Origin of the sequence: Achromobacter ruhlandii, from assembly GCF_902859695.1 — a bacterium.
Classification (GTDB): Bacteria; Pseudomonadota; Gammaproteobacteria; order Burkholderiales; family Burkholderiaceae_B; genus Achromobacter; species Achromobacter ruhlandii.
In genome coordinates, this window is the sequence record NZ_CADIJL010000018.1 from 56,896 (window position 1) to 114,123 (window position 57,228).

The window sequence follows — 57,228 nt, forward strand, 5'->3', positions numbered from 1 at the left end:
AGGCGAACACCAGCTCGGCGCCCGAGTAACCGTAGTACAGCGGCTTTTCGCCCATGCGGTCGCGCGCCAGCACCAGCTTGCGCGAGGCGCGGTCCCACAGCGCGATGGCGAACATGCCGACCGAGGCCTGCAGCGTCGCCTCGATGCCCAGCGCGGTGAAGCCCGCCAGCAGCGTCTCGGTATCGGAATGGCCGCGCCAGGACGGCGCCAGGCCCGATGCCTCGAGCTGCTGGCGCATGTCCATGTGGTTGTAGATCTCGCCGTTGAACACCATCACGTAGCGGCCGCAGGCGGACACCATCGGCTGATGCCCGGCTTCGGTCAGGTCCTGGATCGCCAGGCGCACGTGCGCCAGCGCCAACTCGGCGCCGGTGTCTTCCCAGAAGCCGTTGCTGTCCGGCCCGCGGTGGCGGATGCGCCGGCAGCTTTCCGCCAGCACTTGCGCCTTGTCACCCAGGGGGCCCCAAATTCCGACAATTCCACACATGATTTTCAGGTTCTCGTGGTCACCGCAGCAACGGCATGGCGCGCGGCCTAGCGGCCCGATCCGCGCACACCGTCAAAAAGTTCTTCCCATAGGCCCAGCACCCGCTCGGCGGAAAAGCGCTCGCGCACCGCCGTGGCCGCTTGCGCCATGCGCCGGCGAGCCGCCTCATCGCCCATCACCGCATCCAGCTCGCGGCACAGCGCATCGACGTCGCCATTGGGCCGCACCAGCACGCCATCAACGCCTTCGCGCACGATTTCGCGCGGTCCGGTATCGCAGTCAAACGCCACCGCGGCCAGGCCACTGGCCATCGATTCCAGCAAGGTATTGGACAGCCCCTCGAAGCGCGACGTCAGCACGTACAGGTCGGCGCTTTGGTACCAATCGCCCACGTTGCCCGCGCGTCCCGGCAGGCTGACCCGCTCCTGCAAACCGGCCTCGCGCACCTGCGTTTCCAGGGCGCGGCGCTCGTCGCCCTCGCCCAGGATAACCAGATCCCAGTCCGGATGCGACGGGGCCAGCCGGGCATAGGCGCGCAGCAGCAGGTCAAAGCCCTTGTCGGCGTGCAGCCGCCCCACCGCCAGCAGGCGCTTGCGGCCGTCGCCCGAAGGCGGCGCCAGCGCCGGCTCGCCCTTGGGCAATGGCCAATGCACCGGATTGGGGATCACCGCCAGGCGCGAGCCCGGCACATGCTGTTCGAGCCATTGGGCGGTGCCGCGGGTCAGGGCCACCACCCGCGCGGCGCGCGGATAGGTCAGGCGCCGCAGGCGCTGCCAGAAACCCGACAGGGTCTGCGACGGCGGATGGGTATGTTCGGTGGCGATGACGCGGCACGACAGCCCGGCGCAGGCCAACACCGACAACACCGATGCCGTGGTCATCATGCCCAGCACGATGTCGGGCCGGAACGCCTTGATCACGCGCCGCAGCGCCCGCACGCGCTGCACGTTGCTCCAGATGCCGCGCAGGCCCCCGCCCTCGCCCGCCGTATGCAGCACCTCGCGCCGCACCTTCGGGTGCAGCGTGTAGACGTCGCCCTCGGCGCCAGCCTGGGTCACCACCATGACCTCGCGGCCCATGCCGGCCCAATGCGCGCTCAGGTCGGCGGCGACCCGTTCGGCGCCGCCGCCGTGCAGCGAATGGATGAACAGCAGCACGCGTTGCGGGCGGCCGGAAGCGGAAGCGACGGGCATTCAGTCGGCCTCTTTGGGTTCGGCGCGGCGCAGGGCCACTACCAGGTAGCAGGCATAGGACAGCACATACATCAGGCTGGTCGCCAGCATGATGCCCGCGGCCCCCATCTTCGGCGCCAGCACGGTGTTCAGCGCCGCTTTCAACGCGAAATTGCCGACCGCGATGGCGGCCATGATGCGATAACGGTTCTGGCTGGCCAACAGCTGCACCAGGATCAGCACGCCGAAATAGAACGGCAGTTGCAGCAGGCCCCAACGCAATACATGCGCCACGGCCTCGGTATTCTCGGCGGTGAAGGCGCCGCGCTGGAACAGCACCGCCACGCCCCAGGGCGCAAGCACCCAGCCGATCGCCACGGCGACGCCGCCGGCCGCCACCATCAGCACCGACCATTTCAGCGCCATGCCGCGCGCGCGCGCCGTGTCGCCACGCGCCTGCACGTCGGCCAACACCGGCAGCGCCGCGCGCCCGACCGACACCGCGCCGATGCCCAGCAGCAGCGACAGCAGCCGGCTGGCGTAGCCCAGCGTGGCGTTGGCGTTGGCGCCCAGGTTGGCGGCGGCGTACTGGTCCAGCGGGCCGACGAAACTCATTGCCACCTGGCCGATCAGCATCACGCCGGCCGCGCCCATCAGTTCGGGCCAGTGCGGCGAACGCAGGGTCAACGCCGGCGCGCCCCAGAAGCCGCCGTCGGCGCGCGCGGCCAGCCACGCCAGCCAGGCGGTCTGGATCGCGTAGCCCACCAGCGTGCCCCACAGCAGCGGGCCGACGCTGTCGGCACTGGCCGCCAGCATCACCCACGCCAACGTCGCCACCGCCGGCACGCTGTCCAGCAGGGTGTTGACGTGACGTTCGTGCGCGCGCAGGCGCGCCGCGCTGATGCCCGCGACCAGCAGCAGCGCCGCGACCGGCGCGAAGCCCAGCAGCAGCTCGCCCGTCATGTCGCGCACCCGGGCCGACAGGCCCTGGCCCAGCATGCCAACCACTTGCGGCCAGGCAAACCAGGTCAGCGCGGCCAGCGCGATCCCGGCCGCGGCCACCCAGCCCTGCAGTTCACGGATGAATTGTTCGCGTTCGGCGGCCTCGGCGCGGCGCAGCCGCACCAGCACCGGGATCAGCACCACCGACAGCACGCCCACGATGGTGACCGGCAGCCAGGTGGCCATGGTCATCGTGAACTGGTAGGCGTCGACGGCGTCGCTGACGCCGTAGCGGTACGCCACCGCCATCTCCTTGACGGCGCCGGCGGCCTTGCCCAGCAGCAGGAACACCGCCACCCGGAACGCGCCTTTGAAGATGCGCTGGTGGTCCGGGTGGATGTTGCCGAGTTTGCGGATGAGTGCTTTCAAATCAACGCAGGAATTGCGTGTACCAGGGCATCGCCACTTCCAGGCCCTGCAGCACCGTGTGCGTGGGTTGGTAGCCCAGCAGGCGGCCAGCCTTGCTGACGTCGGCCTGCGAATGGCGCACATCGCCCGCGCGGAAATCGCCGTAGACCGGCTGTTTGCCATAGGCCACGTTCTGGTTGCCCAGCGCCCGCACCAGGAAACCGAACAGGTCGTTCAGGGTGCTGCGGCCGCTGACGGCCACGTTGTAGACCTGGTTGCGGGCTTCGGGCGGCGCCATCGCGGCCAGGATGTTCGCCTGGACCGCGTTCTCGACGAAGCAGAAATCGCGGCTGGTCTCGCCATCGCCGTTGATGGTGACGTCTTCGCCCTTGATCATCGCGGCGGTCCACTTCGGGATCACCGCCGCATAGGCGCCGTCCGGATCCTGGCGCTTGCCGAACACGTTGAAATAGCGCAGGCCGACCGTCTCGAAACCATAGGAACGCGCGAAGACGCTCGCATACAGCTCGTTGACGTACTTGGTGACGGCATACGGCGACAGCGGATTGCCGATGTTCTCCTCGACCTTGGGCAAGGCCGGGTGATCGCCGTAGGTCGAGCTGGAAGCCGCATAGACGAACGACTTGACCTCGGCGTCGCGCGCGGCCACCAGCATGTTCAGGAAGCCACCGATATTCACCTCGTTGGTGGTGATCGGGTCCTTGAGCGAACGCGGCACCGAGCCCAGCGCCGCCTGGTGCAGCACGAAGTCCACGCCCTGCGTGGCGCGGCGGCAGGCTTCCAGGTCGCGGATATCGCCTTCGATGAACGAGAAGCGGGCCCACTGCTCGGCCGTGACCGAGCCGCGCACCTCATCCAGATTGCGTTGATAGCCAGTGGCGAAGTTGTCCAGGCCGACAACGGTCTGGTCCAGCTTCAGCAGCGTTTCCAGCAGGTTGGAACCGATGAAGCCGGCGCAGCCGGTCACCAGCCACTTGCGCGGCGCGGCGGAAAGTTCCCGGGTGACAGTCTCGAAACGTGTGGTCATGCGACGTCCTCCTTACAGGCGCAGATCGGATTCGGCGGGCGACAACACGTACTTCAGGTCATAAAGGATGTGTTCCGGCTTGCCCAGCTTGCGGATGCCCTCGGCGCCCAGGTCCTTGAACTGGTGGTGCGCCACCGCCAGGATCACGGCGTCGTACTTGCCCGCTTCCGGCTTGGCCACCGGTGTGATGCCGTATTCATGCACCGCCTCTTCGGGCTCCACCCACGGGTCGTACACGTCCACGTCGACGTTGTAGTCGCCCAGTTCCTTGACGATGTCGACGATGCGGGTGTTGCGCAGGTCGGGGCAGTTTTCCTTGAAGGTCAGGCCCATCACCAGCACGCGCGCGCCCTGCACGTGGATGCGGCGCTTGGTCATGGCCTTGACCAGCTGCGACACCACGTAGCTGCCCATCGAGTCGTTCAGGCGGCGGCCGGCCAGGATGATCTCGGGGTGGTAGCCGATCGACTGCGCCTTGTGCGTCAGGTAGTACGGGTCCACGCCGATGCAGTGGCCGCCCACCAGGCCCGGACGGAACGGCAGGAAGTTCCACTTGGTGCCGGCGGCCTGCAGCACGGCTTCGGTGTCGATGCCCATCTTGTTGAAGATCAGGGCCAGCTCGTTGATCAGCGCGATGTTGACGTCGCGCTGGGTGTTCTCGATCACCTTTGCGGCCTCGGCCACGCGGATGCTGGCGGCCTTGTGGGTGCCGGCGGTGATGATCTGCTTGTAGAGCTGGTCCACCAGCTCGGCCACTTCCGGCGTCGAGCCCGAGGTGACCTTCTTGATGGTGTTGACGCGGTGTTCCTTGTCGCCCGGGTTGATGCGCTCGGGGCTGTAGCCGGCGTAGAAATCGACGTTGAATTTCAGGCCCGACACGCGCTCCAGCACCGGCACGCAGTCTTCCTCGGTGGCGCCGGGGTAGACGGTGGATTCGTAGATGACGATGTCGCCGCGCTTGAGCACCGAGCCGATGGTTTCACTGGCCTTGACCAGCGGGGTCAGGTCGGGCTGCTTGTACTCGTCGATCGGCGTGGGCACGGTGACGATGAAGACGTTGGCCTGGCCCAGTTCGGCGCGGTCGGCGGTGTAGGTCAGCTGCTTGGCTTCGGCCAGTTCGGCGTCGCTGACTTCAAGCGTGTGGTCGTGACCAGCCTTCAGGGCATCGATCCGGCGCGTATTGATATCGAAGCCGATGACCGAGCGCTTCTTGCCGAATTCCACCGCCAGCGGCAGGCCGACATAGCCCAGGCCGACGACCGCGAGTTTCACATCCTGAATACGCAACATAACTCTCCCTTCACCGTAAAACGATTACGGCATTTTAAATATGGTCGGGGTGATGAATGAATGAACGGGCCCCCGGCGGAGATCGCCGGGGCGCCCAACACTTAATCGGCTCGCAAGACGGATGGCAACAGCAGCCATCCGGGACGGCGCCAGGACACCAGTCGCGCATACAGCCAGATATAGACGCCGGCGAACACCAGCAGGCTGGCGCTGAGCGCCCAGGCGTTGTCCCACCAGATGGTGGCGGGCACCAGCCCAATCAGCGCCAGCACCCACATGTAGGGTGACGCCAGGGCGTTGCACAGCGCCGGCACCGCGTGGCGGCGACCCCGGCTGAAGGTCACGCGCACCAGGCGGCGGAAGACCAGTTGATGCAGGTGCAGCGCATCCGGCTGGTCCACCGGCACGCCGCGCTTGAAGCGCCGGCGCCAGATCGAGAAACCGGTTTCGAAGACGGGGTAGAACAGCACCGCCAGCGCATAGAACGGCGACACCGACGGATTGCGCACCACCAGCAGCACGGCCAGCTCGGCCAGCATGAAACCCAGGAAGTACGCGCCGCCATCGCCCAGGAAAACCCGGCCGAACGGGAAGTTCCAGACCAGGAAGCCAAGCGTGGCGGACGCCAGGGCCGCGGCCACCAGGAAGATCGGCACGTCGCCCACCTGCAGCGCGACCAGGCTGATGGACACCGCCATCAGCGTCGCGACCATGCCGGCCAGGCCGTTCATGCCGTCGACGATGTTCAGGGCATGGGTACAGCCGCCCACCGCGAACATGGTGAAAATCAGGGAAACCGGCCAATAGGACAGGACGTAATCCACCGGCGCCATGCCGACGCGGCTGACTCCGCCCAGCAGCCACCAGGCGATCGCGGCGGATGCGAAAGCCGCCAGCAGGCGCTTGCTGGCGCCGATGTCCTTGGTGATGTCTTCGAGCAGACCCGCCACGAACACCGGCAGCGCCGAGACGAACAGCGCCGGCCAGAGCCAGGTCAGGGTCATGTTGTCGGGCCCGAGCACCAGCAGGCCCATGAGCGTGCCCGCCAGCACGGCCAGTCCGCCCACGCGGGGCGTGGCGCGCGAATGGTTCGCTTGCGGTTTGTTGAGATCGCTGTCGCCGGTGAAGGCGCCATGCCAGCGCTCCGACGCCACGATGAGTCCCCCCACCATGAACGCGACCACGCATATGTACAGCCAGGTCACAGGGTCACCTCTGGTTGGTCTATCGAGACAGGCCGGCCATTATCAATGGCAGGTGTAACGCCCATATATGGGAGGGATAAGGAAGTGCAAATCACCGGGACAGAACGTAACGCCCGCGGTCCGGATGGGCGCCTGTGCTGGCGTCCCCGGCTGGCCGGGCAGGCTGCAACGTGGACACCGACCCGCGGAAATACGAATTTCATGGATTGATTGTAGAACTTTCCGCCCCCGCGCACGTGAAATATCCAAGGGAAAACGCGAAGCCCTCGCCCGGACAGGCATGCCCTTGCGGACCCGGATCGGCGTGGATTTCTTCATAAAAAAGGGACAGATTGTTTTTGCTCAAAAAAAAGCCCGAGATCGTGAGATCTCGGGCTAAATCCACCAAAGGAGGAGGGTGGAGGAGACAACCGTGGCATGTTGGGAGCGGCTTTCGCTCGCTGCGCTGTCGGGGTTTGGCACCGCGCCGACTGCGTTTCAACATCCGATGAGATGCATAGTATCGGGTTTTTTTGTGCGATGCAAGATTTTTTTTGCCCCCTGCCCTTCAGTCGTTTTGGCGTTGCATTTTTGCCGCAACGGCGCGCGCCATCGCCCGGAAAGCCGCGCCCAGCAATGACCTTCGGAAACGGAGGGTTATTGCCGAACGGGTTAACCCCTTGCGGACTTACCCTAGCCTTTGCCGGGTAATCCCGCCCTATGATTTGCACCAGAAAGGTGCATGTGGCACCAATTTGCGGCAATTTTTGCGCATTGCAACATTTCGCTGCCCCACCTTGTGGCGTGCCCGCGGTTCAGACCCAGTACGCCGTGGTCGTCATGACCTTGGACATGGCGCGCATGGCGGCCTTGACAGGCGCGGGCAGCGGCACGCCGCCCGCCGCCTCGGCGCTGGCGCGGTGCTGCGCCTCGTCGTCCTTCATTTTCTGCACGATCTGGCGCGAACGCGCGTCCTGCTCGGGCAGCGTGCGCAGATGCCCTTCCAGGTGCGCCTCGACCTGTTTCTCGGTCTCGGCCATGAAACCCAGGTTGCGCGGCGCGCCCGCGTAGCCGGCCAGCAGGCCGAGCGCGAAGGAACCGGCGTACCAGACCGGATTCAGCAGGCTGGGCCGGCTGCCCAGTTCCGACAGGCGCTGGTTGCACCACACCAGGTGGTCGACCTCTTCGCCGGCGGCCTCCAGCAACAGGGCGCGCGGGCCCGGCTCGCGACACACGGCCGCCTGGCCGCGGTACAGCGCCTGGGCGCAGACCTCGCCCACGTGGTTGACCCGCATCAGCCCGGCGGCGTGGCGCTTTTCCTGGGCCGACAGGGTGTCGGGCGCCTCCTCGGCGGTGGCCGGATTGGGTCGGCCGGCGCTGGCGCTGCCGGACAGCACGCGCAGGGCGCGGTCGGCCTCGGCCAGCAGCGCGTCCAGGGGATTCGAACGGCGCAGGAAAGCGGTGGGCGCGGAGGGGGACAGGGTGGGGGACATGGACAACTCCTGGATTGGGGCGCACACCCCTGACGCGGGGCGGGGCTCTCATGCCTGGAATTGTACGCAACGGGTATCATCAGCCATTGACTGCGCTCAAGCACAAAGGACCTGACAAATGGAATGCACGATCGACTGGGGCGGCCCCAATGGCATGCTGTTCACCGCCAGCACCGGCAGCGGCCACGTGGCCGTGATGGACGGCGCGGTGGACGGCGGCGGCCACAACCTGGCGCCCCGCCCCATGGAAATGCTGCTGGCCGGCACCGGCGGCTGCACTGCCTATGACGTCGTGCTGATCCTCAAGCGCGGCCGCCACGCCGTGACCGGCTGCAGCGTCAAGCTGCAGGCAGACCGCGCCGATGTCGACCCCAAGGTGTTCACGCGCATCCACTTCGCCTTCACCGTCACCGGCCGCAACCTGCCGCGCGCGGCGGTCGAGCGCGCCGTGCAGCTGTCGCACGAGAAATACTGCTCGGCTTCCGCCATGCTCGAAAAGACCGCCGAACTGACCTTCTCGGTGGACATCGTCGATACCCAGGAAGCCCCCGCGGCCGCCTGACACGAGCCCGTTGCCGGCGCCACTTCAGCCTTTTCTGATTCTGTACCCATGAAACAATACCTGGACCTCGTTCAATCCATCCTGGACACCGGCGCGTGGCAGGAAAACCGGACGGGCATACGCACGCTGAGCATGCCGGGCGCCTCGCTGCGCTTCGACCTGCAGCAGGGCTTTCCGGCCGTGACCACCAAGAAGCTGGCCTTCAAGTCCGCCATCGGCGAAATGGTCGGCTTCCTGCGCGGCGTGCGCAGCGCCGCCGAGTTCCGGGAGCTGGGTTGCAAGGTCTGGGACCAGAACGCCAACGAAAACGCCCAGTGGCTCGCCAACCCGTACCGCGAAGGGCCGGACGACCTCGGCCCGGTCTATGGCGTGCAATGGCGCCAGTGGCCGGCCTACAAGCTGCTGGACGCCGGCCGCGACGGCCAGATCGCCGACGCCCTGGCGCGCGGCTACGCCAAGGTGGCCGATGTGCAGGAAGGCGGCGCGCCCAAGGTGCTGCTGTACAAGGCGGTCGACCAGCTGCGCCAGTGCCTGGACACCATCCACGAGCGTCCGGGCGACCGCCGCATCCTGTTCCATGGCTGGAACTGGGCGCAGATCGAGGAAATGGCGCTGCCGCCCTGCCACCTGCTGTACCAGTTCCTGCCGAACGCGACGACGCGCGAGATTTCGCTGTGCCTGTACATCCGCTCGAACGATGTCGGCCTGGGCACGCCGTTCAACCTGACCGAAGGGGCGGCGCTGCTGCACCTGGTCGGCCGGCTGACCGGCTACACGCCGCGCTGGTTCACGTACTTCATCGGCGATGCCCACATCTATGAGAACCACCTGCCGATGCTGCGTGAGCAACTGACCCGCACGCCGCACGAGGCGCCCCGGCTGGTGCTGTCCGACCGCATCCCCGATTTCGCCCAGACCGGCCGCTACGAGCCCGAATGGCTGGAAAAGGTGGAACCCGGCGATTTCTCGCTGGCCGGCTACACCCATCACGCCCCCCTCACCGCCCCCATGGCCGTCTAGGACCACTTCCGATACGCCCGCCGGGCAACGGGCGCGCCTCCGCCTGGCGCTGGTGAAGATTGGTGAGCATCTGGAAGCGCGTTTTCGGTATAACCCATCCCTTAGCCTCGGACGCGCGTCCTGCAAGCCCTGCGCGCCGTCGCTGCTGAACGGCCCTTGCCGCGCCGTGCCTGCCACTCGCCGCGCGACCGGACAATCCCGCCGGTCCCGCCGACCGCCTGCAGGGCGGCGTCGCCTCCCCCATCCAGACAAGAGAGTATGTGAATCGCCAGCGTCGACAGCAGGATTCCCTTGCGGCCTAGTTGCAACCGTTGACTACTAATTGATTTGAATTGAGGCCGGCGCGGCGGCTGTATGCGCTCAGGACAGGACCCCAAAAATGCTCGTTGGAACATATAACCCTTCGCTCGTCCTCGTATCCCTAGGGGTGGCCATCCTGGCGTCGTACACGGCGCTGGGCATGGCCAACCGCGTGCGGGCGGCGAGCGGACTGCCGGCGGCGCGTTATTGGCTGGGCGGCGGCGCGCTGGCGATGGGCATCGGCATCTGGTCCATGCATTTCGTCGGCATGCTGGCGTTCAACCTGCCGATCCCGATGGGCTACGACCTGCCGCTGACGGTGCTGTCGCTGGCCATCGCCATCGGCTGCTCGGCGTTTGCGCTGTGGATCGTCTGCAAGGACGATCTGCCCTGGCCCCGGCTGCTCAGCGGCGCCCTGCTGATGGGCGCCGGCATCGCCGCCATGCACTATATCGGCATGGCCGCCATGCGCATGATGCCGGGCATCGTCTACGACCCGGCCTGGTTCGCCCTGTCCATCGCGATCGCGGTGGCGGCCTCGGGCGCGGCGCTGTGGATCACCTACCGCCTGCGCCACGACGGACCGCGGGTGGCGCTGTCGCGGCCGCTGGCGGCCGTGGTCATGGGGCTGGCGATCGTCGGCATGCACTACACCGGCATGGAAGCCGCCGGCTTCCCCGCCGGCAGCATCTGCATGGCGGCCGACGCCGGCATCTCGGCCGGCTGGCTCGCCATCGCCGTGACGGCCGTCACGCTCAGCGTGCTCGCCATCGCCCTGGTGGTGGCCGTGCTGGACAACCGCCTCGAAGCCCGCACCTCGGCGCTGGCGTCATCGCTGGCCGAGGCCAACGAAGAACTGGTGCAACTGGCCCTGCACGATACGCTGACCAAGCTGCCCAACCGCATCCTGCTGGAAGACCGGCTGGAGCAGGCCATCGAAAGCGCCAGCCGCCGCAAGGGCTATTTCGCGGTGCTGTTCTTCGACCTGGACGGTTTCAAGGCGGTCAACGACGCCTATGGCCACCACACCGGCGACGCCCTGCTGATCGACCTGGCCCAGCGCATCCGCCAGACCCTGCGCACCCAGGACACCGTGGCGCGCCTGGGCGGCGATGAATTCATCGTGCTCAGCGAGGTGGTGGAACCGACCGACGCCGCCAATGTGGCGGACCGGCTGATCGAGGCGATCGCCCGCCCCGTCATGGTGTATGGCCACGAAGTGCTGGTGACCTCCAGCGTCGGCATCGCGATCTACCCCAACGACGGCGAGGACACCCACGCCCTGCTGACCAACGCCGACGCCGCGATGTACCACGCCAAGCGCCTGGGCGGCACCGGCTACAGCTTCTTCGAGCCGTCGATGAATGCCGACGCGCACGAACAGATCGAGTTGCTGCACGACCTGCGCCTGGCGCAGGAGCGCAACCAGTTCGTGCTGCATTACCAGCCCAAGTACGAGGCGCCCGCCGGTCCCATCATCGGCGCGGAGGCGCTGCTGCGCTGGAACCACCCGACCCGCGGCCTGGTGGGGCCGGACCAGTTCATCCCCACGGCGGAAAAGACCGGCCTGATCCTGTCGATCGGCGAATGGGTCATCAACGAGGCCTGCCGCCAGATGCGCGAATGGATCAACGCCGGACAGGGCCACTGGACCATCGCCGTCAACATCTCGGCGCTGCAGTTCGCCCATTCCGGCCTGGTCGAGACCGTGCGCGGCGCGCTGGCGCGCCACGACGTGCCGCCGACATGCCTGACGCTGGAAGTGACGGAATCGACCGCGATGCGTGACGCCGAGGCCAGCCTGACCGTGCTCAAGCGCCTGTCCGGCCTGGGCGTGACCATCTCGATCGACGATTTCGGCACCGGCTACTCCAGCCTGCTGTACCTGAAGCGCCTGCCCGCCACCGAACTGAAGATCGACCGCGGCTTCGTCAACCAGCTGGACAACGACAACGAGGACGCCGCCATCGTCTCGGCCATCGTCGCGCTGGCGCAGCAGCTGAATCTGCGCATCGTGGCCGAAGGCGTGGAGACCACGGCGCAGCAGAAATTCCTGACGGGACTGGGGTGCGATTCGCTGCAGGGCTTCCTGTTGGGCAAGCCCATGCCGGCCGACGAATTCCTGGAGCACGCCGCCGGTTGATCCCGCGCGCGGCGCATCCGCGCCTGCCGCCTGTCCGCGCCGCTCGACGGCGGCGCCGTCGCGATCCGCCGGCCCGCCAAATTTGATACGCTTGCCAGACTGTGCCGGCGCCGTCGGCCGCCTTTGCCGACCAAACCGCCCGCATGTCCGCCCGCCTGACCCTGATCGTCGCCTATTCCACCAACCGCGCCATCGGCCGTGACAACGCCCTGCCCTGGAAGCTGCCGGGTGACCTGGCGCACTTCAAGCGCAGCACGCTGGGCCATCCCATCATCATGGGCCGCAAGACCTGGGATTCGCTCGGTCGTCCCCTGCCCGGCCGCGCCAACATCGTCATCAGCCGCAACCCCGCCCTGGAGGCTGCCGGCGCCACCGTGGTGCCGACGCTGGAAGCCGCCGTCGCCGCCTGCGGCGACAGCCCCGAAGCCTTCGTCATCGGCGGCGCGCAGATCTACACGCAGGCCCTGGCGCTGGCCAGCCGCGTCCTGGCCACCGAAGTCCATGCCGAGGTCGAAGGCGACGCCTTCTTCCCGCTGCTGCCCGGCTTCCAATGGCGCGAAACGGCGCGCGAGGCGCAGCCGGAGGAAAACGGCTACCGCTACGACTTCGTGACGTACGAACGCGCCTGAACCCACTCGCGCATGCGGCGCCGCGCCCCTTGCCAGGATGCCGCGGGCGCCGCGCCCGGCCGCGGCGACAGACCCTAGGCCGCGCCCTCGTTGCGCATGAAGCGCCACAGCGCCGGCGCTTCCGAATACGCCACGTTGAAGCGCACCCACGGCGTATCGGCCTCGTCGGCCTCGAAATACGACCCCGGCGCCAGCCAGATGCCGTCCTTCAGCGCCAGCCCCGCCAGGCCGTTGGCGCCGCGCTCGCGCCATTGCCCCGCCACCTTGGCCCACAGGAACAGGCCCGCCTGGGGCCGCGCGTAGATCTCGAAACCATGCTGCGCCATCAACCCGGCCACGGTTGCATGCGCCTGGGCCAACCGTTCGCGGGTGCGCTCGATGTGCGCCCGGTAGCGGCCCTCGCGGATGACCTGGTGCACGATGCGCTCCATGATCTCCGGCGAGGTCAGCCCCACCGCCATCTTGGTGCGCGCGATGTCGCGCGCCAGGTCGCGGTGCGCCACCACGTAACCGACGCGCACCGACGGGCTGATGACCTTGGAATAGCCGCCCAGGTAGACCACCCGGCGGCCGCCATCGAGCGCCGCCAGCATGGGCGTGACGCCGGGCGCCAGTTCGCGGGAAATGTCGTCCTCGACCACCCACAGCCCGTGGCGCTCGGCCAGTTGCAGGATGCGAAAGGCGTTGGCCATGCTGATGCTGGCGCCGGACGGGTTCTGCAGGGCGGTGTTGACGAACAGCGCGCGCGGCCGGTGCTGCGACGCGGCCTGCTCCAGCGCCTCGCAATCCAGGCCATCCAGCGTGCGCGCCACCGGCACCACCCGCAGCCCGGCCAACCGCAGCATCTGCAACAGGTTGGCGTAGGCCGGCTGCTCGACCAGCACGGTGTCGCCCGGACGCAGCAGCGTGCGGATCACCATGTCCAACCCGTGCGTCACGCCCTGGGTCAGCAGCACCTGCGACACTTCCACTTCCATGCCCTGTGCGCTGAGCGTGGCGGCGATGGTCTCGCGCAGCGGCGCGTAGCCATAGGGATGGCCGTAGTTGGCGATGCGCATGGCCGGCACCCGGCCCATGTGGCGCAGCGCCATGTGCAGCCCCTCTTCATTGAGCCACTCGCCCGGCAGCCAGCCGCAGCCCGACTTGATGGGAATGGAGTGGTCCGCGAAGATGTCCGACAGCAGCCAGGCCGCGTTCAGCCGCGGCGGCTCCCAGGACTGCGGCTCGCCCCGGCGCGGCGGCGCGTCGGGCGAGGCCACGCGATAGCCGGCGCCGGGGCGCGCCGCCAGCCAGCCCAGTGATACCAGGCGGTTATAGGCGCTGGCCACGGTGAAGGTGCTGACCTGGTACTGGCGCGCGAAGTCGCGCACCGAGGGTAGGGACATACCCGGACGCAGCTCCTGCGCCTCGATGGCGCGCAGCACGGCCGCCACCAGCTGGTCCACCAGGGTTGGCGCCTGCCCCCGGGCACGCACGGGCTGGAAGTCGATCACGGCGCTACGCTATCTGTACAGTTGTCATGCTTGCAACTATACAGTTAGCCCGGTTTGCGCGGATTGTATATTTTCATTCTTCGCCGGACGTACCAGAATCAATCGCATCCCGCCGGCCGCCCGCCCGACACGCGCGCAGGCTCCGGCGCTTGTCCTTCCCCTGGAGCCGCCATGAACGCCCCCGCCGAGTTGCCCGACCTGTCCCATCTGTGGATGCCCTTCACCGCCAACAAGCAGTTCAAGGCGCATCCGCGCATGCTGGCGGCGGCCAAGGGCATGTACTACACCTCGGCCGACGGCCGCCAGGTGCTGGATGGCACCGCCGGCCTGTGGTGCGTGAACGCCGGCCACGGCCGCCAGGAGATCGTCGAGGCGATCTCGCGCCAGGCCGGCATCATGGACTACGCCCCGGGCTTCCAGCTCGGCCACCCGCTGGCCTTCGAGGCCGCCACGGCCGTCGCCAGCTTCATGCCGCAGGGCCTGGACCGCGTGTTCTTCACCAACTCCGGTTCCGAATCGGTCGACACCGCCCTGAAGATCGCCCTGGCCTACCACCGCGCCCGCGGCGAAGGCCAGCGCACCCGCCTGATCGGCCGCGAGCGCGGCTACCACGGCGTGGGCTTCGGCGGCATTTCGGTCGGCGGCATTTCACCCAACCGCAAGACCTTCTCCGGCGCGCTGCTGCCCGCCGTGGACCACCTGCCCCACACCCACAACCTGGAGCAGAACGCCTATTCCAAGGGCCAGCCGGCCTGGGGCGCGCACCTGGCCGAGGACCTGGAGCGCATCATCGCGCTGCACGACGCCTCGACCATCGCCGCGGTCATCGTCGAACCCATGGCCGGCTCCACCGGCGTGCTGATCCCGCCCAAGGGCTACCTGGAAAAGCTGCGCGAGATCACGTCCAAGCACGGCATCCTGCTGATCTTCGACGAAGTCATCACCGCCTACGGCCGCCTCGGCGCGGCCACCGCGTCGGAATTCTTCGGCGTGACGCCGGACCTGATCGCGATGGCCAAGGGCGTCAGCAACGCCGCCGTGCCGGCAGGCGCGGTCGCGGTGCGCCGCGAGGTGCATGACGCCATCGTCAACGGCCCGGCCGGCGGCATCGAGTTCTTCCACGGCTACACCTATTCGGCCCACCCGCTGGCGGCCGCCGCCATCCTGGCGACGCTGGACATCTACCGCCGCGAGGACCTGTTCGCCCGCGCCCGCAAGCTGTCCGGCGCCTTCGAGCAGGCCGCCCACAGCCTGAAGGGCGCGCCGCACGTCATCGACGTGCGCAACCTGGGCCTGGTGGCCGGCGTCGAGCTGGCGCCGCGCGCCGGCGCGCCGGGCGCGCGCGCCGCCGAGGTGTTCCAGAAGTGCTTCGACAGCGGGCTGATGGTGCGTTACACCGGCGACATCATCGCCGTTTCGCCCCCGCTGATCATCGACGAGGCCCAGATCGGCCAGATCTTCGAGCAGATCGGCAAGGTGCTCAAGGAAGTCGCGTAGTCCCCGGCGCGGCGCAGGCGCCGCGCATCGCACACAATGGCGGGCGGCCCCGGGCCGCCCTCCGGCGTTTTCAAAGAACCCCGCTCCGAGCTTTCCCATGAAGAAGAACCTCTCCCACTACATCAACGGCCAGCCCTACGATGGCCGCAGCAACCGCTACGCCGACGGTTTCAACCCGGCCACGGGCGAGATCATCACGTCCGTGCCGCTGGCCTCCACCGACGAAGTGGCGCTGGCCGTGGCCGCCGCCAAGGCCGCCTTTCCGGCCTGGTCGGAAACCCCCGCGCTCAAGCGCGCCCGGGTGCTGTTCAACTTCAAGGCGCTGCTGGACAAGCACCAGGACGAACTGGCCGAACTGATCACGCGCGAGCACGGCAAGGTGTTCTCGGACGCCAAGGGCGAAGTGATGCGCGGCATCGAAGTGGTCGAATTCGCCTGCGGCATTCCGCAGTTGTTCAAGGGCCAGTATTCCGACCAGATCGGCGGCGGCATCGACAACTGGAGCATGCGCCAGGCGCTGGGCGTGGTGGCCGGCATCACGCCGTTCAACTTCCCGATGATGGTGCCGTGCTGGATGTTCCCGGTGGCCATCGCCTGCGGCAACACCTTCGTGCTCAAGCCGTCCGAACGCGATCCCTCGGCCTCGCTGCGCCTGGCCGAGCTGCTGACCGAAGCCGGCCTGCCGCCCGGCGTGTTCAACGTGGTGCACGGCGACAAGCAGGCCGTGGACGCGCTGATCGCGCACCCCGACGTCGAGGCCCTGTCCTTCGTCGGCTCGACCCCCATCGCCGAATACATCTACGCCGAAGGCACGCGCCGCGGCAAGCGCGTGCAGGCCCTGGGCGGCGCCAAGAACCACCTGGTGGTGATGCCGGACGCCGATCTCGATCAGGTCACGGATGCGCTGATGGGCGCGGCCTACGGCTCGGCCGGCGAGCGCTGCATGGCGATCTCGGTGGCCGTGGCGGTGGGCGACGTGGCCGACAAAGTCATCGAACGCCTGATCCCGCGCGTCAAGGCGCTGGTGGTCAAGGATGGCATGCAGGGCGACGCCGAAATGGGCCCGCTGGTCACGGCGCAGCACCGTAACAAGGTCATCGGCTACATCGAGGACGGCGTCGCCGCCGGCGCCGAGCTGGTGGTCGACGGCCGCGGCCTGAAGGTGCCGGGCGCCGAAAAGGGCTTCTTCCTGGGCGGCACGCTGTTCGACAAGGTCAAGCCCGCGATGAACATCTACCGCGAAGAGATCTTCGGGCCGGTGCTGTGCGTGGTGCGCGTGCCCGACTTCGCCGCCGCGGTCGAGCTGATCAACGCCCATGAATTCGGCAACGGCGTGGCCTGCTTCACGTCCGACGGCGGCGTGGCGCGCGCCTTCGCCCGCCAGATCAAGGTGGGCATGGTCGGCATCAACGTGCCGATCCCGGTGCCGATGGCCTGGCACTCGTTCGGCGGCTGGAAGCGCTCGCTGTTCGGCGACCACCACGCCTACGGCGAGGAAGGCATCCGCTTCTACTCGCGCTACAAGAGCGTGATGCAGCGCTGGCCGGACAGCATCGCCAAGGGCGCGGAATTCACCATGCCCGTGGCCAAGTAATCCTGCCCACACCGCCCCGGCCCGCCAAGAGGCCGGGGTTTTGCCGAAAGACACACAACAAGGGGAATCCTGATGCGCATCGGGATAGGCGGCTTTCAGCATGAAACCAATACGTTCGCGCCCTCGCGCGCGGCGTGGGAAGACTTTGCCGACAAGGGCGGCGGCTGGCCGAAGCTGGTCAGCGGTCCGGCGATGTTCCAGGCCGTGGCCGGCGCCAACATTCCCGTGGCCGGCTTCATCGAGGCCATGCAACAGCACACGCTGCTGCCGGCCACGTGGGCCGCGGCCAGCCCGTCCGGCCCAGTCACCGAGGATGCCTTCGAACGCATCAGCGCCCTGATCCTGCAGGGCCTGCAAGCGGCGATGCCGCTGGATGGCGTGTACCTGGACCTGCACGGCGCGATGGTCACCGAGCACCTGGACGACGGCGAGGGCGAACTGCTCAAGCGCGTGCGCGCGCTGGTTGGCCCTGACGTGCCGGTGGTCGCCAGCCTCGATCTGCACGCCAACATGACAGCGGCAATGGTGCGTTACGCCGACGCGCTGGTCTGCTACCGCACCTATCCGCACATCGACATGGCCGAGACCGGCCAGCGCGCCGCCGCGCTGCTGGCGCGGCGCCTGGCCGGCGCGCCCCGTCCCTGCGTGGCGCTGCGACAGTTGCCCTACCTGATTCCGCTGTGCTGGCAATCGACCGACATCGAGCCGGCGCGCAGCCTGTACCAGATGGTGGGCGACATCGAGGCGCGCGGCGCCCAGAGCGCGTCGCTGGCCACCGGCTTTCCCGCCGCGGACTTTCCCGACTGCCTGCCGGCGGCATGGGCCTACGGCGCCACCCAGGCCGAGGCCGACGCGGCCGCCGACACGCTGGCGCGCGCGGTGCTCGATGCCGAACGGGATTTTGGCGGCACCCTGTATTCACCCGATGACGCCGTCACGACCGCCCTGCGCCTGGCGCGCGAGGCCAACGCGCCGGTGGTGATCGCCGACGCGCAGGACAACCCCGGCGCCGGCGGCAGTTCCGACACCACCGGCCTGCTGCGCGCGCTGATCCGCCACCAGGCGCGCGATGCCGCCATCGGCCTGATCGTCGATCCGGCAGCGGCGCTGGCCGCGCACCGCGCTGGCGTGGGTAAATCGGTCCGCATTGCATTGGGTGGACACTCGGGTATTCCCGACGACGAACCGCTGGACGCGGAGTTCATCGTGGAGAAAACTTCGGATGGGCGCTTCGATACGCATGGCGCGTTCTACCGCGGCTTCCACATGGACCTGGGCCCCAGCGCCTGTCTGCGCATCGGCGGCGTGCGCATCGTGGTGGCCTCCAACAAGGTGCAGATGGCCGACCAGGAGATGTTCCGCTTCGCCGGCATCGAGCCGCGCCGCGCGGCCATCCTCGCGGTGAAAAGCTCGGCGCATTTCCGCGCCGACTTCACCCCGATCGCCCACACGATCCTGGTTTGCGCCGCGCCGGGTTCCATGCTGATGGATGCGGCAAAACAACCATGGACACGGTTGCGTCCCGGTATCAGAATGGCGCCTTGCGGCCCGGTCTTTGCCGGCGCCGCAACCGACTGACCCTCGCACGCCGCGCCCGGGGCGCGGCGCGTCAACGACGTAGCGGCAATCCGCGCCGCTCACTACGCATAAAAGGGGAATTTCATGCTCAAGTTCGTCCGCGCGGCCGCATTCGCCGGCGCCACCCTGCTGATGGCCCACGGCGCCTACGCCGACACCGTCATCAAGGCGGTGATGCACTCGCCGCTGCGCCTGACCGATCCGCACGCCACCACCGCGTACATCACGACGTGGCACGGCTACATGATCTACGACACCCTGCTGGCCACCGACGCCGACAACAAGATCCAGCCGCAGATGCTGGAAAAGTGGGATGTCTCGGCCGACGGCAAGACCTACACCATGACGCTGCGCCCGGGCCAGAAATGGCATGACGGCAAGCCCGTCACGGCCGAGGACTGCGTCGCGTCGATCAAGCGCTGGGCCGCGGGCGACGGCATGGGCCGCACGCTGCTGAAATTCACCGACAAGATCGAAGTCATCGACGACAACAGTTTCCGCATCGTCATGAAGGAACCCACGGACCTGGCGCTGCGCGCCCTGTCCAAGCCGACCGGCACCGCGCCGTTCATGATGCCCAAGCGCATCGCCGAACAGGCCATTGGCCAGCCGATCACCGACATGACGGGTTCGGGCCCCTTCAAGGTGGCCGAATTCAAGCCGGGCATGAAGACCGTCTACGTCAAGAACACCGACTACGTGCCGCGCAAGGAACCCGCCAGCGGCCTGGCCGGCGGCAAGGTGGTGAACGTGGACAAGGTCGAGTGGGACGTGATGCCCGACGCCCTGACCACCGCCAACGCGCTGCTGGGCGGCGAAATCGACTTCGTCGAGCAGTTCCCCTACGACCTGCTGCCGATGGTCGAGGGCAACAAGGACCTGAAGGAAGAGTCGCTCAGCCCGGTCGGCTACTTCACGATGTACCGTTTCAACTTCAAGTACCCGCCCTTCAACAACAAGAAGATCCGCCAGGCCGCGATGTACGCCATCGGCCAGGAAGACGTGATGAAGGCGCTGGTCGGCAATCCCAAGTACTGGAAGACCTGCGCCTCGTTGTGGGGCTGCGGCACGCCGCTGGAATCGGACATCGGCAAGGACGTGGTGGTGCCCTCGAACATCGAGAAGGCCAAGGCCCTGCTGAAGGAAGCCGGCTATGACAACACCCCGATCCTGGTGATGCACGCCACCGACGTCGGCACGCTGTCGGCGCAGCCGGTGGTGATGGCCCAGGCGCTGCGCAAGGCCGGCTTCAACGTCAACCTGGCGGCGATGGACTGGCAGAGCGTGGCCACCCGCCGCGCCTCGAAGGCGGCGCCGGCCGAAGGCGGCTGGAACATCCACAACACCAACTGGTACGCCACCGACGTGATGGACCCGGTGCGCTCGGCCCCGGCCGCGGCCAACGGCGACAACGCCTGGTTCGGCTGGCCCGACTTCCCCCAGGTCGAGGAACTGCGCACCAAGTTCGCGCTGACCTCCGATCCGGCCGAGCAGAAGAAGATCGCCGATGAATTGCAGCGCATCGGCATCGACGAAGGCCTGTACGTGCCGCTGGGCCAGATGTCCGTGCCCACCGTGTACACCACCAAGCTCTCGGGCCTGGTGCATGCGCCGGTGTTCGCGTTCTGGAATGTGAAAAAAGCCCCTTGACGGGCAAGTAGTTCAGGGGGAAATACATGCTGGCATTCGTCTCACGCCGGCTCCTCGCGACCATCCCCGTTCTGGTGATGGTCGCGGTGGTGGTCTTTGCGATATTGCGTCTGAGCCCGGGCGATCCGGCCATCATCATGGCGGGCGACGGCGCCACGCCCGAACGGATCGAGCAGATCCGCCAGACGATGGGCCTGGACCAGCCGGTCGCCAAGCAGTTCTTCATCTGGGGCGGCAAGTTGCTGCAGGGAGACCTCGGCACCTCGCTGATGTCCGGCGTGCCGGTCACCCAGCTCATCGGCCAGCGCCTCGAACCATCGTTGAGCCTGGCGTTGCTGACGCTGGTCTTCACGCTGGTCGTGGCGATTCCGCTGGGCGTGCTGGCGGCCTGGCGCCAGGGCCGGCTGCTGGACCGGGCGGTGATGGGCTTTTCGGTGCTGGGCTTTTCGGTGCCGGTGTTCGTCACTGGCTACCTGCTGATCTGGGCCTTCGCCATCAAGCTGGGCTGGTTCAACGTGCAAGGCTACACGCCGCTGGCCAATGGCTTCTGGCTGTTCCTGCATCGGCTGATCCTGCCGTCGCTGGCCTTGTCCACGGTGTATATCGCCCTGATCGCGCGCATCACGCGCACCAGCGTCATCGAGGTGATGGGCGAGGACTTCATCCGCACCGCGCGCTCCAAGGGCCTGACCGAGACCGGCGTGCTGCTGGGCCACGCGCTGCGCAATGCCGCCGTGCCCATCGCCACGGTGGTGGGCCTGGGCATCGCGCTGCTGATCAGCGGCGTGGTGGTGACCGAATCGGTGTTCAACATCCCCGGCCTGGGCCGGCTGGTGGTCGAAGCCGTGCTGGCGCGCGATTACCCCGTGATCCAGGGCCTGACGCTGTTCTTCGCCTTCGTCTACGTGTTCATCAATCTGGTTGTCGATTGCGCCTACACGGTGTTCGACCCCCGTATCCGATACTGAGGCCACGCCATGCAAACGCCAACCGACGCCGCCGCGCAAGCGGCCGCCGATCTTCCCGGCGGCGGCACGCCCCACGTCACCGCCTGGCGCCAGATCCGCCAGGGCCTCAAGAGCTGGCCGGTGATGCTGGCCCTGGTGGTGCTGCTCATCATTGTCGCCATCGCCCTGTTCGCCCCGCTGCTGGGCACGGTCGACCCGACATTCATCAATCCCGGGGCACGCCTGAAGCAGCCGTTCACCGACTACCTGTTCGGCACCGACGCCTTCGGCCGCGACGTCTGGTCGCGCGTGGCCTACGGCGCGCGCGTCTCGCTGATCGCGGGCCTGGGCGCCGCGGTCGTCAGCGTCGCCATCGGGCTGGTGGTCGGCGTCATCGCCGGCTGGTTCCGCTCGCTCGATGGCATCATCATGCGCACCATGGACGCCATCATGGCGATCCCCGGCATCCTGCTGGCGATCGCGCTGGTGTCGGTCACCGGCGCCAGCCTGACCACGGTGCTGGTGGCCATCACCATTCCCGAGATCCCGCGGGTGGTGCGGCTGGTGCGCGGCCAGATCCTGACCGTGCGCGGCGAGCCCTACGTCGAGGCCGCGCTGGCGCTGGGCACGCCGCTGCCGCTGCTGCTGTGGCGCCACATGGTGCCCAGCACCATCGCGCCGCTGACCGTGCAGGGCACCTATGTGTTCGCTTCGGCCATGCTGACCGAGGCCATCCTCAGCTTCCTGGGCGCGGGCATCCCGCCCGAGATCGCCTCCTGGGGCAACATCATGTCCGAGGGCCGCATGTACTTCCGCATGCTGCCCGGCCTGATCCTGTTCCCGGGGCTGTTCCTGTCGCTGACCGTGCTCAGCGTGAACATCCTGGGCGACGCGCTGCGCGACGCCCTCGATCCGAAAATGGTGCGCAGGATCTGATGCCGATGACCTACTCTCCCACTCCCCCCGCAGGCGATACCTCGTCCGCCGTGCTGGCGATCCGCAACCTGTCGGTGGAAGTCGGCGGCGCCGGCAACCGCGTGGTGCGCAACCTGAGCCTGGACGTGCACGCCGGCGAAACCGTGTGCGTGGTCGGCGAATCCGGCTCGGGCAAGTCGGTCACCTCGCTGGCCGTCATGGGCCTGCTGCCGCCCGGCGTGCTGCGCATCAGCGCGGGTTCGATCCGGGTCGAAGGCGAGGACGTGGCCAGCGCCACGCCGCGCCGCCTGCGCGAGCTGCGCGCCACCCGCATGGCCATGGTGTTCCAGGAACCCATGACGGCGCTGAACCCGGTGCACACCGTCGGCAAGCAGGTCGATGAAGTGCTGCGGCTGCATCGCCGCATGTCGGCCGCCGAACGCCGCGCCAAGGTGCTGGACATGTTCCGCTCGGTGCACCTGCCCGACGTCGAGCGCATCTACGATGCCTATCCGCACCAGCTCTCGGGCGGCCAGCGCCAGCGCATCGTGATCGCCATGGCGCTGATCCTGGAGCCCAAGCTGCTGATCGCCGACGAGCCGACCACGGCGCTGGACGTCACCACGCAGAAGCAGATCCTGCTGCTGATCAAGGAACTGCAGGTCAAGCACCGGACCGCCGTGCTGTTCATCACGCACGACTTCGGCGTGGTGGCCGAGATCGCCGATCGCATCGTGGTGATGAACCGCGGCGACCTGATCGAGAGCGGCACGCGCAACGAAATCCTGGCCGAACCCAAGCAGTCGTACACGCGCCGCCTGGTGTCGTCGGTGCCCAGCCTGGTGCCCTCGCACCGCGAAGCGCCCGCCGGCCAGCCGGTGCTGCACGTCAAGGGCCTGGGCCGCACCTACGGCGGCAAGGGCTCGCTGTTCTCGCGCCGCGCGCCGCAGAACGTCATCGCCGCGGCCGACGTCAACCTGACGTTGCGCAAGGGCGAGATCCTGGGCATCGTGGGCGAATCCGGTTCGGGCAAATCGACGGTGGCGCGCTGCATCGTGCGCCTGATCGAGCCCACCGCCGGCCACATGATGATGGGCGGCGAAGACCTCAGCACCCTGTCCGGCGCCGCGCTGCGCCCGGTGCGCCGCCGCATCCAGATCGTGTTCCAGGACCCGTACCGCTCGCTCAACCCGCGCCGCCCCGTGGGCGAATCCATCATCGAAGGCCTGCTCAATTTCGGCGTGCCTCGCGAACAGGCGCTGCAACGCGCCGGCGAAACGCTGGCGGTGGTCGGGCTCAGCCCCGACGCCATGCGGCGCTATCCGCACCAGTTTTCCGGCGGCCAGCGCCAGCGCATCTGCATCGCCCGCGCGCTTGTGATGGACCCCGAGATCCTGGTGGCCGACGAAGCCGTGTCGGCGCTGGACGTGTCGGTGCAGGCGCAGGTGCTGGAACTGCTCGAGCAGGTGCGCGAGCGCACCGGCGTGGGCGTGCTGTTCATCACGCATGACCTGCGCGTGGCCGCGCAGATCTGCGACACCATCATGGTCATGCAACGCGGCAAGGTCGTCGAGACCGGCGCCGCCCAGGCCGTGCTGACCGACCCCCGCCACGAGTACACCCGCGCCCTGATCGACGCGGCGCCCGGGCGCGACTGGGACTTCCGCAACTTCCGGCCCGTGGCGGCCGGGCTGGCGGCCCCCGCCGCCTGAGGCGTCCCAATCAACCCAGGCATCCCACGCAATCGGAACCCGCCATGTCGCAACCGCATGAACTCTCGGCCCAGGAACTGCTGGCCGCCTATCGCAACAAGACCCTGTCGCCGGTCGAGGCGACCCGCTCGGTGCTCGACCACATCGCGCGCTGGGAACCGCACATCCACGCCACCTATGCGCTCGATCCCGACCAGGCGCTGGCGCAGGCGCGCGCTTCCGAGGCGCGCTGGATGAAGGGCGAGCCGCAGGCTTGCGGCGGCTACTCGCTGGACGGCGTGCCCGCCACCATCAAGGAAAACATCGCCACCCGCGGCGTGCCGGTGCCGCTGGGCACGGCCGCCACCGACCTGACGCCGGCCGCGGCCGACGCCCCGCCGGCGGCGCGCATGCGCGAGGCTGGCGCGGTGGTGCTGGGCAAGACCACCATGCCCGACTACGGCATGCTGTCCTCGGGACTGTCGAGTTTCCATGCGCTGACGCGCAACCCCTGGGACCTGAGCAAAAACCCGGGCGGCTCCAGCGCCGGCGCCGGGGCGGCGGCGGCGGCGGGCTACGGCCCGATGCACATCGGCACCGACATCGGCGGCTCGGTGCGTCTGCCGGCCGCCTGGTGCGGCATCGCCACGCTCAAGCCCAGCCTGGGCCGCATTCCCATCGACCCGCCCTTCATGGGCCGCTGCGCCGGCCCCATGACGCGCGACATCGCTGACGCCGCGCTGATGATGGGCGTGCTGTCGCAACCCGACGCGCGAGACCACATGAGCCTGCCGTTCCAGGACTTCGACTGGCTCAACCTGGATGCCGACATGCGCGGCCTGCGCATCGGCCTGCAACTGGAGGCCGGCTGCGGCCTGCCGCTGGACCCGGAGATCCGCGCCGCCGTCGAAGCCGCGGCCCGACTGTTCGAGTCGGCCGGCGCCATCGTCACGCCGCTCAAGCCGTGGATGACGCCGGAGATGCTGGACGGCGTCGACCGTTTCTGGCGCACCCGCTCGGCCATTGACCTGGGGGCCCTGCCGCAAGCGCGCCGCGACAAGATCCTGCCGTTCATCCGCGCCTGGGCCGAAAGCGGCGGCGGCCAATCCGGCGAGGCCGTGTTCCGCAGCTACTACGAAACCCTCAACGTGCGCGCCAGGACCGTTGCCGCCACCGCCCCCTACGACTACGTGCTGTCGCCGGTGGCGCCGGTGGTGGCCTACAACGCCGAGTGGGCCGCGCCCACCAACGAAGTCGCCACGACCATGCACCACATCGGCTACACCCTGCCCTACAACATGAGCGAGCAGCCGGCCGCCTCGGTCAATTGCGGCTACACCCGGGCGGGCCTGCCGATCGGCCTGCAGATCGCCGGCGCGCGCTTCGACGATCTGGGCGTGCTGCGCGTGGCCCGCGCCTGGGAACGCATGCGCCCGGCCCAGCAGCCCTGGCCGCAACCGCCCCGGGCCTGACGCCGTCCCGCTCCCCTTCCCCTTTGGCAACCCACAGGAATTTCCATGCGTTGGCTTCTGGCAATGATCAAGCACGAGACGAACACCTTCTCGCCCGTGCCGACCCCGCTCGCGCGCTTTTTCCGCGGCAATCCTGAAATCCTGGCCGGCGACCGCGCCATCCGCGCCTACGAGAACACCGACAGCGGCCTGGGCGGCTACATCGAGGTGGCGCGCCGCGTCGGCGCCGAGATCGTGGTGCCGGTGGCCGCCGAGTCCTGGCCCAGCGGCCCGGCCAGCGCCGAGACCCACGAGCTGCTGTGCAAGCGGGTGCTGGACGAGGTCCGCAAGGGCGGCTACGACGCCATCCTGCTGGACCTGCACGGCGCCATGGTCGCCGAAGGCGTGGAAGACGCCGAGGGCGACCTGCTGCGCCGCCTGCGCGAGATCGATCCCAAGACACCGGTGGCGGTGACGCTGGACATGCACGCCAACATCTACGCCGACATCGTCGACAACGCCACCGTCATCAGCGGCTTTCATACCTATCCGCACGTCGACATCCGCGAGGCCGGCGTGCGCGCGGCCAACGTCATCGTGCGCACGCTCAAGGGCGAGATCAAACCCGTGATGACCTGGGGCGGCAAGCCCATGCTGCCGCACGTCATGTGCCAGGGCACCCACGCCGATCCCAACAAGTCGCTGCAGGAACGCTGCCGCCAGCTGGAGGCCGACGGCGTGCTGGCGGCCTCGGTGTTCGTGGGTTTCCCCCACGCCGACATCCGCGAGGCCGGCCTGAGCGCCGTGGTCTGTACGGACGCCAACCTGGCCCAGGCGGAGCAATACCGCGACGAGCTGCTGGACCGCGCCTGGAACGACCGCGCGAAATGGGTGTTCCATTCCGAGCCGCTGGCGCCCACCATTGCCCGGGCCAAGGCCATCGAGCAGGGACCGGTGGTGCTGCTGGACCATTACGACAACACCGGCTCCGGGGGCACCATGGACACCACCGCGGTGCTGGCCGAGGTGCTGCGCCAGGAACTGGACAACGTGGTGTTCTATGCCATCTGTGATCCCCAGGCGGCGCGCGAGGCGGCCACGGCGGGCGTGGGCAGCACCGTCACGCTGCCGCTGGGGGGCAAGGTCGACATGCCCGCCATCAATCGCCGCGGCGAACCGCTGACCGTGACGGGCCGCGTCAAGCTGGTGTTCGACGGCGTCTACCTGAACCGCGGCCCCATGTACCGTGGCGTGCGCAACGACACCGGCCTGACGGTGGTGATCGATACCGGACGGGTCGAAATCGTGGTGGTATCGCGGCACCAGGAACCCTTCGACATCAATTGCCTGCTGTCGGCCGGCATCGATCCGCTGCAAAAGCGCTATGTGGTGCTCAAGAGCCGGGTCCACTGGCGCGCCGGCTTCTCCGAAATGGCCACCGAGATCATCGAGTGCACCGGCGTGGGCGTCACCACCTCCGACTACGGCCAGCTTGACTTCAAGCACGTGCGCCGGCCGATCTACCCGCTCGACCCGCTGTAAATCGCGGTTTGTCGACAATATGGCCGGCGCCCGAGGGCGCCGGCTTTCATTTTGAAATCTTCGGTAACCGGGCGCGCGGCAAGAGGCCACCCCGCCTCGGTATACTCGCCGCGGGTCCTGACAGGCCGATGAACGCGTCCTGCCGCCCGCGCCCAGCAATGGCGTCGCGCCGCTGGGACGAGACTCGACAATCAACGACAAAGCAAAACGATGAAAAAGAGCGTAGCGATCACCCTCGCGGTGGTCATAGTGGGAGCGGGAAGCTGGGTCGGTGCCACGTGGTACACCGGCAAGCGCATCGAGGAAGGCGCCCAGCGTCGCCTGGCCGAGGCCAACGAGAAGCTGGCCAAGATCACGCCTTTGTTCGGCCTGCGCATCGACCAGATCAAATACGAGCGTGGCCTGTTCTCGACGCAGGCGCGCTACGGCGTGTCGTTCGTCAAGAGCGACAAGAGTCTGAGCGACATGCCGGACGGCATGCTGGAATTCGACGCCCGCATCGAACACGGCCCGTTCCCCAAGAGCGCGCTGGCGCGCGGCGCCATCGCGCCCAAGCTGGCTTTCGTCCACACCGAAATGGCCAAGACGGACAACGTCAAGCCGGTGTTCGAGCTGACCAAGGACGTCTCGCCCCTGGTCACCGATGCCATGGTCAGCTTTGGCGGCAGCACGGCATCGACCGCCCGCATCGCGCCGGTGAAGGTGACGCATGAAGGCAACTCGGTCGATTTCAGCGGCATGGAAATCACCGGCACGTTCGACCGCGGACTGGCCGCCATCACCGCCAATGCCAAGACCGACACCCTGGCGGTGGACGGCACCAAGGGCAGCGATCCGATCAAGATGGCGATGTCCGGCCTGACCATGGACGTGGACAGCCGCATGGGCAAGTTCGGCCTGTCGGTCGGCGACTCGGGCATCAAGATCAAGCGCATCGAAGTCATCAAGCCGGACGCCGACGCCAAGGTGATCCTCGACAACTTCAGCTACACCGTCAAGCTGGCCGAGGACGACAAGAACATCAACATCCAGGCCGCCTACCAGACCGGCGACATCAACGTCAACGACGTGCCGCTGGGCAACGGCCAGGCCGTCATCAAGCTGGCCCGGCTGGACGGCGCCGCGGTCAAGCAGCTGTCCGATACCTACAACCAGCTGATGCGCCAATACATGGCCGATGCCCACGACGAGGGCCTGAACGACGAACAGTTCCAGGTGCTGCTGGATAACGCCGGCAAGCTGCTGGCCGGCAACCCTTCGTTCAGCATCGACCCGATCAGCTGGAAGACCGCCAAGGGCGAAAGCAAGCTGAACGTCACGCTGGACCTGGCCAATCCTCCCAACGTCAAGGACCTGACGCCGCAGGAAATCGTGGTCAAGGCCATCAAGCAGATCGACGCCACGCTGGTGATCTCCAAGCCGATGGTGCAGGACCTGATGGTGCAGTACGCCATCAAGAAGGACGGCATGCCCGCAGACAAGGCCGAAGCCGAGGCCGCCGACAACATCCGCAGCATGTCCGGCATGGCCGAGATGTTCAACGTCGGCAAGAACGACGGCGACAACATCGTCGGCAAGTTCCACTTCGCCGACGGCATGGGCGACCTGAACGGCAAGAAGATTCCCGCCGACGAACTGTTCTCGGGCCTGCTGGGCGCGACCGGCATGAACAGCGCGATGGACGATGACGAGGAAGAAGCCGAACCGGCCGCCGGCGCCACCGCCATGGACGACGAAATGGCCGCGACCAGCAACGCCGACGTGGTCAATGAGTTCGACGTCGACATGGTCGTCCATATGCTGGAAGACATGGGCTACACCACCCGCAAGACCGACGGCGATGAAGGTCCGGTGCTGATCCTGGACGCCAGCAATTCCGGCGCCACCGACCTGCGCCTGGAATTCCTGTGCAATGACTTCTCCGAGAAGTGCTACGACCTGGTCGCCACCGCCACCTACGCCAGCAAGAAGCCGGCCACGCTCAAGGCCATCAACGCCTGGAACCAGGAGTACCGCTGGACCCGCGCTTACCTGGACGACAAGAACCAGGCCGTGCTGCAGATGGACATGAACGCCGAAGGCGGCATCGGCAAGAAAAACCTGCAGATCCTGCTGAACACCTACTTCAGCATCACCGAGGAATTCGCCACCGCGATGTCGGCGGCGCCGGCCAGGAAGTAAGACGGCCGCGCAAAAGCAAAACCCCCATCGTGCGATGGGGGTTTTTTTTGCCTGTCGCCAGGCAAGCCTCGATGACCCGCCCCAAGGGGCGGGCCGTCACGCGGCATCAGGCGTAGGCTTCGACCGGCAGGCAGGCGCAAACCAGGTTGCGGTCGCCATAGGCGTTGTCCACGCGCGCCACCGGCGGCCAGTACTTGGCCTCGCGCAGCGACGCCACCGGGTAGGCGGCCTGCTGGCGCGGGTAGTCGTGCAGCCATTCCTCGGCCAGCAGCATCTGCGCGGTGTGCGGCGCGTTCTTCAGGACGTTGTCCTCGCGATCGCGTTCGCCACGCTCGACCTGGGCGATTTCCTCGCGGATCGAGATCATCGCCTCGATGAAGCGGTCCAGCTCGGCCACGCCTTCGGATTCGGTCGGCTCGACCATCAGCGTGCCGGCCACCGGGAAGCTCATGGTGGGGGCATGGAAGCCGTAGTCCATCAGGCGCTTGGCGATGTCCTCGGCGCTGATGCCGCTGGTTTCCTTGAGCGGACGCACGTCCAGGATGCACTCGTGCGCCACGCGGCCGTTGCGGCCCGCGTACAGCACCGGGTAGTGGCCGCGCAGGCGGGTGGCGATGTAGTTGGCGTTCAGGATCGCCACTTCGGTGGCGCGGCGCAGGCCGTCGGCGCCCATCAGCGCGATGTACACGAACGGGATCGGCAGGATGCCGGCCGAGCCGAACGGCGCGGCCGAGACCGGGCCGACCTTGGCTTCGCCCGGCAGCTTGCCCTGCTCGTTGACCACGCCCGGCAGGTACGGCGCCAGGTGCGCGCGCACCGCCACCGGACCGACGCCCGGGCCGCCGCCGCCGTGCGGAATGCAGAAGGTCTTGTGCAGGTTCAGGTGCGACACGTCCGAGCCGAACTTGCCCGGCTTGGCCACGCCGACCATGGCGTTCATGTTGGCGCCGTCCAGGTACACCTGGCCGCCGGCCTGGTGCACCAGGTCGCAGATCTCGGTCACGGCTTCCTCGAACACGCCGTGCGTGGACGGGTAGGTGATCATCAGCGCGGCCAGCTTGTCGCCGACCTGTTCGATCTTGGCGCGCAGGTCGCCCAGGTCGACGTTGCCGTTGGCGTCGGAGGCCACCACCACCACGTCCATGCCGGCCAGTTGCGCCGACGCGGGGTTGGTGCCGTGGGCCGACGACGGGATCAGGCAGACGTTGCGCTGGTGCTGGCCGTTGGCCTGGTGGTAGCCGCGGATCGCCAGCAGGCCGGCGTATTCGCCCTGCGCGCCCGAGTTGGGTTGCAGGCTGATGTTGTCGTAGCCGGTGATTTCGCACAGCGCGGCCGACAGGCGCGTGATCAGCTCGTCGTAGCCCTTGCTCTGCGAGGCGGGCGCGAACGGATGCACCAGCGCGAACTCGGGCCAGGTGATGGGGATCATCTCGGCCGTGGCGTTCAGCTTCATGGTGCAGGAGCCCAGCGGAATCATGGTGCGGTCCAGCGCCAGGTCCTTGTCGGCCAGCTTGCGCAGGTAGCGCAGCATGTCGGTTTCCGATTGCACGCTGGAGAACACCGGATGCTTGAGGATGGCGCTTTCACGCGCCACCGCGGCGGGGATGCCGCCGGCCGCCTTGGCGTCCAGCGCGTCGATGTCCAGTTCGACGTCGTCGCGTTCCAGGCCGGCGGCGAACACGTTCACCAGCGCCTGCAGGTCGGCGGCGGTGACGGTCTCGTCCAGCGACACGGCCAGGCGCGCGCCGTCGACGCGGCGCAGGTTGATGTGCTCGCACTCGGCGGCCGTGATGATGGCGGGCGTGGCCGGGCCGGTTTCCAGCAGCAGCGTGTCGAAGAAGGTGTCGTTGGCGACCTTGATGCCCAGCTTGCCGAGTTCGGCGCGCAGGATGGCGGTGTAGCGCTGCACGCGCTCGGCGATGCGGCGGATGCCGGCCGGGCCGTGCCAGACCGCGTACATGCCGGCCATCACGGCCAGCAGCACCTGCGCGGTGCAGATGTTCGAGGTGGCCTTCTCGCGGCGGATGTGCTGTTCGCGCGTCTGCAGCGCCAGGCGCATCGCCGGGTTGCCCTGGGCGTCCTTGGACACGCCGACCAGGCGGCCGGCCATGTTGCGCTTGAAGGCGTCCTTGCAGGCCATGAAGCCGGCGTGCGGGCCGCCGAAACCGAACGGCACGCCGAAGCGCTGGGCCGAACCGATGGCGATGTCCGCGCCCCATTCGCCAGGCGCGGCCAGCAGCGCCAGCGCCAGCAGGTCGGTGGCCACGGCCACCACCGCGCCCTGCGCGTGGGCGGCCTCGGCCAGCTTGCGGTAGTCGGCCACCGAGCCGGTGCTGTGCGGGTACTGCAGCAGCACGCCGAAGCACTCCGGCAGGCCGTCGGCCTCGTCGCCGACGGCGATCTCGATGTCCAGGCCCTCGGCGCGGGTGCGCACGACTTCGATGGTCTGCGGATGCACGTGGCGCGAGATGAAGAACACCGGGCTCCGCGACTTGGCGCCGCGGCGCGCCAGCGTCATGGCTTCGGCGGCGGCGGTGCTTTCATCGAGCAGCGAGGCGTTGGAGATGTCCAGCCCGGTCAGGTCGGCAACCATGGTCTGGTAGTTCAGCAGGGCCTCCAGGCGGCCCTGCGAGATCTCGGGCTGGTACGGCGTGTAGGCCGTGTACCAGGCGGGATTCTCGAGAATGTTGCGCAACACCACGTTGGGCGTCTGCGTGCCGTAGTACCCCTGGCCGATGTAGTTGCGGTAGACCTTGTTGCGACCGGCGATCTGCTTCAGTTCGGCCAGCACGTCGGCTTCGCTGCGCGACGGCGGCAGCGCCAGCGGCGCCTGGCTGCGGATCTTGGGCGGCACGACTTCTTCGATCAGGGCGTCCAGGCTGGGGCTGCCGATGGCGGCGAGCATGGCGGCCTGGTCGGCGTCGGAGGGGCCGATGTGGCGGGGGATGAAGTCGGTGTGGGTGTCTAGGGCGCGCGACATGGGGGGATCTCGGGATGGCGGTGTCGTCGGGAGGGACGGACGGTGATGCATGGACGGGCGGCGGCGCCAGCGCCGCGCCCGCCCTGACGGGCTTAGCCGTTGGCGACGGCTTCGTAGCCGGCGGCGTCCAGCAGCTTGTCGGCATCGGCGGCGTTGACCGGCTTGATCTTGAAGATCCAGGCGGTGAAGGCCGATTCGTTGATCAGGTTGGGGTTGCTTTCCAGCTCGTCGTTGAACGCGACGATTTCGCCGGCCACGGGCGCGTAGATGTCGGAGGCGGCCTTGACCGACTCGACCACGCCGGCGGTCTCGCCCGCGTTCAGCTTGGCGCCGACCTTGACGTCGCCGACGAAGACCAGGTCACCCAGCTGGTCCTGGGCGGTATCGGTGATGCCGACGACGAACACGTCGCCTTCGGCTTTGACCCATTCATGGGACTCGGTGTACTTGCGATCGGTGGGCAGACTCATGGGAACTCCTGGGGGATTCGGATAAGGAAATGGTGTTGCGCGCCTCGCGCCGGCGGCCTGCCCCGAGGGCCCGGCCAGCGGCGCGAAGCTTCGAGTTTACGAGTGTTCGACGGCTTTGCCGTTACGGACAAACGGCAGCTTGCAGACCAGGGCAGGCACCCACTTGCCGCGGATGTCGACCTCGACCGTGTCGCCCGCGACCACGCCTTGCGGCAGGCGGGCAAAACCGATCGACACGCCCAGCGTCGGCGACATGGTGCCGCTGGTGAGTTCGCCCGTGCCGTTCTTGGTGCGCACCGCCATGTGGGCGCGCATCACGCCGCGTTCCTGCAGCTTCAGGCCGACGAAGGCGGCGGGCGTGGCGAACTGCTCCAGCGCGTCGCGGCCGATGAAGCGGCGCTCGGGGTTCTTCAGGGACACCGTCCAGGTCAGCGCGGCTTCGCCGGGCTGGGTCAGTTCGTCCATGTCCTGGCCGTAGAGGTTCATGCCGGCTTCCAGGCGCAGCGTGTCGCGCGCGCCCAGGCCGGCCGGGCGCACGCCCTGGGCCGCCAGGTCGCGCCACAGTTGCACCGCCTCGGCGGCGGGCAGCACGATCTCGAAGCCGTCTTCGCCGGTGTAGCCGGTGCGCGCCACCAGCGTGTCGTCGCCGACGCGGGCGGCCACGAACGGGGTCAGCGGCTCGCTGGCGGCCTGCCAGGCCGGGCGCGCGGCCCAGACCTTGGCGCGGGCATTGGGGCCCTGCACGGCAATCATGGCCAGGTCGCGGCGCGGCGTGATGGTGACGTCGAACTTGCCGGCCTGCCTGACGCGCTGCATCCAGGCCATGTCCTTGTCGGCGGTGCCGGCGTTGACCACCACGCGCCATTCGTCGGCGGCGAAGAAATACACGATCAGGTCGTCGATGACGCCGCCCTGCGGGTTCAGCATGCAGGTGTAGAGCGCCTTGCCGGGCACGGTCAGCTTGGCCACGTCGTTGGCCACCAGGCGCTGCAGGAAGGCGTAGGCGTCGGGGCCGGTGATGTCGGCGTTGAGCATGTGCGAGACGTCGAACATGCCGGCATCCTGGCGCACCGCGTGGTGCTCCTCCAGTTGCGAGCCGTAGGCCAGGGGCATGTCCCAGCCGCCGAAATCGACCATGCGAGCGCCAGAGGCGATATGTTCGTCGGCCAGCGGGGTGCGTTTGAGGGGTGCGGACATGCGCGGGTACTCCGGAGCGGCAGCGTTGCCAGGGTTACGGAATGCCGCCGGCGGACGGGATGCGCCCACGCAACGGCTGAATCTTCCGCCCCTCTGTCCTTTTGCCTGAGAGTTGCCCCGCGTGGCGGGTTTGCACCTTCGGCGCCTGGGCTGCTCGCTATGTCCCTGATTGGGCAGCGGCGCCAGGTCTCTCCAGAGTGCTGCTTTGCCGCGTCCGCGCGGTGAAAACCGGGACAGGGCAAGCATGCGCGGTATGGGATACCTGAGCGATTCCGGGCGAATTGCGCCTTCGGCGGCAGCCGCGAACGGCCGCTCTCTCCCGCAACATGCGTGACAGCGCCGAAAGCATACCGCGAAACGCGATTGCGTTGTTGATCCGTGAACGCTGGCCGGTCGCCGCGCCGCGCCCGTGTCAGCCCAGCGCGGTGTCCAGCAGCATCATCAGCACGAAGCCCAGCATCAGGCCGCAGGTGGCGTAGACCTCGTGCCCCTTGCGGTGCGACTCGGGGATGATCTCGTGGCTGATCACGAACAGCATGGCGCCGGCGGCAAAGCCCAGGCCCCACGGCAGCAACGCCGTCGACCAGCCCACCACCACCGCGCCCAGCACCGCGCCGACCGGCTCGACCAGGCCCGACAGCATGCCCAGCGCCACCGCGAACGCGCGCTTGTAGCCGGCGGCGATCAGCGCCACCGCCACCACCAATCCTTCGGGGATGTCCTGGATGGCGATACCGGTGGCCAGCGCGGTGCCCCGCAGCGGATCGTTGCCGGCGTAGCCGACGCCGATGGCCAGGCCTTCGGGCAGGTTGTGCAGCGTAATGGCGAAGACGAACAGCCAGGCGCGGCGCAGGCGGTGCGCCTCGATGCCCTCTCGGCCCTTGATGAAATGCTCGTGCGGCAACAGCCGGTCCATCAGCAGCAGCGCCGCCGCGCCCAGCAGGATGGCGGCGCCCACCGTCAGGCCCGCGCCCCAGGGGCCGGCGCCCTGCGACTCGGCCGCCGCGATGCCCGGCGCCACCAGCGAGAACGCGCTGGCCGCCAGCATCACGCCGGCGCCGAAGCCGAACATGCTGTCCTGCATCTTCTGGGGGATGGTGCGCGCGAACAGGATCGGCAGCGTGCCCGCCGCGGTGGCGCCGGCGGCGACCATGCCGCCCAGCAGCGCGTCGGCCACGTGCGGCGCATTGGCATCGAAATAGACCCAGGCCTGGTGCAGGCCCAGGCAGGCGACCAGCACCGCCAGCGTCCAGACGCTGACGCTGGTGGCCGCGGGCCGGATGCGATGACGGCTGAAGGTGTTCATGGTCCACTGCCCCCGCGCGATGCCGGCTCAGCCCACGGCGACGGCGTAGCGGCGCGCCACCTCGGACCAATCGATCACATTGTAGAAGGCGCCGATGTATTCCGGACGGCGGTTCTGGTACTTGAGGTAGTAGGCGTGCTCCCACACGTCCAGCCCCAGGATCGGCGTGTTGCCCTGCATCAGCGGACTATCCTGGTTGGCGCTGCTTTCCACTGCCAGCTTGCCGTCCGGCGTCACGCTGAGCCAGGCCCAGCCGCTGCCGAAGCGCGTCAGCGCGGCCTTGGTGAAGGCATCGCGGAAGGCTGCCTGGCCGCCCAGCTCGGCATCGATGGCGCGGGCCAGCGCGCCGTCGGGCTCGCCGCCGCCGCGCGGCGACATGACCGCCCAGAACAGGCTGTGATTGGCATGCCCGCCGCCGTTGTTGCGCACCGCGCCGCGGATCGCCTCGGGCAACTGGTCGATGCGCGCCACCAGGGCGTCGACCGGCTCGTCGGTGGCGATGCCGGCGCCTTCCAGCGCGGCGTTCAGGTTGTTGACGTAGGTCTGGTGATGCTTGCCGTGGTGGATCTCCATCGTCAGCGCATCGATGTGCGGTTCAAGCGCGTCGTAGGCGTAAGGCAGGGGCGGCAGGGTGTAGGCCAAGGCGATCTCCGTCGGGCAACGCCGCCGACGATGGCGAGCGTCTTATTTTTGAAAATACAAATGATAGGTATTTTTATTTGATACGACAACGATAACGTTGCAATGCCTGTCATGCAGGCAGGCTATGGGCCGGACAGCCCTTGGCGAGCAGCACGAAGCGTGCCCGCGCCGGCGGCGGGAAAAGCGTTGGACAAAGCGGGCGTCGCGCCCAGAAGGAATGTGGCCGGAGCGCGGGGCACGCGGGCAGCGCCCGGAACGGCTAGAGCGCCTTGCCGCAGGCCACGCCGGAGGCCCAGGCCCACTGGAAGTTGTAGCCGCCCAGCCAGCCGGTGACGTCCACGGTTTCGCCGATGAAGTACAGGCCGGGCATGGCGCGGGCCTGCATCGATTTCTGGTCCAGCCCGCGCGTATCGACCCCGCCGCGCATGACCTCGGCCTTCTTGTAGCCGGCGGTGCCGCTGGGCACCAGGGTCCATTGGTGGATGTCCTGCGCCAGCGCGCGCAGGGTCTTGTCCGGCGCATCGGCCAGGCGCAGCGCCGCCAGGCCCGGCTTGCCGCCCTGCTCGGCCAGTTGCAGCCAGCGGTCGGCCAGGCGCTTGGGCCACAGGCCGGCCAGCACCGTGTGCAACTGCTGCCGGTTGCCGGACTTGGCCGCCAGCAGTTCGGCCGCCAGGTCGCGCCCCGGCGCCAGGTCGATGACGATGGGCTCGCCCGGCTTCCAGTAGCTGGAGATCTGCAGGATCGCCGGGCCCGACAGGCCCCGATGGGTGAACAGCAGGTCTTCGAGAAACTCGCAGCGCGCCTTGCCCTGCCCCGTCGCCAGGTTGACCTCCAGCGCCACGCCGGACAGCTCGGCCAGCGGCTGCCAGTGCGCGGCGTCGAAGGTCAGCGGCACCAGCGCCGGCCGCGGCTCGACCACCTTCAGGCCGAACTGGCGCGCCAGCTTCAGGCCAAAATCGGTGGCGCCCAACTGCGGGATCGCCATGCCGCCGGTGGCCACCACCAGCTTGGCCGCGCGGATCACGCCCTGGCTGGTGCGCAGTTCGAAGCCGGCCTCGCCATGGGCCACCTCGGCCACCTGGCAGCCCATGCGCCACTGCACGCCGCCGGCATCGCATTCGGCGCGCAGCATCTCGATGATGGATTCGCTGGAATCGTCGCAGAACAGCTGGCCGCGATGCTTCTCGTGCCAGGCGATGCGGTGGCGCCTGAGCAGCGCCAGGAAGTCCTGCGGGGTGTAGCCCGACAACGCCGACCGGCAGAAATGCGGGTTGTCGGAGAGGAAATTGGCGGGCCCCGCGCCGATGTTGGTGAAGTTGCAGCGGCCGCCGCCCGAGATACGGATCTTCTCGGCCAGCCGTTCGGCGTGATCCACCAGCACCACGCGCAGGCCGCGCTGACCGGCGACCGCGGCACACATCATGCCAGCGGCGCCGGCGCCGAGAACGGCGACATCGAACATCAGGACTCCGGACCCGATCAGTCTTCGATCAGGCAATCAACGTAATAACGCTTCTCGCCGTCCGGCCCCACTTCGTCGGCCAGGCCGTGGATGTAGGTCTCGAAGCCCGGGAAACGCTCGTTGAACTCGCGCGCGAACTGCAGATACTGGACGATGGTGCGGTTGAAGCGCTCCCCCGGGATCAGCAGCGGGATGCCCGGAGGATACGGCGTCAGCAGCACGCCGGTGACGCGGCCTTCCAGCTTGTCGATATCCACGCGCTCGACCTCGCGGTGCGCCATGCGGGCGAAGGCGTCGGACGGCTTGAGCGCCGGCACCATGTCGCTCAGGTACATCTCGGTGGTCAGGCGGGCCACGTCGCGTTCGCGGTAGGCCTCGTGGATCTGCTGGCACAGGTCGCGCAGGCCCATGCGCTCATAGCGGCGATGGCCGCGGCAGAAGTCCGGCAGGATGCGCCACAGCGGCTGGTTGCGGTCGTAGTCGTCCTTGAACTGCTGCAACGCGGTCAGCAGCGTGTTCCAGCGGCCCTTGGTGATGCCGATGGTGAACAGGATGAAGAACGAATACAGGCCGGTCTTCTCGACCACCACCCCGTGCTCGGTCAGGTACTTGGAGACCAGCGCGGCCGGGATGCCGGTTTCGCCGAAGCTGCCCGACATGTCCAGCCCCGGCGTGATGACCGTGGCCTTGATCGGGTCCAGCATGTTGAAGCCTTCGGCCAGGTCGCCGAAGCCGTGCCAGTGGTCGTTCGACTCCAGGATCCACTCATCGCGGTTGCCGATGCCTTCGGACACCAGGCGGTTCGGGCCCCAGACCTTGAACCACCAGTCGTTCTTGCCGAACTCCGATTCCACCTTGCGCATGGCGCGGCGGAAGTCCATGGCTTCGCGGATGCTCTCCTCGACCAGCGCGGTGCCGCCCGGCGGCTCCATCATAGCGGCGGCCACGTCGCACGACGCGATGATCGCGTACTGCGGCGAGGTCGACGTGTGCATCAGGTAGGCTTCGTTGAAGACGTTGCGGTCCAGCTTGCGGGTCTCGGATTCCTGCACGATGATCTGCGAGGCCTGCGAGATGCCGGCCAGCAGCTTGTGCGTGGAGTGCGTGGCGAACACCATCGCGTCCTTGCTGCGCGGACGGTCCTGGCCGATCGCGTGCATGTCCTGATAGAACTCGTGGAACGAGGCGTGCGGCAGCCAGGCTTCGTCAAAGTGCAGCGTGTCGACGTAGCTGCCCAGTTCCTTCTTGATCATCTCGACGTTGTAGATCACGCCGTCGTAGGTGCTCTGCGTCAGCGTCAGGATGCGCGGGTTCTTGTTCACCGCTTCGCGCGCGAACGGGTTGGCTTCGATCTTCTTGCGGATGCTGTCCGGGTGGAACTCTTCCAGCGGGATCGGGCCGATGATGCCCAGGTGGTTGCGCGTCGGGCGCAGGAACACCGGGATCGCGCCCGTCATGGTGATGGCGTGCAGGATCGACTTGTGGCAGTTGCGGTCCACCACCACCACGTCGCCGGCGGCGACGTTGGCGTGCCACACCACCTTGTTCGAGGTCGAGGTGCCGTTGGTCACGAAGTAGCAGTGGTCGGCGTGGAAGATGCGCGCCGCGTTCAGTTCGGACTCGGCCACCGGGCCGGTGTGGTCCAGCAGTTGGCCCAGTTCGTCGACGGCGTTGCAGACGTCGGCGCGCAGCATGTTCTCGCCGAAGAACTGGTGGAACATCTGGCCCACCGGGCTCTTCAGGAACGCCACGCCGCCCGAGTGGCCCGGGCAGTGCCAGGAATAGGAGCCATCCTGCGCGTACTTGACCAGCTCGCGGAAGAACGGCGGCGGCAGGCTGTCCACATAGCTGCGCGCTTCGCGGATGATGTGGCGCGCCACGAATTCGGGGGTGTCCTCGAACATGTGGATGAAGCCGTGCAGTTCGCGCAGGATGTCGTTCGGAATGTGTTCCGAGGTGCGCGTCTCGCCGTACAGGTAGATGGGGATGTCGGCGTTGCGGAAGCGCAGTTCGCCGATGAAGGTGCGCAGGTTCTTGATCGCGCTGGCCACGTCCTCGGGCGAATCCACGTCGAACTCTTCGTCGTCGATCGACAGGATGAAGGCGCTGGCCCGGCTCTGCTGCTGGGCGAACGAACTCAGGTCGCCGTAACTGGTCACCCCGATCACCTCGACGCCCTCGGCCTCGATCGCCGCGGACAGGGCGCGGATACCCAGACCGGACGCGTTCTCGGAACGGTAGTCCTCGTCGATGATGAAGATGGGGAAGCGGAATTTCATGCAGGCGCTCCTGGGGGCAAGGCGAATCGGACCGGGTTGGCGGACGCGAGTGTACTTCTAGTGAAAAACCGTCTGATGACAGGCGGGCGCGAGGTTCCCGCCGGCGGCGGGAATGGCGGAATTGTAGGGCCGTTTTTCTCCAGGCCCTATGGTTTTCCCGAGGGCGGCCGCCAGCGGGCCGCGCGAGGCGCGGACCCGGGTGGCGGACGAGGGGCCTGCCGCGCCCCCGGTCCGCCCCATGAAGCGGCCCGCGCCGGGCGGCCGACCCTAACGGATGGTGACGTCCTGGCCCGCCGCCAGCGCCGCCAGGAAGCGGTCGAAGTACGGCGGGATGGCCTCGGCGGCGCCGTAGCGGATGCGCCGTTCGACCTTGGCGATGGCGCCGAAGCAGATTTCTGCGTCGGGCCCGCCGCAGACCAGCACCACCGGGTCCTCGTCGTCGCAGACCTCGTACAGGCCGCCATGGGCGCGCCGCGCCACTTCGTAGAGGTAGGCGGCCGCGCCAACGGTCTGCATGGGGGTCAGGGGCAGCGTGCCCAGGTGCGCGGCTTCGAGCGCGTCGTCTAGCGCGTGGACGCTCGACGGGGAGTAGTCGAGCCCGGTGCCGGCCGATCCGGCTGCCTGGACGAAATCCTGCGCGGCGGTGGCCACGCGCGCCACGAACTCTTCCTGGACTTCGTCGCGCTTGGCGTCCTGGTTTATCTTGAGGAAACCGAACATCAGTGGCTCCTTTGTGAAAACCGCAAGCGGCGTTGACCCCATTATAGGCGGCCCCTGCCCCTATACTGGCCAGACCGTTCCCTATTCCCAACACTCGCCCCGTCCCGTGAATTCCGCTCCCGCCCCGCTGGTCCGACGTCTTGCCCCCGAGGATGCCCCGGCGCTACGCCAGCTGCGCCTGGACGCCCTGCGCGAGACGCCGGAAGCATTCGGATCGAGTTACGAAGAGGAACACACGCTGACACTGGAAGACATCCGCGGCTGGATCGCCCCCGCGGACGACAGTGCGATGTTCGGCGTGTTCGCCGGAGACGCGCTGGCCGGCATCATCGGCGTGGCCCGGCAGCGCAAACTGAAGATGCGGCACAAGGCGCATGTCTGGAGCGTCTACGTGGCGCCACCCTGGCGCGGCCGCGGCCTGGCCCGGCTGCTGATGCGGGCGGCTATCGACCATGCCGCCGCCATGCGCGGTGTGCGCACGGTGCAATTGAGCGTCACCGCCAACAATGCCGCCGCCTGTCAGTTGTACGCCAGCCTCGGCTTCGAGCAGTACGGCCACGAGCAGGAAGCGCTGTGCGTCAACGGCACGCTGTACGACGAATTGCTGATGGCGCTGCCGCTGCCCGGCCGTTGACGCCCCCCGGGTTCGGCGCGCCCCCCCCGTCAGGCGGCGCCCGCGCGCCGCCGCGCGCCATAGGCGCAGACCTGGTTGCGGCCGCCGTCCTTGGCCTTGTACAGCGCCTGGTCGGCGGCCTTGATGACCGCATCCGGCGCGCGCAGCGTCTCGCCGCGCTCTGCCACGCCGATGCTGACCGTCACGCGCAGCGGACGCGCATTGCGGCCGGCGCGCGCGCCGCGCCGGCGCAGACCGAGCTGATCGGCCTTGGGCCGCGCCGGCTTGTCACGCAGGCGCATCTGGTAGGCCTCGATCGCGCGCCGCACGGTTTCCAGGTGCGGAATGGCCTCGACCGCGGTCTTGCCCGGAAACACCAACGTGAATTCCTCGCCGCCGTAGCGATAGGCATAGCCGCCGCCAGACACCCGGCGCAGTTGCGCCGCCACCATGCGCAGCACCTGGTCGCCGACGTCGTGGCCGTGGGTGTCGTTGAATGCCTTGAAGTGGTCCACGTCGGCCATGGCCAGCGTATAGACGCGGCCCATGCGCTGCAGGCGCTCGTTGAGCGCACGCCGCCCGGGCAGACCGGTGAGTTCGTCGCGGAAGGCCATGTGATAGCCCTCGTGCGCCAGCGAAATGGACAGCGAGGTCAACGCGGCGGCGGCCATCACGGCCAGTTCGATGCCGTGCTGGGCGCCGCGCGGCAGCGCCCAGGCCATGCAGACGAAACCCAGCCATTGGCCGGCCTGCTGCGGACGGCCATAGCGCAACAGCAACAGGGTCAGGGTCAGGCCTGTGAGCAACAGCGCCGCCAGCGCCTCGAACGGCACGCCCAGCCGCGCCAGCACGCCTTGCACCGCCAGCGCGCCGAACAATTGCGCCACCCCTTCCTTGCCCGCCAACGCGATGACGGCGGCGCCCGCGGCCATCAGCCCCAGGCGCGCGGCCAGGTCGCGCAGCATGCCGGCGCGCTCGGGCCACAGCGCATTGATGGTGTAGGCCAGCGACCACCACACCAGCGCCGGCCCCAGCGCCCAGGGCGCCTGGCTGGCCAGCATCGGCCACGCGGCCACGGCGGCCAGCACCGCCAGCATCAATGCCAGTGTCTGCGAGCGCTGGTACATCAGGCAGATGGCCGCGCCGACCAGCGCCATGACCCACGGCACGAACGGCACGATCTGGGTCAGCGCCGGAGGCCACTGGCGCCACAGCAACAGCCCGACCGCCGCCATCACCGGCAGCGCAGGGTAGAACAACAGGGGCAGCCAGGGGATATGGGGGTAACGCACGGATAGGGCCTTGCTCACGCTTGCTGAGATGACGTCGCCAAATCGGCAAACACATATGCCATTTTACGGTCGCGGTCGCGGGTTCTTTAGCGAGTTAGCGACGCTTGCGCGGCGGGCGCGCCGTGCTATGTTCAGCGCTCGCCCCCCCTGGAAAAACCTCATGCGCATCCTGGTCAATATCGACGTTCCCGATCTTGAGGCGGCCATCGATTTCTATGGCCGCGCCTTCGGGCTGACGCTGCACCGCCGGCTGGGACCGGGGGCCGCCGAAATGCTGGGCGCGTCGGCGCCCATCTACCTGCTGCAAAAGGCCGCCGGCACGCCGGCCGCGGGCGCCGTGCGCCAGCCGCGCGACTACGCCCGCCACTGGACGCCAGTGCACCTGGACGTGGTGGTCGATGACGTCGACGACGCGGTCGCCCGGGCGGTGGCCGCGGGCGCGCGGCTGGAGGACCCGGCGGCGTCGCATGACTGGGGCCGCATCGCCCACCTGAGCGATCCATTCGGCCATGGCATCTGCATCATGCAGTTCCTGGGCCGGGGCTACGACGCGCTGGCGGCGGGCGCGCTACGCGACGCGCCGGTGACCGAGGCCGACTTCGACACCCTGCTGGCGATCCGTATCGAAGCCATGCGCGACAGCCTGGAACGCCTGGGCCGGTTCGACCCGGAACGGGCGCGGGCGCGGCTGCGCGCCACGTTCCGGCCCGGCCACACCTGGTTCATCGAGCGCGACGGCGCGCGCATCGGCTTCTATGCCGTGCGCCCGGACGGCGACGGCCTGCGGCTGGATCATCTGTATGTGGTGCCCGCGGCGCAGGGGCTGGGGGTGGGCGGCCAGGTGCTGGGCCGCTTGCTGCAGGATGCCGACCGACGCGGCCTGCCGGTCAGTGTGGGCGCGCTGCGCGGCAGCGACTCGAACCGCTTCTATCGCCGCCACGGTTTCGCGCAGGTGTCGGAAAGCGAATGGGACATCGAATACCTGCGCCTGGCGCCGGGACGCGCCTGACGGGCGTGCAGGCAAGGCGGGCGCGCCGGGCGGCGCCCCCGCCGCTGGGCCGTCAGGTGCGCGGCAGCGTGACGCCGCGCTGGCCCTGGTACTTGCCGCCCCGGTCGGCGTACGAGGTCTCGCAGACCTCGTCGCTTTCCAGGAACAGCATCTGCGCGCAGCCTTCGCCGGCGTAGATCTTGGCGGGCAGCGGCGTGGTGTTCGAGAATTCCAGCGTGACGTGGCCTTCCCATTCGGGTTCCAGCGGCGTCACGTTGACGATGATGCCGCAGCGCGCGTAGGTGCTCTTGCCCAGGCAGATCGTCAGCACGCTGCGCGGGATGCGGAAGTATTCGACCGTGCGGGCCAGCGCGAACGAATTGGGCGGGATGATGCAGACATCGCCCTTGAAATCCACGAACGAGCCTTCGTCGAAATTCTTGGGGTCGACGATGGTGGAATTGATGTTGGTGAAGATCTTGAATTCGTCGGCGCAGCGCACGTCGTAGCCGTAGCTGCTGGTGCCGTAGCTGACGATGCGCCCGCCATTGGCCGTGCGGACCTGACCCGCTTCGAAGGGTTCGATCATGCCGGCTTCGGCCTGGCGGCGGATCCAGCGGTCGCTTTTGATGCTCATGATGGCAGAGGTGCTTGGGGGAATGGAATGGGCGACATTTTATCCCGAGCGCCGCCCCGCCCCCGAATGGGGACGGAACGGCATCGGATATCAATCGCCGAAGAAGGTACGGTACACCAGCGCGATGCCGTTGACCGAACCGCCCTTCAGGTCCAGCGACAGGCCCCGCGCCAGCCGGTAGCTGGCCCGGCCCACGGTGTCGCTGCCGGCCAGCGCCTGCTCGACGCTGAGCGTGATGCCATTGGCGAACGACTTGCTGGCCACCAGGAATTGCGTCGCCAGCTGACTATCGCTGTCGCGGTTGACGTCGCCGGCCACGGTGCGGTCCGGCAGAATGCTGCCCGAGCTGCCCAGGTTGCCGGTGCGCACGCTGACGTCGTCCAGCCCGAATTGCTTGTAGAACGGCTCGCCGCCGCCCAGCAGGGCCGTGCCCACCGACAGCAGCAGCGCGGCGTCGCTGCCGCTTTCGTCGGGGCCGCGCCCCAGCAGCAGCCACGACAGCTTCTCGACGTCGCTGACGTCCGGATACGACACCAGGTCGATACGCGGACGCTGCGCGGTGCCCACCACCTTGACACCGGCCTCGACCTGCTCGCCCGTGCGCAGGGCCTCGATGTCCAGCAGCGGGTTGTCCAGGCGGCCCTGGAAGGTCAGCGTGCCGCGCCGCAGCCGCAGTTTCTGGCCATAGGCCTCGATGCCGCCGCCCCGCGTGCGCAGCGCGCCCACGCCGGTCAGGCGGCCGTCGTTCAGCAGGATCTGGATCGACCCCAGCAGGCCGGCGTCCAGCCCCATGCCGGTGATGTAGAAGCGCGGCCCCATGTCGAACTTCAGGTTCATGCTGGTCTGCAGCGGCGTCGACACGGTGCCGGGGTCGTCGCCCGCGCGCCGCACCTTGACGTCGTCGTCCAGCGACGGCACGCCCTGCAGGATCTCCAGGCTGAACCAGCCGGCGTCCGCCTTCAGGTCGCCGACGATGTCGATGCGCGGCATCGCGGCGTTCAGGTCGATGGTGCCGGAGACCATGGCATAGCGGTCGGAGCGCTGCAGCGCCGGAAAGCGATACAGCGTCAGGCGCACGTTGCCGCCGCCGTCGATCAGGTTCCATTGCCCCTTGGCCTCGGCATAGCCGCCCTTGGCCTCGGGGTTGGTGGTGATCCATTCCTTGGTGCGCCATTCGGCCGGCATCACGCGCAGCGAGGCCGGGAAACGCAGGCTGTCGAGCACCAGCTTGTCGCCGTCCAGCCGCGCCGCCAGCGTGCCGTCGATCAGGCGCACGCCGTCGTCGATGCGCACCACGCGCAGCTTGTCGCCGCGGATCGCGCCGCTCGCGCTCCACTTGCCGCTGAGCGTGCCCTGGGCTTCCAGGTTGGCCTTGACCTGGCCGCCGACCTCCATGGAGTCGCCGACGAACAGGCCGACCCAGGCCAGATCGGTGATATCCGCATCCAGCCTGGCGCGGATCGGCTGGCGCGGATCGAGCGCCATGCCGCCCTTGGCGTCCACCGCCAGCACCGCCGTGCCATTGCCGGCGATCTTGCCCATCTTGTCGGTGGCCAGGTCCAGCTTGGCGTCCAGCCGGCTGGCGTTGGCCGAGGTCGGCGTGGCGGTCAGGTCCAGCACCAGCGCCTTCACCCCCAGCGGCACCGGCGGGTCGCCCGGGATCAGCAGATCGCCGTCGCGCCGCGCGATGCGGGCGCGGCCGGCCAGGCGGCCGTCGAACTTCAGGTCCCAGGACGCGTCCAGCGCGATGCGGCGCTGGCTTTCCGCCACCGTAGCATTGACGCGCTTCGGTCCTTTGTTCATCTTGGCCGCGGCCTCCGGGTCGACGGCGGCGATCACCTGCCGCGCCATCGCGGCGGTGATGACCAGGTTGTCGGCCTGCCCGGCGGTTTCCCAGCGCTTGGCGTCGCCGCGCGACCCCTTGTGCGCGATCGCCAGTTTTTCCTTGCCCGGCAGGGCTACCCCCAGCACGGTCTGGCCCACCTGCCACTGCCATTGCAGCGCCACCGCCGCCGGCAGGTAAGACAGCGTCACGGGCCGGTCGACCGAAACGGTAAAGCCGGCGCTGTCGGCCGTCAGGCGCGAAACCGTGCCGCGCCAACCGGTCAGGGCGGCGTCGGCCGCCCCCGCCGCGCCTTTGCCCCAACCGCCAGCGAAGGCGAGCGTGGCCTGGGCCCGCGATTCGCCCAACACGCCGGGGCGCGGCTTGGGCGGGTTGTAGCCGGCGGTGATCTCGGCCTTATGGGCGGCGATGGTACCGCCGAGCTTGCCCTTGAGGTCGGCGCCGCCCGGAATGCCGGGCCAGAATGCATCCAGCTGCGGCGCCTGCGCGTCCAGCGTCAGCGCGCCGTCGGCCCCGCCGATCTCGCCCTGCGCCCGGATCCGATTGGCGCCCAGCTTGAGATCGACGTCCAGGCCGTGGATACGCAGTCCGGCCAGCAGATCGGCGGCGGGCGTGCCGGCGTCGGGCGTACCGGCGGCGGGCTTGGCGGCGGCATCGGGCGCATCGGGCGCATCGGCGGCGGGCCTGACCGCGGCATCGGGGGCTCCCGGCGCGGCATCTGGGCCCGACGCCACGGCGCTGGCGCTGACCTGCGGGCCGGCGGCGGGCGCGGCGATATCCACCTGGGCCTTGACCGCGCCCGCCAGCGCCTGCTTGTTCCAGCGCGCGCCGTCTTCGAAGCGCAGGTCGATCGCGGCCTGGCGCAACTGGCTGAGGTTCTCGAACTCGGCGCTCAACTGCGCGCTGGCGCTGACGATGGCCGGCGGAATCGCGTCACCCAGCCAGGGCGACAGGTCCAGGCGCCGCGCCCCAACGGTGCCGACGATGCGGTCGCGGCCCGGCTGGCCGTCCACCGCCCGCAGGTCCAGGCGCGCCGACAGCGTCGACTGGTCCGGCAACCGCGCCTCGGCGCGCGCGCTGCGCAGCACCAGCGGCGTGCGCGGCGCCAGATCGGCCATCACCTCCAACGCCAGACCGGCGCCGGTGCCATCCAGCTTGGCCTGGATGCCGTCCAGCGAGCCCGCCGCATCGGCCTGCAACATCACCTGGCAGGCCGGCGCCGGCGGGCCGACGAACGCATCCGTGGTCTTGGCCTGGGCGCCCTCGGTCGGCGTGGCGGAGGACGGCCTGGCGCCGGCGGCGGCCTTGGCGGATTCCCCCTTGGCCTTGCCGGCCCGGGGCTTGGCCGCCTCGGGCGCCTTGGGCCTTTCCTCTTGCGGTTTCGCGGGCGGCGCGAACTTGCCGCTCAACTGATCGGCCTGGCACAGCGGCGAGGCCGGGCCCGATCCGCGCGCCATCACGTCCAGCCGCGCGGCGAACGGCCAGGGATCGGCCAGGCCCTGCAATTCGGCTTGCCCGCTCAGTTGCGCCTGGCCGACCTCGTGGCCCACGCGCAGATTGGCGATGCGCAGTTGCGCGCCCTGCTTGCCGGCGGCGAAAGTGGCATTCAGGTCGCCCAGTTCGACCGGTAGCGGCTGGCCGTCCTGCAGCAGATGGAATTCACCCAGCGCCAGCCGGTCCACGGCGATATCCACCGGCAGCGACGGCAAGGTGAAGGGTTCGTCTTCGCCCTTGGCGGTGGCTTCGTCGCTGGCGGTCAGGGCGACTTCGACGTTGCCCGCCGAGATCTCGCGCACGTGCAGCAAGCGATTGCCCAGCGCGCGCCAATGCACGCTCAGGCGCAGGTCGCTGATGCCGATGCGGGTGCCGCTGATGTTCAAGTCCAGCCGCCCGACGTCCAGCCCGCGCAGCACCGAGCCGCGCACGTCCAGCGCCTGGCCGTCCAGTTGCTGGGCGGCGGTGGTCAGCAGCAGCCGGGTGCCGGTCTGCGAGGCCAGCAGCCAGAACACGAAGCTGCACGCCAGCACCGCCAGCATCGCCAGCCCCGGCAGCCACCACACCAACAGGCGCCGCAGGAATCCGCGCAGCGCCGTCAAAACGCGATCCCCAGCGAGAAGTGCAGGCGCAGGTCGCGCTCGCGCTGGCCGTAGGCCACGTCCAGGAACAGCGGGCCGGCCGGCGTGCGCACCCGCGCGCCCACGCCGTAACCGACCGCCAGCGACATGTCGCCGAACGACTGCGCCGCGTCGCCGGCATCGACGAACACGCCCATGCCCCAGCGTTCATTGAAGTAATGGTCGTACTCGATGCTGCCAACCACCAACGTGGGCGCCCCCACGATGGCCTTGTCGCGCTTGAGGCCGATGCTCTGGTACTTGTAGCCCCGGATCGAGCGCGCGCCGCCGGTACGGAAACCGAAATCGTCCGGCACCTGCACGTTGCCATTGGACCAGACCCGCCCGACCTCGCCGCGCACGGTCAGCACGTCCAGCTTGCCGATCGGCCACCATTTCTGGGCCCGGAAACGGGCGCGGGTGTAGGGCTCGCCGGTATCCAGTGTCACGCCCACGCCGCCGCCCAGCGCGATCAGGTTGCCCTCGCGTGGGTCGTACTTGTTGTCCACGTCGCGCCGCAGCCACTCGCCGGTGGCGGTCAGCGTGGGCAGAGAATATTCGTCGCCGCCGTCGATCTTGACGTCGTCGTGCGCCAGCAGCAGGCCCCAGCGGGTTTCGTAGGTGACCCGGCTGTCGCCGGCGCCCTTGCGCTCCTGGCTGCGGGTGGCGCCCAGGGCGTAGCGGGTCACCGCCAGGCCCTGGATGTCGGAATGCTGCGCCAGCACCCCGATGGAGTCCTTGTAGCCGCGCTCGGTCGGCGGCAGCAGGAAATCGGTATAGACGCGCTGCTGCAGGCGGTCGACGCTGAAGCCCGATTCCATGGTCAGCGGCTGGCCGAACACCACATTCTGGCGATAGAGCGATTCCAGCCGCACGCCGGCCTCGTCGTCGACGCCCAACGAGGCCGAAAAGCGCTTGGGCGGCGCTTCCACCACCCGCACCTGCACCGGCAGCGTCACTTCGCCGTCCGAGTCGTACTTGGGCGGCGGCGGCGGCACGGCGCCGGACACCACCGGATCGCCGGCAGGCGCCGACTCGGCGGCGTTGGCGGCGCCCGGCGCGCGGGCGCGGTCCGACGCCGGTTCGGCAAGCTGCTGGTCGCTGCCGGGCTGGCGCAGCGCGACGAAGGCGCCGCGGAAGAATGCGGTGGACTGCAGGTCCTGCTGCCATTCATCCAGCCGGTTCTGATCGTAGGCCGCCCCCGGCGAATAACGCACGTAACGGGTGATCAGCTTGGGCGGCACCCGCTCCAGGCCCTCGGTGCTGAGTTCGCCCATGCGCACCTGCGGTCCGCTGTCGATGGTGACGCGCAGGGCCGCCGACGCGCTGTCGGCCTGCACCTCGGCTTCGGACGCCGTCATGCGCGCCAGCATGAAGTCGCGCACCGAGACCTCGTCCAGCAGCGACGACTTGGCCTTGTTCCAATCGGCGTTGATGAAGGGCTGGCCCGGTTTGAGCAGCCAGTCGTCGCGCAGCTTCTGCACCCGCTGCGCGTATTCCGGCCGCGTGATGCGGCCGGTGAAGGTCAGGTCGACCGAGGACACCGTGGTTCGCTTGCCCGGCACGATGCCGATATCCCAGGTTTCGCCGCCGATGTCGGTGCCGGCCTCGAGCGTGACGGTGGGCGAGAAATACCCCTGCGTGGCCAGCGCGGCCAGCGTGGCGTCGCGGGCGCGGCGCCGCAGGCGGTTGATTTCGCCGCCGTCCTGGTCTTCAGCCAGGCGCGCGATGGCGCCCACCGCCTCGGTGATCGCCTGCAGCGCGGCGGGCGGCACGCCGCCCGGGTCCACGATGATCTCCGGGCGCTTGGCCGCAGCCTCGCCCGCCACGACGCAAAGTCCAGCCAAGAAGGCCCGGGCCACCCACCGCATGCGTTACGACGGCTGCTGCACGACGATGGACGGGAATTTCCCGGCCATGTCACGGGGCAGCGCCGCAACGCCGGCCGCGAGTTTACGGGCGATGGCGCGGTACAGGCCCGCCGCTTCGCTGCCAGGATCGGCCACCACGGTGGGGGTGCCGGCGTCGGTCTGTTCGCGGATCGCCAGTGTCAGCGGCAGGCTGCCCAGCCAGGGCGTGCCGTACTGCTCGGCCATGCGCTGGCCGCCGCCTTCGCCGAAGATGTGCTCGGCATGGCCGCACTGCGAGCAGATATGGATGGCCATGTTCTCGACCACGCCCAGGATCGGCACCTCGACTTTCTGGAACATGCGCAGACCCTTGCGCGCGTCCAGCAGCGCGACGTCCTGCGGCGTGGTGACGATGACCGCGCCCACCACCGGCACCTTCTGCGCCAGCGTCAGCGCCACGTCGCCGGTGCCCGGCGGCATGTCGACGATCAGGTAGTCCAGGTCGCGCCAGTTGGTCTGGCGCAGCAGCTGTTCGAGCGCCTGGGTCACCATCGGGCCGCGCCAGATGGCGGGCGAGTCGGCATCGATCAGGAAACCGATGGAGTTGGCCTGCAGGCCGTGACCGGTCAGGGGCTCCATGCTTTTGTTGTCCAGGCTCTCGGGACGGCCCGAGACGCCCAGCATGGTCGGCACGCTGGGGCCGTAGATGTCGGCGTCCAGCAGGCCGACCTTGGCGCCCTCGGCCGCCAGCGCCAGGGCCAGGTTCACGGCCGTGGTGCTCTTGCCCACGCCGCCCTTGCCGGAGGCGACCGCAATAATGTTGCGGACGTTGGGCAGCGGCTTGAGGCCCTTCTGCACCGCATGCGCGGCCACCTTCCAGGAAACGTTCACCTGGGCGCCCGGCGCGCCGGCGCCGGCCAGCGCGGCCACGGCGATGTCACGCACCTGTTCGCGCACGGCATCGGCCGGATAGCCCAGTTCCAGCGCCACGGTGACGCGGCCGCCCTCGATTTGAATGTCACGATCTTTTACAGAAACGCCCAGATCCAGGCCGGTATTGGGGTCTTGCGCGCCGCGCAGCGCGGCGCGGAGGTGTTCTATCGTTATACTCATGTCACTATGGTTCCGTAGGCAGCGCGGCGTCTGCGGGCCGCCATCCCCTAAAGGATAGCGGATACACGGGAACCTTTCGCTGCGTTTTGCATCCGACCTACATGACCAATACTCTCATCCGCTTCTTTCGTGCCGTGTTGTTCGCCGCCCTGGCCTTGATTGGCATGGCGATGGCGCTGGTCTTCATGCTGTCCACGGCGATAGCCGTGGCGATCCTGTACGTGGTCGCCAAGGTGCGCGGCAAGCCTTTCGGCGTGCGCGCCTACTGGAGCCAGCGCCAGGGCGCCCGTCCCAGCCCCTTCCAGTCCGCCAACGCCCCGTTCGCCACGCAACCGCGCGGCGACGTGATCGACGTCGAGGCCCGCGAGGTCCGCTGAGCGCGGCATCGCCGGCGCCCGCCGCCTCCCGCGGCGGCCCGCGCCGCGCGCTCGTGGCCGAACGACCGGCTCGCTGTTCCCCAACCCGCCTGGCGCCCGCGTGCGCGACCGGCGGGTTGTGTCGTTTCAAGGGTCCGCCCCCCTTCCCCGCGGGCGCATCGCCGCCATTGCCCTAAAATGGCCGGCCAACCCATTTTTCCCCTCAACCTCGACCGACAACCATGTCTCGCACCCTCTTTGTCACCACTGCGCTGCCCTACGCCAACGGATCCTTCCACATCGGCCACATCATGGAGTACATCCAGGCCGACATCTGGGTTCGTTCGATGCGAATGGCGGGCCACACGGTGCACTTCGTGGGCGCCGACGACGCGCACGGCGCGCCGATCATGCTTAAGGCCGAGAAAGAAGGCATCACGCCGCAGGCCCTGGTGGCGCGCTACGCCGCCGAGCGCCCGCAGTACCTGAACGGCTTTCACATCCGCTTCGACCACTGGCACACCACCGATTCGCCCGAGAACGTCGCGCTGTCGCAGGACATCTACCGCGCGCTCAAGGCGCAGGACCTGATCGAGACCCGCTCCATCGAGCAGTTCTACGACCCGGTCAAGGGCATGTTCCTGGCCGATCGCTACATCAAGGGCGAATGTCCCAAGTGCCACGCCAAGGACCAGTACGGCGATTCCTGCGAGGTCTGCGGCGCGGTCTACGCGCCCACCGAGCTGATCAATCCGTACTCGGCCCTGACCGGCGCCACGCCGGTGCTGAAGTCGTCGGATCACTTCTTCTTCAAGCTGTCGGACCCGCGCTGCGTCGAATTCCTGCAGCAATGGACCACCGGCAGCAACGCCAACGGCGGCAAGCACCTGCAGCCCGAAATGCTGGCCAAGACCCGCGAGTGGCTGGGCGCCGAGGACGGCGAGGCCAAGCTGGGCGACTGGGACATCTCGCGCGACGCGCCCTATTTCGGCATCGAGATCCCGGACGCGCCGGGCAAGTACTTCTACGTCTGGCTGGACGCGCCGGTGGGCTACCTGGCCTCGCTGAAGTCGTACTGCGCGGTCAAGGGCCTGGACTTCGACGCCCTGCTCGACCCGGCTGGCAGCACCGAGCAGGTCCACTTCATCGGCAAGGACATCGTCTATTTCCACGCCCTGTTCTGGCCCGCGATGCTGAAGTTCGCCGGCCGCAAGACGCCGGACGCGGTCAATGTGCACGGCTTCATCACCGTCAGCGGTGAAAAGATGTCCAAGAGCCGCGGCACCGGCATCTCGCCGCTGCGCTACCTGGAACTCGGCATGAACGCCGAGTGGATGCGCTACTACATCGCCGCCAAGCTGAATGCCCGGGTCGAAGACATGGACTTCAATCCCGAGGACTTCATCGCCCGCGTCAACAGCGACCTGGTCGGCAAGTACGTCAACATCGCCAGCCGCGCCGCCAGCTTCATCACCAAGCATTTCGACGGCGCCCTGGCCTATTCGGGCGACACCGCCGCGCTGTCGGCCGAATACGCCGCGCAGGCCGAGTCGATCCGCGCCGCCTTCGAGGCGCGCGAGTACAACCGCGCCATCCGCGAGATCATGGCCTACGCCGACCGCATCAACCAGGCGTTCGACACGGCCCAGCCGTGGGTGCTGGCCAAGGGCATCGCCACTGCCGACGAGGCGCAGAAGGCCGCGCTGCAGGACATCTGCTCGCGTTCGCTGGCCGGCTTCAAGGCCCTGTCGGTGATGCTGGCGCCGGTGTTGCCGGCCCTGGCCGAGCGCGTCGCGCGCGAGCTGTTCGCCGCCGATGCCGACTTCACCTGGGCCGACGCCGCCGTGCTGCCGCAGCGCGTGGCGCCGTTCAAGCACCTGATGCAGCGCGTCGAGCCGCAGATGCTGGAAGACCTGTTCGAGCCGCCCGCCGCCCCCGCCGTGATCCCCGGCGGCGAGCCGCTGGCCGAGACCATTTCGATCGACGACTTCGCCCGCGTCGACCTGCGCATCGCGCAGATCGTCAACTGCGAGCACGTCGAAGGCTCGACCAAGCTGCTGCGCCTGACGCTGGACGTGGGCGAGGGCCGCCACCGCAACGTCTTCTCCGGCATCAAGTCGGCCTACCAGCCCGAAGACCTGATCGGCAAGCTGACCGTCATGGTCGCCAACCTGGCGCCGCGCAAGATGAAGTTCGGCGTCTCCGAAGGCATGGTGCTGGCCGCCAGCCATGCCGACGAGGCGGTGGACGCCGGCATCTACGTGCTGGAGCCGTTCCCCGGCGCCAAGCCCGGCATGCGCGTGCGCTGATCCGCCACCGCGCCATGCGAAAAAGCCCGCCGATCGGCGGGCTTTTTTCATGCGGCGGCGAGGCGCCGGCCCGGCCGGCGCGCTATCAGTCCTGGCTCGGCGCCAGCGCGGGATCGAGCGAAATACGTTCGTCGAACACGAAGCACTTGCCGTCGAACCCCGGGCCGCCGGTTTCCTCGAAATACTTGAGAATGCCGCCGTCGAGCTGGTAGACGTTCTCGATGCCCGCCTCGTTCATGTAGATCGCGGCCTTCTCGCAGCGGATGCCGCCTGTGCAGAAGCTGACCACGGTCTTGCCTTCCAGCTCGGCGCGATGCGCCTGCACCGCCGCCGGGAACTGCGTAAAGCGGTCGATGCGCCAGTCGATGGCGTCGCGAAAGGTGCCCTCGTCGACTTCAAAGGCATTGCGCGTGTCCAGCATGACCACCGGGCGTCCGCTGTCGTCGGTCCCCTGCTCCAGCCAGCGCGCCAGCGTCCTGGCGTCCACGCCCGGGGCGCGGCCGGCCTCGGGCCGGATCGTCGGGTGGTTCATGCGGATGATTTCGCGCTTGATCTTCACCAGCAGCTTGCGGAACGGCACTTGCGCACTGTGGCTGAACTTCACTTCCAGGTCGGCGAACCGGGCGTCGCCGCGCAAGCCGTGCAGGAAGGTGTCGATGCCATCGGCGGCGCCCGCCAGGAACAGGTTGATGCCTTCCTCCGCCAGCAGGATGGTTCCCTTCAGGCCCGCCGCCCCGGCCTCGGCCAGCAGCCGGGCGCGCAGTTCGGGCAGCGCGTCCAGCGAGACGAATTTGTAGGCAGCGATATTGACGACGGAAGACATGGCAAAGCGGGACGAAAGCGGCGAAGGCCGTAATAGTAATCGCTGCCCCGCGCGGCCCGCTTGTCGCGGGTCAAGCGCGGCCCCCGCCCCCCCCGGCTCAGCGCCGCACGATTTCCTGTTCCACCACCGTATCCAGCACCCAGCGCAGGCCCGAGGCGTCGGCCGGCGGATTCGGGTCCCTGACCTCGACCACGCGCAGGCGATAACGGATGCCGGGCTGGAAATTGAAGCCGGTGATGTCGCCGTACCAGAGCTGCCACGGCTGCGTCGGCGTGTCGCGCACCTGGTAGCACATGGCCCGGCCGGCGCCGGCGTTGCACGGCACGCGTTCGGCGTTGACGTAGACCAGCTTGGTCGCGCCCACCTGGCCGCCGGCGACCGGGTCGAGACGGCGGCCAAAATCCAGCGTATCGCCGTTGCTCAAGGCCCAGGTCATGCGCTGCGGATTGCTGGTGTTGTCGAACGAGGTGGCGGTGATGCGCGTCAGGCCGGCCAGGAATTCCTGTTCAAGCTTCATGTTGACCGGCGCGCAGGCCTTCATCGTCGCCACGGGGTTGGACTGGATGATCAACTGGCCGTTGGCGACGGTGTAGGGCGCGCTGTAGGTATTGCAGCCGGCGAAACCGGTGGCGCGCGTGGCGCCCTGGTCATGGATGAAGCCGATGGTCAGCGGTACCGAATTGGAGGACGGATGCGGGATTTCGCGCAGCGCGCCGCCGGGGCGGGTCCAGCGCGCCAGGTCCCAGTTGGTCTGCGCCAGCACGTCCGAGGCGGCGGCCGGCTGGAAGCGCGGGTCGCGTCCGTCGGCGGTGCGTGGCGGCGCCGCGCAGGCCGCCAGGGTCAGGCCAAGCGCGCAAGGCGCGATCCAGCGCCAGGAAGTGGACAAGGACATGCAAATCTCTCCCGCAAGAAACCAGGGGTGCGCGCCGCGGCGCGCCAGCCGGACAGCCGGCAGCGCCAATTGTAGGCGCGGCACGGACGCCGGCCCGGCGCCGCAAAACATACTGAAACACCTGCCCCATTCCCTTCAGGCCATGGGGGGATGGGCGGGGCCACCCGGGGGGTTCTTCACGCCATGGACCGGCGTCCCGCCCACGGGAACCGGCGTCAGGGCGTCGGCGGGTCCTGGCGCCGCTCGAATTCCAGCACGTCGCCGCCACGCAGGTTGAAGGTCAGGTGGCGCGGCGCGCCGCCGCTGTCCAGCGTGAACGTGTCGATCGCGCCCAGGGCGCGCAGGTAGTCGTTTTCGAGCGCGGCGCGGGCCGCCGGCACGCAGGCCATGCGCGTGGCGGCGGGCGCGTCGATCGCCAGCTTGCCGCTTTGCAGCTTGTAGCTGCCCATGTAGCGATTGCAGCCCGAAAAGCCTTCGACCCGGTATTGCTTGCCCTGCGCCAGGAAGGTCAGGCGGATCGGCTCGCCGTTGTCGCCGTGCGGAATCTCGCGCAGGGCGCCGCCGGACTGCGTCCAGCGCACCAGTTCCCAGCTGGTCTGGGCCAGTGAATCCGCGCTGCTGGCCGCGTTGGCGGCGGCGGCGCCCTCGGCGCGCGCGCCTCCGGTGGATCCGGCGCAACCGGCCAGCGCCACGGCCAGCATTCCGGCGCCGACCAGCCGGCAAGGCGTAGACAGGAAGGTAAACATGGACAGCACTCCTGAAAAGACACAGCCTCGACTGTAACCGCATGGGCTCAGCACGTCCCGTGCCCTCCTCCCGACAGCCGAATCCCAAAGCTGCACGCGGGGCGGGGCGCGTTACGCCGCGCGCCGGAAGGGGTGCATCGTATGCCGCATGGCGGCGGGCCGCCGTGGCGCGCAGAATCGGCTGACGCCTCGCGCATGGCCGGCAACGGCCCGGCCGACGACCAAGACAATTTCCGGAGACACGGCGATGGGCATGCTGAGAACCTTGCTGGCGCTGTCCGTCGTGCTCGACCACCTGGGCGGCGGCACCACCGACTGGCTGGTGGGAGGACGCCTGGCGGTGCAGCTGTTCTACGTGATTTCGGGCTTCCTGATTTCCTATGTGCTGACGGCCACCGACCACTACCGCGGCGCGCCTGGCCGCTTTTACGCCAATCGCGCGCTGCGCCTGTACCCGGTCTACCTGGCGGTGGCGGCGCTGACCCTGCTGGCCTATGCGGGCAACGGCGGCGCCGCATTCTGGCGCGTCTACGAGGGCCTGCCCCTGACCGCCACCTTGTTCCTGGCGCTGTCGAACCTGGTGATACTGGGGCAGGACTGGCTGATGTTCTTTGGCATCGAGCACGGCGCGCTGGCCTTCACCGGCAGCTTTGCGCACAGCGACGTGCCGCTGTACCAAGGCCTGCTGGTGCCGCAGGCCTGGACCCTGGGGGTGGAACTGAGCTTCTACCTGATCGCGCCGTTCGTGCTGCATTCGCCCCGGCGCCTGCTGGCCTTGCTGGTCGCGTCGCTGGCGTTGCGCGTGGCGCTGGTGGCCAGCGGCATCGGCGTGAGCGATCCGTGGACCTACCGATTCTTCCCGACCGAACTGGCGCTGTTCCTGGCCGGTTCACTGTCGCACCAGGTGCTGCTGCCGCGCTGGCAGGCGTGGATGGCGCGCGCGCCGCGCCTGCCCGAAGTGGGCACGGGACTGCTGCTGCTGTATGTGCTGGCGCATTTTTCCATCGGCCTGCCGCATACGGTGCGCGACGGCCTGGCGGTGCTGCTGTTTGCCGCGCTGTTGCCGCTGGCCTTCCTGTTCCAGTCGCGCCACCGCCTGGACAAGGTGATCGGCGAACTGAGCTACCCGATCTACATCTGCCACGCGTTGGTCATCCTGTTCTTCGACTGGCTGCTTGACGGCACGCAGGTGCGTCAGCCGGCGATGTTCACGGCGCTGGTGGTGGCTGGCTGTATCGGCTTCGCGGCGCTGTTGAATACGTTGATTGCCGATCCGGTGGAGCGGCTGCGCCGGCGCCTGCGCCGCGCGCCACCGGCCAACGTCACGCCGGAGGAACCGGCGCCCGTGGCGGGCGCGACACGCGCCGGCGCGCCGCGGC

At 68.5% G+C, this 57,228-nt stretch carries 43 protein-coding genes and 2 riboswitches (1 of these 45 only partly in view); of the genes, 19 read left to right on the top strand and 24 right to left on the bottom strand.

Annotated features, from left to right (window positions below):
* The 7 genes from asnB to coq7 form a co-directional block, all read right to left on the bottom strand.
* On the bottom strand, positions 1-487 hold the start of the coding sequence (gene asnB, locus HV742_RS20465) for an asparagine synthase (glutamine-hydrolyzing) (RefSeq protein WP_175146242.1). 1,445 nt of this gene lie to the left of the window's left edge; only the first 487 of its 1,932 coding nucleotides appear in the window; its start codon is at positions 485-487; its stop codon lies beyond the left edge, outside the window.
* Positions 488-534: 47 nt separating this feature from the next.
* Positions 535-1,680 (bottom strand): glycosyltransferase family 4 protein, encoded by a 1,146-nt coding sequence (locus HV742_RS20470; RefSeq protein WP_059272585.1) that lies wholly within the window; start codon positions 1,678-1,680, stop codon positions 535-537.
* A complete protein-coding gene (gene murJ, locus HV742_RS20475; protein ID WP_100507549.1) occupies positions 1,681-3,030 on the bottom strand; it encodes a murein biosynthesis integral membrane protein MurJ in 1,350 nt (449 codons plus the stop codon).
* Between the two features lies 1 nt (position 3,031).
* The gene (locus HV742_RS20480) at positions 3,032-4,057 is read right to left on the bottom strand and encodes an SDR family oxidoreductase (RefSeq protein ID WP_049076206.1); all 1,026 of its coding nucleotides are present in this window, start codon (positions 4,055-4,057) and stop codon (positions 3,032-3,034) included.
* 12 nt (positions 4,058-4,069) lie between these two features.
* Positions 4,070-5,347: a Vi polysaccharide biosynthesis UDP-N-acetylglucosamine C-6 dehydrogenase TviB gene (gene tviB / locus HV742_RS20485; RefSeq protein WP_049076207.1), complete on the bottom strand. Its 1,278-nt coding sequence runs from the start codon at positions 5,345-5,347 to the stop codon at positions 4,070-4,072.
* Positions 5,348-5,448: 101 nt separating this feature from the next.
* Positions 5,449-6,552, bottom strand: a complete 1,104-nt coding sequence (locus HV742_RS20490) for an MraY family glycosyltransferase (protein ID WP_049076208.1) — start codon at positions 6,550-6,552, stop codon at positions 5,449-5,451.
* A 794-nt stretch (positions 6,553-7,346) separates the two neighbouring features.
* A complete protein-coding gene (gene coq7 / locus HV742_RS20495) occupies positions 7,347-8,024 on the bottom strand; it encodes a 2-polyprenyl-3-methyl-6-methoxy-1,4-benzoquinone monooxygenase (RefSeq protein ID WP_049076209.1) in 678 nt (225 codons plus the stop codon).
* A 118-nt stretch (positions 8,025-8,142) separates the two neighbouring features.
* On the opposite strand from coq7, the gene HV742_RS20500 reads away from it, so the two are divergent.
* The 4 genes from HV742_RS20500 (at position 8,143) to HV742_RS20515 (ending at position 12,678) form a co-directional block, all read left to right on the top strand.
* Positions 8,143-8,586 (top strand): OsmC family protein, encoded by a 444-nt coding sequence (locus HV742_RS20500; protein ID WP_006391405.1) that lies wholly within the window; start codon positions 8,143-8,145, stop codon positions 8,584-8,586.
* 48 nt (positions 8,587-8,634) lie between these two features.
* Entirely contained in the window at positions 8,635-9,606 is a 972-nt protein-coding gene (locus tag HV742_RS20505) for a thymidylate synthase (RefSeq protein ID WP_054414990.1), read from the top strand.
* A gap of 379 nt (positions 9,607-9,985) precedes the next feature.
* Positions 9,986-12,049: a putative bifunctional diguanylate cyclase/phosphodiesterase gene (locus tag HV742_RS20510; RefSeq protein ID WP_049076216.1), complete on the top strand. Its 2,064-nt coding sequence runs from the start codon at positions 9,986-9,988 to the stop codon at positions 12,047-12,049.
* A 143-nt stretch (positions 12,050-12,192) separates the two neighbouring features.
* A complete protein-coding gene (locus HV742_RS20515) occupies positions 12,193-12,678 on the top strand; it encodes a dihydrofolate reductase (RefSeq protein ID WP_054415457.1) in 486 nt (161 codons plus the stop codon).
* Positions 12,679-12,752: 74 nt separating this feature from the next.
* Here the strand turns inward: HV742_RS20515 and HV742_RS20520 are convergent, their stop codons facing one another.
* Entirely contained in the window at positions 12,753-14,171 is a 1,419-nt protein-coding gene (locus HV742_RS20520; RefSeq protein ID WP_049076217.1) for an aminotransferase-like domain-containing protein, read from the bottom strand.
* A 171-nt stretch (positions 14,172-14,342) separates the two neighbouring features.
* Here HV742_RS20520 and aptA point away from each other — a divergent pair, with 171 nt between their 5' ends.
* The 10 genes from aptA (at position 14,343) to HV742_RS20570 (ending at position 29,217) form a co-directional block, all read left to right on the top strand.
* On the top strand, positions 14,343-15,668 hold the full coding sequence (aptA, locus tag HV742_RS20525; protein WP_049076219.1) for an omega-aminotransferase AptA: 1,326 nt from the start codon (positions 14,343-14,345) through the stop codon (positions 15,666-15,668).
* A gap of 97 nt (positions 15,669-15,765) precedes the next feature.
* Complete coding sequence (locus tag HV742_RS20530; RefSeq protein WP_049076221.1) at positions 15,766-17,262, top strand: CoA-acylating methylmalonate-semialdehyde dehydrogenase; 1,497 nt, start codon at positions 15,766-15,768, stop codon at positions 17,260-17,262.
* 72 nt (positions 17,263-17,334) lie between these two features.
* Positions 17,335-18,840 (top strand): M81 family metallopeptidase, encoded by a 1,506-nt coding sequence (locus HV742_RS20535; protein ID WP_049076223.1) that lies wholly within the window; start codon positions 17,335-17,337, stop codon positions 18,838-18,840.
* Positions 18,841-18,924: 84 nt separating this feature from the next.
* Entirely contained in the window at positions 18,925-20,490 is a 1,566-nt protein-coding gene (locus HV742_RS20540) for an ABC transporter substrate-binding protein (protein WP_175146243.1), read from the top strand.
* A gap of 26 nt (positions 20,491-20,516) precedes the next feature.
* Positions 20,517-21,458: an ABC transporter permease gene (locus HV742_RS20545; RefSeq protein ID WP_049076226.1), complete on the top strand. Its 942-nt coding sequence runs from the start codon at positions 20,517-20,519 to the stop codon at positions 21,456-21,458.
* A gap of 9 nt (positions 21,459-21,467) precedes the next feature.
* A complete protein-coding gene (locus HV742_RS20550) occupies positions 21,468-22,373 on the top strand; it encodes an ABC transporter permease (protein WP_049076228.1) in 906 nt (301 codons plus the stop codon).
* A 5-nt stretch (positions 22,374-22,378) separates the two neighbouring features.
* Positions 22,379-24,064, top strand: coding sequence for an ABC transporter ATP-binding protein (locus HV742_RS20555; protein ID WP_175146244.1), 1,686 nt, complete (start codon positions 22,379-22,381; stop codon positions 24,062-24,064).
* A gap of 44 nt (positions 24,065-24,108) precedes the next feature.
* On the top strand, positions 24,109-25,515 hold the full coding sequence (locus tag HV742_RS20560) for an amidase (protein WP_175146245.1): 1,407 nt from the start codon (positions 24,109-24,111) through the stop codon (positions 25,513-25,515).
* Between the two features lie 45 nt (positions 25,516-25,560).
* Entirely contained in the window at positions 25,561-27,036 is a 1,476-nt protein-coding gene (locus tag HV742_RS20565; RefSeq protein ID WP_059272594.1) for a M81 family metallopeptidase, read from the top strand.
* 210 nt (positions 27,037-27,246) lie between these two features.
* Positions 27,247-29,217 carry a DUF945 family protein gene (locus tag HV742_RS20570; RefSeq protein WP_175146246.1) on the top strand — a complete coding sequence of 657 codons (1,971 nt, stop codon included), beginning with the start codon at positions 27,247-27,249 and terminating at the stop codon, positions 29,215-29,217.
* 106 nt (positions 29,218-29,323) lie between these two features.
* Here HV742_RS20570 and gcvP read toward each other — a convergent pair whose 3' ends face one another.
* The 8 genes from gcvP to HV742_RS20610 form a co-directional block, all read right to left on the bottom strand.
* Complete coding sequence (gene gcvP, locus HV742_RS20575) at positions 29,324-32,197, bottom strand: aminomethyl-transferring glycine dehydrogenase (protein ID WP_175146247.1); 2,874 nt, start codon at positions 32,195-32,197, stop codon at positions 29,324-29,326.
* Between the two features lie 92 nt (positions 32,198-32,289).
* Positions 32,290-32,667 (bottom strand): glycine cleavage system protein GcvH, encoded by a 378-nt coding sequence (gene gcvH, locus HV742_RS20580; RefSeq protein ID WP_006385867.1) that lies wholly within the window; start codon positions 32,665-32,667, stop codon positions 32,290-32,292.
* A 96-nt stretch (positions 32,668-32,763) separates the two neighbouring features.
* A complete protein-coding gene (gcvT, locus tag HV742_RS20585; protein ID WP_054500649.1) occupies positions 32,764-33,864 on the bottom strand; it encodes a glycine cleavage system aminomethyltransferase GcvT in 1,101 nt (366 codons plus the stop codon).
* 83 nt (positions 33,865-33,947) lie between these two features.
* A riboswitch (glycine riboswitch) is annotated at positions 33,948-34,070 on the bottom strand.
* Positions 34,071-34,103: 33 nt separating this feature from the next.
* Positions 34,104-34,196: riboswitch (glycine riboswitch) on the bottom strand.
* A gap of 80 nt (positions 34,197-34,276) precedes the next feature.
* The gene (locus HV742_RS20590) at positions 34,277-35,170 is read right to left on the bottom strand and encodes a ZIP family metal transporter (protein ID WP_054500648.1); all 894 of its coding nucleotides are present in this window, start codon (positions 35,168-35,170) and stop codon (positions 34,277-34,279) included.
* A 27-nt stretch (positions 35,171-35,197) separates the two neighbouring features.
* Positions 35,198-35,812: a superoxide dismutase gene (locus HV742_RS20595; protein WP_175146248.1), complete on the bottom strand. Its 615-nt coding sequence runs from the start codon at positions 35,810-35,812 to the stop codon at positions 35,198-35,200.
* A 259-nt stretch (positions 35,813-36,071) separates the two neighbouring features.
* Positions 36,072-37,274: a BaiN/RdsA family NAD(P)/FAD-dependent oxidoreductase gene (locus HV742_RS20600; RefSeq protein WP_175146249.1), complete on the bottom strand. Its 1,203-nt coding sequence runs from the start codon at positions 37,272-37,274 to the stop codon at positions 36,072-36,074.
* 17 nt (positions 37,275-37,291) lie between these two features.
* Complete coding sequence (locus HV742_RS20605) at positions 37,292-39,553, bottom strand: arginine/lysine/ornithine decarboxylase (protein WP_049076248.1); 2,262 nt, start codon at positions 39,551-39,553, stop codon at positions 37,292-37,294.
* A 267-nt stretch (positions 39,554-39,820) separates the two neighbouring features.
* Entirely contained in the window at positions 39,821-40,273 is a 453-nt protein-coding gene (locus HV742_RS20610) for a hypothetical protein (RefSeq protein WP_049076250.1), read from the bottom strand.
* Between the two features lie 106 nt (positions 40,274-40,379).
* Here HV742_RS20610 and HV742_RS20615 point away from each other — a divergent pair, with 106 nt between their 5' ends.
* Complete coding sequence (locus HV742_RS20615; protein WP_366617138.1) at positions 40,380-40,907, top strand: GNAT family N-acetyltransferase; 528 nt, start codon at positions 40,380-40,382, stop codon at positions 40,905-40,907.
* Between the two features lie 29 nt (positions 40,908-40,936).
* Here the strand turns inward: HV742_RS20615 and HV742_RS20620 are convergent, their stop codons facing one another.
* Positions 40,937-42,178: a GGDEF domain-containing protein gene (locus tag HV742_RS20620; RefSeq protein ID WP_049078112.1), complete on the bottom strand. Its 1,242-nt coding sequence runs from the start codon at positions 42,176-42,178 to the stop codon at positions 40,937-40,939.
* A 160-nt stretch (positions 42,179-42,338) separates the two neighbouring features.
* Here HV742_RS20620 and HV742_RS20625 point away from each other — a divergent pair, with 160 nt between their 5' ends.
* Entirely contained in the window at positions 42,339-43,187 is an 849-nt protein-coding gene (locus tag HV742_RS20625; RefSeq protein ID WP_175146250.1) for a VOC family protein, read from the top strand.
* 52 nt (positions 43,188-43,239) lie between these two features.
* Here the strand turns inward: HV742_RS20625 and dcd are convergent, their stop codons facing one another.
* From dcd to apbC, 4 genes are all read right to left on the bottom strand, one after another.
* Positions 43,240-43,803, bottom strand: a complete 564-nt coding sequence (dcd, locus tag HV742_RS20630; RefSeq protein WP_006226186.1) for a dCTP deaminase — start codon at positions 43,801-43,803, stop codon at positions 43,240-43,242.
* A gap of 90 nt (positions 43,804-43,893) precedes the next feature.
* Complete coding sequence (locus HV742_RS20635; RefSeq protein ID WP_175146251.1) at positions 43,894-47,742, bottom strand: translocation/assembly module TamB domain-containing protein; 3,849 nt, start codon at positions 47,740-47,742, stop codon at positions 43,894-43,896.
* Positions 47,739-49,631 carry an autotransporter assembly complex protein TamA gene (locus HV742_RS20640; RefSeq protein ID WP_175146252.1) on the bottom strand — a complete coding sequence of 631 codons (1,893 nt, stop codon included), beginning with the start codon at positions 49,629-49,631 and terminating at the stop codon, positions 47,739-47,741. Before HV742_RS20640 ends, HV742_RS20635 begins: the two co-directional genes overlap by 4 nt.
* Before the next feature lie 3 nt (positions 49,632-49,634).
* On the bottom strand, positions 49,635-50,723 hold the full coding sequence (gene apbC, locus HV742_RS20645) for an iron-sulfur cluster carrier protein ApbC (RefSeq protein ID WP_054414959.1): 1,089 nt from the start codon (positions 50,721-50,723) through the stop codon (positions 49,635-49,637).
* A 101-nt stretch (positions 50,724-50,824) separates the two neighbouring features.
* Between apbC and HV742_RS20650 the strand changes: the two genes are divergently transcribed.
* Together HV742_RS20650 and metG are read left to right on the top strand one after the other, a co-directional pair.
* Complete coding sequence (locus HV742_RS20650) at positions 50,825-51,100, top strand: hypothetical protein (RefSeq protein WP_006385850.1); 276 nt, start codon at positions 50,825-50,827, stop codon at positions 51,098-51,100.
* A 221-nt stretch (positions 51,101-51,321) separates the two neighbouring features.
* Positions 51,322-53,388, top strand: coding sequence for a methionine--tRNA ligase (metG, locus tag HV742_RS20655; protein WP_068949984.1), 2,067 nt, complete (start codon positions 51,322-51,324; stop codon positions 53,386-53,388).
* An 85-nt stretch (positions 53,389-53,473) separates the two neighbouring features.
* Here metG and HV742_RS20660 read toward each other — a convergent pair whose 3' ends face one another.
* The 3 genes from HV742_RS20660 to HV742_RS20670 form a co-directional block, all read right to left on the bottom strand.
* Complete coding sequence (locus HV742_RS20660; protein WP_175146253.1) at positions 53,474-54,211, bottom strand: sulfurtransferase; 738 nt, start codon at positions 54,209-54,211, stop codon at positions 53,474-53,476.
* Positions 54,212-54,308: 97 nt separating this feature from the next.
* A complete protein-coding gene (locus HV742_RS20665) occupies positions 54,309-55,103 on the bottom strand; it encodes an META and DUF4377 domain-containing protein (RefSeq protein ID WP_059272601.1) in 795 nt (264 codons plus the stop codon).
* 215 nt (positions 55,104-55,318) lie between these two features.
* Complete coding sequence (locus HV742_RS20670; RefSeq protein WP_049076264.1) at positions 55,319-55,849, bottom strand: META domain-containing protein; 531 nt, start codon at positions 55,847-55,849, stop codon at positions 55,319-55,321.
* A 253-nt stretch (positions 55,850-56,102) separates the two neighbouring features.
* Between HV742_RS20670 and HV742_RS20675 the strand changes: the two genes are divergently transcribed.
* Positions 56,103-57,228, top strand: a 1,126-nt coding sequence (locus HV742_RS20675) for an acyltransferase family protein (RefSeq protein ID WP_367647957.1), incomplete at its 3' end; no start/stop codon positions are given.

Bases quoted from the DNA above. Each gene is read 5' to 3' on its own strand.
- HV742_RS20590 (WP_054500648.1), bottom strand. From the start codon at position 35,170: ATGAACACCTTCAGCCGTCATCGCATCCGGCCCGCGGCCACCAGCGTC.
- HV742_RS20530 (WP_049076221.1), top strand. From the start codon at position 15,766: ATGAAGAAGAACCTCTCCCACTACATCAACGGCCAGCCCTACGATGGC.
- coq7 (WP_049076209.1), bottom strand. From the start codon at position 8,024: ATGTCCCCCACCCTGTCCCCCTCCGCGCCCACCGCTTTCCTGCGCCGT.
- aptA (WP_049076219.1), top strand. From the start codon at position 14,343: ATGAACGCCCCCGCCGAGTTGCCCGACCTGTCCCATCTGTGGATGCCC.
- HV742_RS20670 (WP_049076264.1), bottom strand. From the start codon at position 55,849: ATGTTTACCTTCCTGTCTACGCCTTGCCGGCTGGTCGGCGCCGGAATG.
- HV742_RS20640 (WP_175146252.1), bottom strand. From the start codon at position 49,631: ATGCGGTGGGTGGCCCGGGCCTTCTTGGCTGGACTTTGCGTCGTGGCG.
- HV742_RS20470 (WP_059272585.1), bottom strand. From the start codon at position 1,680: ATGCCCGTCGCTTCCGCTTCCGGCCGCCCGCAACGCGTGCTGCTGTTC.
- HV742_RS20650 (WP_006385850.1), top strand. From the start codon at position 50,825: ATGACCAATACTCTCATCCGCTTCTTTCGTGCCGTGTTGTTCGCCGCC.
- dcd (WP_006226186.1), bottom strand. From the start codon at position 43,803: ATGAGCATCAAAAGCGACCGCTGGATCCGCCGCCAGGCCGAAGCCGGC.
- HV742_RS20480 (WP_049076206.1), bottom strand. From the start codon at position 4,057: ATGACCACACGTTTCGAGACTGTCACCCGGGAACTTTCCGCCGCGCCG.
- HV742_RS20560 (WP_175146245.1), top strand. From the start codon at position 24,109: ATGTCGCAACCGCATGAACTCTCGGCCCAGGAACTGCTGGCCGCCTAT.
- HV742_RS20570 (WP_175146246.1), top strand. From the start codon at position 27,247: ATGAAAAAGAGCGTAGCGATCACCCTCGCGGTGGTCATAGTGGGAGCG.
- HV742_RS20505 (WP_054414990.1), top strand. From the start codon at position 8,635: ATGAAACAATACCTGGACCTCGTTCAATCCATCCTGGACACCGGCGCG.
- gcvP (WP_175146247.1), bottom strand. From the start codon at position 32,197: ATGTCGCGCGCCCTAGACACCCACACCGACTTCATCCCCCGCCACATC.
- HV742_RS20545 (WP_049076226.1), top strand. From the start codon at position 20,517: ATGCTGGCATTCGTCTCACGCCGGCTCCTCGCGACCATCCCCGTTCTG.
- HV742_RS20550 (WP_049076228.1), top strand. From the start codon at position 21,468: ATGCAAACGCCAACCGACGCCGCCGCGCAAGCGGCCGCCGATCTTCCC.
- HV742_RS20660 (WP_175146253.1), bottom strand. From the start codon at position 54,211: ATGTCTTCCGTCGTCAATATCGCTGCCTACAAATTCGTCTCGCTGGAC.
- HV742_RS20540 (WP_175146243.1), top strand. From the start codon at position 18,925: ATGCTCAAGTTCGTCCGCGCGGCCGCATTCGCCGGCGCCACCCTGCTG.
- HV742_RS20565 (WP_059272594.1), top strand. From the start codon at position 25,561: ATGCGTTGGCTTCTGGCAATGATCAAGCACGAGACGAACACCTTCTCG.
- HV742_RS20515 (WP_054415457.1), top strand. From the start codon at position 12,193: ATGTCCGCCCGCCTGACCCTGATCGTCGCCTATTCCACCAACCGCGCC.
- HV742_RS20535 (WP_049076223.1), top strand. From the start codon at position 17,335: ATGCGCATCGGGATAGGCGGCTTTCAGCATGAAACCAATACGTTCGCG.
- HV742_RS20665 (WP_059272601.1), bottom strand. From the start codon at position 55,103: ATGTCCTTGTCCACTTCCTGGCGCTGGATCGCGCCTTGCGCGCTTGGC.
- gcvH (WP_006385867.1), bottom strand. From the start codon at position 32,667: ATGAGTCTGCCCACCGATCGCAAGTACACCGAGTCCCATGAATGGGTC.
- HV742_RS20510 (WP_049076216.1), top strand. From the start codon at position 9,986: ATGCTCGTTGGAACATATAACCCTTCGCTCGTCCTCGTATCCCTAGGG.
- HV742_RS20605 (WP_049076248.1), bottom strand. From the start codon at position 39,553: ATGAAATTCCGCTTCCCCATCTTCATCATCGACGAGGACTACCGTTCC.
- HV742_RS20555 (WP_175146244.1), top strand. From the start codon at position 22,379: ATGACCTACTCTCCCACTCCCCCCGCAGGCGATACCTCGTCCGCCGTG.
- tviB (WP_049076207.1), bottom strand. From the start codon at position 5,347: ATGTTGCGTATTCAGGATGTGAAACTCGCGGTCGTCGGCCTGGGCTAT.
- HV742_RS20625 (WP_175146250.1), top strand. From the start codon at position 42,339: ATGCGCATCCTGGTCAATATCGACGTTCCCGATCTTGAGGCGGCCATC.
- HV742_RS20500 (WP_006391405.1), top strand. From the start codon at position 8,143: ATGGAATGCACGATCGACTGGGGCGGCCCCAATGGCATGCTGTTCACC.
- apbC (WP_054414959.1), bottom strand. From the start codon at position 50,723: ATGAGTATAACGATAGAACACCTCCGCGCCGCGCTGCGCGGCGCGCAA.
- gcvT (WP_054500649.1), bottom strand. From the start codon at position 33,864: ATGTCCGCACCCCTCAAACGCACCCCGCTGGCCGACGAACATATCGCC.
- HV742_RS20610 (WP_049076250.1), bottom strand. From the start codon at position 40,273: ATGTTCGGTTTCCTCAAGATAAACCAGGACGCCAAGCGCGACGAAGTC.
- HV742_RS20600 (WP_175146249.1), bottom strand. From the start codon at position 37,274: ATGTTCGATGTCGCCGTTCTCGGCGCCGGCGCCGCTGGCATGATGTGT.
- metG (WP_068949984.1), top strand. From the start codon at position 51,322: ATGTCTCGCACCCTCTTTGTCACCACTGCGCTGCCCTACGCCAACGGA.